Origin of the sequence: Halalkalibacter hemicellulosilyticusJCM 9152 (genome assembly GCF_000513115.1) — a bacterium.
Lineage (GTDB): Bacteria > Bacillota > Bacilli > Bacillales > Bacillaceae_D > Halalkalibacter > Halalkalibacter hemicellulosilyticus.
The window spans coordinates 1-46614 of sequence record NZ_BAUU01000031.1; the positions used below are offsets into that span (position 1 = coordinate 1).

Below are 46614 nucleotides of genomic sequence, written 5' to 3' on the forward strand. Positions count from 1 at the left end.
TTAAGAAAAGATCGCTACCTCAGATTTTTTAAAGGAAAAAAGGGGTAGTTCTGTCGAATTAATAGAGTCTACACATAAATTCATTTGTAGAGAAAGGTGAGAAGAGATGAGTCGAGAAGAGTTGAGAAAAGCTGAGCTACAAAAGGGGCAATATGAACAAATTGGTGTGGCGATGACCTGTCGCTCTTACACAGAATATGAGCAAATGTTTCAGGTGAGTCAAACTGTGAAAGGTAAAGTATTAGATGTAGCGGCAGGGGCGTCTTCTTTTACAGCAGAAGCGCTAAAAAGGGGACTCGATGCATATGCGGTAGACCCTCAATATGAAAAGTCTGTAAACGTATTACAGGAAGAAGGCAGCAATGAGCTGTTACAAGCGAGAGAGAAACTGTTACATGCATATGAGTTATTTAATTGGGAAACGTATGGATCGCTTGATAAGCTAATGAAATTGAGAGAGCGATCGTTGACTATGTTTTTAAATAGCTACGTGGAGTTTAGAGAACGCTATATAAATGGGCAACTTACTTTGTTGCCTTTTGCGGATAACCAGTTTTCCCTTATTGTATGTAGTCATTTTCTGTTCCTATATGGAAAGCAGTTTACAGTAGATTTTCACGAAAGATCATTACACGAGCTTATTCGCATTTGTGAAATCGGTGGTGAGATTCGGCTATATCCATTAGTAGGTTTTGATGGGAACGTGTATCCGCATATGGATGAACTAGAGCAAAGACTATTTGAATTGCCTGTTACGATTAAACGAGTGAAGGTTGATTTTCAGTTTGTAAAAGGTGCCACACATATGTTGGTCATAGAGAAAAGGTGATACAAACCATGGAGACCGAAAATTCTTATTCCGGTCTCCTAATTTAGTTGTGATTCATGTTTGAATCGACTTTACGAATAACCCCTATTGTAAAACGGTTTAGTAATGATTTCACTGTTGTTGAAATAAATGAATGTTTCCAACTCCATCCATTCTTCCAATGAATGAGTGACGTATGTTGAACGGCCCATAGCTCAATCAATAGCATTGGAATTGTAAAAAGAAAAACCTTTATGATCATAAGCCAGACGGAATCATTTCGGGTTACTTGATTATAGTAAACCATAATGGTTGGGTAAACGACGAAATCAAACAAAAAATTTCCTTTTAAGATTTTTGGGAATAGTCTAGTTGGATAGGACAACGTATTTTTTGAAACGAAAAAGGCATCAATAAATACATTAGAAAACCCATTCATAAAATAAACAAGCAACCAATCTTTAATAGGTGGTTTTTTCAATAAATAAATGAGGGAAAGAAAAGAAGTAATTAAAACGCTCCATAAAATCTTTTGTTCGGTTTGCTCATTCATGTGATAATCCCTTTCTTTATTAGACGATTAACCTTTGTGTAAGGTTGAATATTTCTTTGTAGACATATTAGAATAGGTCCTTTCAGTAAACGATATTCTACAGGGATTTGAAAGCGAATCATGTAAAAAAGAAGAGAAATTGCTGATAACCCCCATGTCAGTATAGGTTTTATTTGAAATAAATAACTGAAAGTATACATTTTAAAGTAGATACAACATGACCAAAAGATATTCCAGCCGTTATGGTAGATAATTAATTTAGATTTTGATGCAATATATTCAATACAGGTCGAGCCTAATGTCCATGTTAAAATGTAGATGCTCTGTTTACTTAATTTTTTGGGGAAATAAGCCAAACAGGTGAGTACGAGTAAAGGAGTACCGATAAATAAGTGTAAAGCTCTTAATACATATGTGTTAGAGTAGGCAGAATTGAAATCCCACAATAATTTTTTCTTGAATAAATAGTAATAACAGGAATTAATAAAGAAAACGTATGCAATGCTTTTATAATATCGTGGAGGGATTCGCCACGTTCGTAAGAAAACATTTACAAAGATCAATATTAAAATGAAGCCGAGGTGTTTTTGTTTCATCATGTTCTCCTTTGGTTCTTCCTGTACTTCTTCTCAATTAGTATGTCCGGTAAGGAGAACACCATTCATAATGCTGTGTTATAAAAAGATCGTGTGTAACATCTACATATTAAATGTTACACACGATCTATATTAGGAATGAAAAGAATGAAACAAATAGTCATATGGTTTCGTTTTAGTTGAAGTTGTTGTTTTTTTATTTTCCTTTATGCATGCAGAAGCAAAGATAAGTATTGTGCTACACATAAAAATGAGTGAAAAAAGTCCTTGGACAAGTATCATAGCTTTCCTCCTTTTTTTAGTTGAGAACATCGTATATTATGGAATGCGTTTCAGAGCAAGTGGGAATTTAATAAAATGGAGTTGTAATAAAAATGGCAAATATTCGTGATATTGCAAAAATGGCCGGTGTATCAGTAACGACCGTCTCCCGTGTATTAAATGGACATAAGTATGTTCGTAAGGAAAAAAAAGAAGCGGTTTTACGTGCGATGCGTGATAGTAACTATCACCGTAATATAAATGCTGTTCATTTAAGTAGAGGGAAAACGTCCTTAGTTGGAGTGGTCGTACCATTTGCGAATCATCCATATTTTGGATTGTTAATTGAAGGGATAACAAAGGCTGCTGTTCAGTATGGTTACCACCTCGTACTCGTTCAGACAAATTATAACGAGAGTAGAGAGCTTGAAGCGTTAAAGATGTTAGAGAATCGTCAAATAGATGCACTGATCATATGCTCACGTCAAAGTACATGGGGTACTATTGAAGCTTATATGAATGAAGGGTCGATCGTTCTGTGTGAGGATACTCGTGGTAAAGGTGTTTCTTCAACGTTTGTTGATCATTATCAAGCATTTATGATGGCGCTTGATTATTTATATGATAACGGTCATCGAAACATAGGCTATTGTGTTGGACGACAGAATGGGACAAATAGTCTTCAGCGAGCAGTAGCGTATAAAGATTTCCATTATAAGCATTCACTCAGTTTGAACGAAGCTAATATTTTTCATGGATGCTATCATTTAGAGGATGGACAAAGAGTGGCTAAGAAGCTTAGTACGATGAAAGCCCGACCGAGCGCATTACTAATAACTAGTGACCAAGTTGCTGCTGGTGTTATGACATGTTGTCTAGAAAAAGGGATAGAGGTTCCAAAAGACTTGGCTTTAATTGGGTTTGATAATCAACCGATCTCGAAGCTTATGCATTTAACAACTATTGAGATCCCCCTTGTAGATTTGGGTGAAAAGTTGTTTGGGCAAGCGATTCAAAATAATAAAGAGCCTACATATGAAGAGGTTATAGTCAAACTCATTGAACGGGAAACTGTCTAACTGCATAAATGACTGGAATCGTGCTATAATGGCTAAGAATTAGTTGAATGGGACGATAAGTAGGATCTATTGAATATGAATATATTAAAGAAATGAGGTTCACATATGAAGATTTCAACAAAAGGACGTTACGGTTTAACGATTATGATTGCATTAGCAAAAAAATATGGAGAAGGTCCAGTATCATTAAAATCAATTGCAAAGGATTATAATCTTTCGGAGCATTACTTGGAGCAGCTTATTGCGCCATTGCGAAATGCGATGTTAGTTAAAAGTGTTCGTGGTGCTTATGGTGGATATATGCTAGCGAAGGAAGCACAAGAGATCACAGCTGGAGATATTATTCGCGTATTAGAAGGGCCCATTACACCAGTCGAAGTGATGGAGGACGAAGAACCAGCTAAACGAAATCTATGGATGAAGATCCGTGATGCAGTGAAAAATGTACTAGATGAAACAACGTTGGAGGATTTAGCGACATTTGAGGATGATGGAAAACAAGAATATTATATGTTCTATATATAAATGTAGAAAGTCGGTGAAAAGAAGTGGAGTTTGTGTATGTTGATCATGCAGCGACATCACCGGTACATCCAGATGTACTTGAAGCAATGATGCCTTATTATGGCCCGGAATATGGAAATCCATCAAGTATACATCAAGCAGGAAGGAGAGCTCGCGCTGCCTTAGATCAGGCCCGTTCAACGATGGCGACACTTCTTGGAGTGAAGGAACAGACGCTAATCTTTACGAGTGGTGGTACAGAAGCAGATAATTTAGCGATTGTCGGTTATGCCCTTGAACATCAAGCAAAGGGGAAGCATATCATTACTTCGCAAATTGAGCATCATGCGGTTATTCATGCATGTCAAGAGTTAGAAAAGCGTGGATTTGATGTGACGTATTTACCTGTTGATACGTCTGGGACCATCAGCCGCGAATCTGTAGAGAAAGTATTACGTGAGGATACGATTTTGGTCACATTGATGTATGGTAATAATGAAGTCGGTACAGTTCAGCCTATTGTAGAAATTGGTGAGCTTTTACTTGAGCATCAAGCTGCTTTTCATACAGATGCTGTCCAAGCGTGTGGTGTTCTCGACCTTAATTTCAACACATTACCAGTTGATATGGCTTCGATTTCAGCACATAAGGTTAATGGTCCTAAAGGTGTAGGCTTACTTTATACGACAAAGAGGTTAAAGCCATTGTTATATGGGGGTGAACAGGAACGAAAACGGCGTGCTGGAACGGAAAATGTTGCAGCTGTCGTAGGGTTTGCCAAAGCATTACAGTTAGTCACGACGTCTATTCAAGGTCGAAGGGAGCAATATGAGTTGTTTTCACAACAACTTGTGGATCGCCTATTAAAAGAAGAAGTTGAATTTACGATTAATGGTCATCAGCATAATCGTTTACCACATATTATGAATATTAGTTTTCCAGGTGTACAGATTGAGCCGCTATTAATGAATTTAGATTTGGCTAATATTGCCGCTTCAAGTGGTTCAGCATGTACGGCAGGTTCTGTGGAGCCTTCGCACGTTCTTGTAGCGATGTTTGGTAAAGATGATGAACGGTTAACTTCGGCAGTCCGATTTAGTTTCGGGTTAGGGAACACAGGTGAGCAAATTGAGTATGTCGCAACAAAGACAGCTGAGATTGTGAAGCGACTTAAACAGACAGAGCAAATTATTTAAACAGAGGTGATCAGAATGAACAAACGACCTGAGGAAACCCGTGTCGTTGTTGGGATGTCAGGAGGTGTAGATTCATCAGTGACTGCTTTGCTGTTAAAGGAGCAAGGCTATGATGTAATTGGCATCTTCATGAAAAATTGGGATGACACAGATGAAAATGGTGTGTGTACGGCAACAGAAGATTATGAAGACGTCATTCGTGTATGTAATCAAATCGGAATCCCTTATTATGCGGTTAATTTTGAAAAGGAATATTGGGATAAAGTTTTCACGTATTTTCTTGAAGAATACAAAGCAGGAAGAACTCCTAATCCTGATGTTATGTGTAATAAGGAAATTAAGTTTAAAGCCTTCTTAAATCATGCGTTGACACTTGCTGATTATGTCGCTACTGGTCATTATGCACAAGTGGAATGGCGTAATGGACGCGCTCATCTATTACGAGGCATGGATGACAATAAGGATCAAACGTATTTTCTTAATGCGTTAACGGAAAAGCAATTATCAAAAACGATGTTTCCTATTGGACATTTACCGAAAAGTGATGTTCGTAAAATAGCCATCGAAGCTAATTTGGCAACAGCAACGAAAAAGGATAGTACAGGTATTTGCTTTATTGGGGAGCGAGACTTTAAAGAGTTTCTTGCACAATATTTGCCTGCTCAGCCTGGTGAGATGCAAACGGTTGAAGGTGAAGTGAAGGGGACTCATGATGGATTAATGTATTATACGCTTGGCCAGCGTCAAGGACTAGGAATTGGTGGTGCTGGTGAACCTTGGTTTGTGATTGGGAAGGATATTGAGCGTAACGTTTTAATCGTTGGACAAGGGTTTCATCATGAAGGTCTTTACTCAGAGGCTCTCGATGCAATTCATCTAAATTGGATTAATGAAAAGCCGATAACGGAATTTCGATGTACGGCGAAATTCCGCTACCGTCAGAAGGATGAGCCTGTGACGGTTACACCAAATGAAGATGGAACGGTTCGAGTAACGTTTGATGAGCGTCAACGGGCTATTACACCAGGGCAAGCTGTCGTTTTTTATGATGGAGATGTTTGTTTAGGTGGAGGGATCATTGATCGTATCATTTCCTCTTATCCGTTACATGCCAAGCTAGCTAAATACTCTTAATAATACGACTTAGAAGCCTTGCTTTTAGGAGGCCACTGAAAAAGTGCGATTTTCACTTTTCCAGTGGCCTTTAAGTAATGTGCGTAGCCGTTGCCTGATTTTGAACGCCTTGAAATGAGTGGGTTTCTCATAGCGAGGCGCGCAACGAGCGGAGCCATTACTCTTCTTTGAGCTACTAGAAAGGACTTTTTCAGTGCTCTCGCTTTTAGGTCGCTTTTACTGATGAAAAGGTTGTGAATATATGACGATGATGGAGCAAGGAATTCAACATATGAATGAACAACAGTATGAGGAAGCAGCGAAATGCTTTACCAGTGCGATAGAAGAGAATCCGAAAGATCCAACTGGTTATATTAATTTTGGCAATTTACTTGGGATCGTGGGGGATTTTGAACGATCACTTGCCTTTTTGATAAAGCAATTGAACTAGATGAATATGCAGCGACGGCGTATTATGGTGCTGCTACGATTTATTACAAAAAATATCAATTTGAAGAAGCAGTTAAACTTTTTAGAAAGGCCGTAATGGAGAAATTAGATGAACCTGATGTCCATTTTATGCTTGGGATGAGCTATTATCAGCTTGGCTCATTACCTCATGCGCTTAGTTCGTTAAAGCGAGCAGTTGAGTTAAATGGGGATGATGTTGATGCTAGGTTTCAATACGGTCTTTGCTTGGCACAACTAGAACAAGTGGACGAAGCACTTAACGAGTTTAGACAAGTTGTTGAGAAAGACAAGAATCATGCTGACGCCTTCTTTAATTTAGGGGTGGCTTATGCTTATAAGGATCAGGTTCAATTAGCATTAGATTCATTCAATCAAGCGCTAGACATTCAACCAGGTCATATGCTTGCGGCAAATGGAAAGAAAACGATTGAAAATGCCTTGAAGTAAGGGTGGAATAAGGATGAGTGAGGAAATTGAAACGGTCGAAAGAAGTTATGTAAAAGGTACAATTCTTCATATTTTGTTTCGTAATGATGAAAACTATTATACAGTTGCACTAGTTCGTGTTGAAAAGACAAATGAAGAGCTTGAGGATACAAAGCTAACAGTTGTTGGTGTTCTCCCCCAATCTGAGCCAGGTGAAACATTTTTATTCTATGGTCAATTCGCCGATCATCCTAAGTTCGGTCTACAATACAAAGTTGATCAGTTTAGAAGAGATTTGCCACAAACTAAAAGCGGCATTATTCAATATTTGTCAAGTGATCGTTTTCCTGGCATTGGTAAGAAAACGGCTGAGACAATTGTTGATAAATTAGGTGAACGGGCGATAACACGAATTGTTGAAGATCGAACAGTGTTGTATGATATTCCGAAGCTGACGAGACAAAAAGCCGATCACCTTTATTCTGAGTTGATTGAACAGCAAGGTGTGGAGCAAGTGTTATTAGAGCTATCAAAGCATGGATTTGGTGTAGAACTTTCATTAAAAGTGTACCAAGCTTATAAAATACAAGCACTTGATATCATTCAAACGAATCCATACAAGCTAATTGAAGATGTTGAAGGGATTGGTTTTAGGCGTGCGGATATACTAGGAGCAGCGATTGGCATTACGGGTAATCATCCTGATCGGATTCGAGCAGGATGCCTATTCTTCATTCAAGAGTTTTGTTTGCAGGAAGGTCATGTTTTTTTATATCGTGATCAATTTGTCCCTCAAGTGATTTCACTGCTTTCAACGCCACAACTTAGTATTGAAATGACCGAGGTGGAGCAACAGCTTCTCATGATGGCTGAAGATGATTTAATTGTAGAAGAAGATGATCGTGTATATATGAAGACATTATTTTTTGCGGAGAAGGGCATTGTAACGAATGTACGCCGCATACTATCACAAGAGGTGGAAGCTGAATTTCCAGAAGCTGAATTTCTAAAGGAACTCGGAAAGCTAGAAGAAGAGCAAAAGCTATCTTATGCAAATTCACAAAAGGAAGCTATTCAAATGGCGCTTTCTTCACAAATGATGATTTTAACAGGTGGTCCAGGGACAGGTAAGACGACTGTTATAAAAGGAATTGTTGAATTGTACGCAAGGTTACACGGCTTGTCACTTGAACCCAGTGCCTATTCTAATTCAAACCCGTTTCCGATTTTACTCGTTGCACCGACTGGACGTGCAGCTAAGCGAATGAATGAATCAACTGATTTACCAGCGACAACGATCCACCGGCTACTAGGATGGAGTGGAAATGGTGGAGGTTTTGAAAAAGGCGACCATGAGCAAATTGATGGTGAATTGCTGATCGTTGATGAGAGTTCGATGGTTGATATTTGGTTGATGAATCAACTATTGAAGGCCGTTCCACAGAAAATGCAAGTCATTTTTGTTGGTGATCAAGATCAATTACCATCTGTTGGTCCAGGGCAAGTGTTAAAGGATTTTCTTGATTCTAACGTCATACCAACGGTTCATTTAACCGATATTTATCGACAAAAGGAAGGATCATCGATCATCGATTTGGCTCATTCAATCAAAGGTGGACATGTTCCTGAATCATTAGCTGAACCACAAGCAGATCGGCGCTTTTTCCCTTGTCAATTAGATCAAGTGAAGGAAGCTGTTTCACAAATTTGTGAAAATGCCGTCAAAAAAGGATTTACCGCAAAAGATATCCAAGTGCTTGCACCAATGTATAAAGGTCAAGCAGGTATTACGGAATTAAACCTCCTATTACAGGAGCTGTTTAATCCGAAAAAAGAAGGAAGGCGAGAGCTGAGCTTTGGTGATATTGTCTATCGGACTGGTGATGTTGTACTGCAGCTTGTGAATAATCCTGAGGAGCACGTATATAATGGTGATCGTGGCGAAATTGTAGCAATTTTTTATGCGAAGGAAAATGTAGAAAAACAAGATCAAGTTGTTGTTTCTTTTGATGGCAAGGAAGTAGTTTATCCGAAACGTGAACTTAATCAAATTACACATGCGTATTGCTGCTCCATTCATAAGTCTCAAGGCAGTGAGTTTCCAATAGTCGTGATGCCGGTATTACGGAGCTATGCGAGAATGCTTAGACGTAATTTAATATATACGGGCATTACTCGAGCAAAGCAGTTCTTGCTATTGTGTGGTGAACTATCTGCATTTAGGACTGCGATCACACAAAAAAACGATTTAGAACGTCATTCGATGTTAAAGGTTAAACTAGAACAAATGGCGAGTGGAAAAAGTCAACTAGTATAAAGAGTATAGCCTTGTCAGATGCTATAAATGTTCGGAAGGTGGCGATAGCTTTGCGGACATTTTCAACAATAGAAGGGTTTCCGGTCATTGATCAAGCGACAGGTCAAGAGTGTGGTCATGTGAATGACTTAGTGTATAAGGAAGGTAGGATAACGGGATTACTCGTTGATCCAAAAGGATGGCTGACAAGACAGCGCTTTTTATCTATTTCTGATGTGAAAAGCTTTGGCAATGACGCTATTATGATTACGAGCACTAAGAAACTCCAATTGTTTGAACGAAAACATGATTATTTATTGAAGCATGGGAAGAATCGGCTTCAAGGAATGACCTTGCTTTCTCATGAAGGTGAGAAGCTTGGTTTAATGGAAGATGTATATTTTCAAGAAGAAGTGGGGACAATCGTAGGGTATGAAGTGACAGAAGGATTAATCGCTGATCTAATGGAAGGTCGAAAAGTCGTTAAGAGTGAGGAACCATTAACGATTGCCAAAGGGAGAGCGATTATGACCGAGTAAGAAAGGAGCTCGTATCATGCGTTGTCCAAATTGCCAAAGTAAGGATATCGGAAAAATTGGAACGAACCAGTATTATTGCTGGAGCTGTTTTGTCGAAATGACCTTATCAGATGGGAAGCTTTCTATGCATCAAGTTGAGGAGGATGGCACACTCAGTTCATTGGATGACCTATTTGAGGACCATGATTTAGAAATCGAAATCGAAGCCAACTAAATAGGTGGTGACAGTTATGAGGAAAGCTGTAACAACTTCATTAATTGCAATCGGAATTGGAGCTGCGGCCTGGACGATGAATGACCGTAGAAGGTCGAATCGACTCCAGCAAATGATGAAGCCTGTGAATAAAATGTTTAAATAATCGTAAAAGACAAGTCCAAAAGGGCTTGTCTTTTTTCGAAAGATAACTTCCTTTCTTACCCATAACTTTTATTTATCCTCATGATGGCTTCAATCTCCTGTGATCTGGACTCGGGATTTCTTTATATTTTTATTATTTTATACACCAGCATGTATAAAATTGTAGGAAGGAAATGTGAGAAGAACCGAAGAAGATAGGGAACCGTTCAATGAAGAACGTTGGCTTTGCTCGTTACGCGTTTTTTCTAACAAGACTAGTAAAAAAGATTGTAGTATACTAGTTTTGAATGAAACGTGTAGGAGGAGCATCAGTGAATTTGTCCTTTAAGAAAAATTACTACATACTTGTCACCGTTGTATTTGTCGGTTTTTTACTATTTGGTATATCTGAAAATGTACGAGGTCCGGCAATTCCACAAATACAATCTGATTTTCAAATAGGTGAAGCTCAGCTAGGTTTGCTGTTAGCCTTAAATTCTTTGGGATTCTTGTTAGCCTGTATGTACACGTCGATATTAGCGAATAAAATTGGTATAAAAGCAACTACGATCATTTCCTTCATCGCTATGGCGCTTTCTGGTGTTTGTTTGTTTGCTTCGACCTCTTTTCCCTATTTAACAGCATCTTTCTTTTTTTTATATGTTGGGAATGGGATGCTTGAGATAGCTTTAGCTATTATAGCGGCTCAAATTTTTAAAAACCATACAGGAACGATGATGAACCTTTCCCATTTTTTCTATGGATTAGGATCAACTATCGCACCTATAATGGCTGCTTCTTTGATGGGATGGGAGTTTGGAGGAGGAGAGCTTGGTTGGCGTTTTATGTACATGATCGTTCTTTCATTGACGATATTGCCGATTATCCCGACGATAATTGCTCGTTTTTCAAAAGAAGAGGATGAAGGTGGAGAAGAGAAGACATCGTTTAAAAAGCTAATGAAAGATCGTATCGCTTGGACGATTGTCATTTTATTAACATTCGGTGTGACGGCAGAGCTTGCCACAGCAAGCTGGTTAGTCAATTATTATGTTCATGTATTTCAGTGGACGATTGAAGATGCGTCGAAGATTTTGTCATTATTCTTTTTCTTTTTCATGCTAGCAAGACTCTTTCTAGGTCCTGTAACAGATAAAATTGGTTACATACATTCGATTTTATTATTTTCTCTGTTTTCAAGTGTATGTGGTATTATTGGGATTGCGTTAGGTAATGAAGGTGCGATTGTTATTGCTCTTGCTGGGGCTGGGATAGCCCCCATTTATCCCACTGTAATGGCCTTAATTGCAAAACGCTATGCGAAAGGGACTGGTACTGCGATTACATTTACTGTCTCGTTAATGGGTATTGGAAGTGTCGTGATCAATTTATTTATAGGGTTTTTCATTGAAGCGATCAATGCTATTGCTGATCGATACGAACTATTAATGGGGGGCAATATTGGTATGCAAGTTGGTTTCGCCTTTATTATTACAACACCTGTAGCATGTGTCATTTGCTCTTTTATTTTATTGAGAATGTTTAAAAAAGAAGGAAAAGTCGTGTGATGGACAAATACAATATAAAAAGTGCGCTGCTCTAAAAAGAAAGAGCAGCGCCTAATTATTACTGTTCATGTTAAGACCTTTTGATCGTTCCATCCTCACTAAAGAAGCGCACAATGCTTTGTTCTATCTCTGGATCTGAAATAAGAGGTGGGGCATGGTGAGGTTTCATCCGTGCATCAATGATCATCGTATCACAGCCCCAATGCTTAAATTCATAATAGCTGTTAACTCCATAGATATCATGTGAAGGATTACTTCTCGTAAAGGTTGCCCATAAGAAATTAGAAAGAGTCTCACTAAGGAACTTACTATCATCACACAGGATGATAAGAGGACATGAAGACCAATCTCCATTACTAGCTAATGTAGTAGTTAATTCCTCTAATTCGATTTGTGCTTGTTCATAGCTCAAAAATTCAGTACCTTCTATTGCTACCACACCTGGTAAGACAATGGATGGGTTATGGACAATTGAGAGTTCTTCTAATGCTTTTGGGATCGTTGTACAGAGCTCTCGTTTCTTATTTCCATAAGCAGCAATAATGACTTTACTTCCAGAATTAAGACCTGTTCCGGAGTAATCAAGCGTATCGATGGTTGTATTCGTTTGAAAATGAAGGTCACGCCGCAGGTCAATTCGTTCGAGAATATACGTTAAAAAACGTTCTTCATCATGTGTCGAAATGGGTTCCTTATCTTCAGCTGTAATGAATAAATATTTCGCTAAACTTAATTGTCCTGTTCCTAAAACATTGTTAGCGATTGTCATTAATTCTGACGGTCGTTTCACTTCTTCATACGGTGTGTAGCGTTCACTACCAATGGCGAAAAGAAGAGGGTGAACCCCAGAAGCATCGACGGCGTGCACTTCCTTAACGCCAGGAATTTGTTGTTTGACGGCATCTCCCGTTAGTTCATGAATTAATTCCCCGAATGATGTATCCTCCTGAGGAGGTCGTCCAACAACGGTAAATGGCCAAATGGCATTCTTTCGAGCATAAACCTTGTGAACACGCATCATTGGAAAAGGATGAGTAAGGCTATAATAGCCGAGGTGGTCACCGAAAGGCCCCTCTGGCTTCGTTTCATTTGGATGAATTTCACCTGTAATAACAAAGTCTGCATCATGACTAACACAGTAGCCATCAACATAGCTATAACGAAAACGTCTACCTGCTAATAAGCCAGCAAAAGTAAGCTCACTTAACCCTTCAGGAAGTGGCATAACAGCAGATAATGTGTGAGAGGGTGGCCCACCGATGAAAATACTCACTTTGAGTGGCTCCCCTTTTTTTGTTGCTTTTGTTTGATGTACACCGAGACCACGATGAATTTGATAATGGATTCCTACTTCTTTATTAGGCTCATAGTCATTTCCGCTGATTTGAACTCGATACATGCCTAAATTAGCATTCATGATCCCAGGCTTATCAGGATCTTCGCTATACACTTGGGGTAATGTGACAAAAGCACCTCCGTCATCAGGCCAGTGATGAATGTGTGGTAAGTCAGCAATCGTAATTTCTTCTAAATGAGAAGGTAACCCTTTTCCTTTCTTCAACGGTAACGCTTTTGAAGCAGCTAAGCCTGATTGGACATGCTTAAGTGGTTGGCGTAATGCTTTTATTGGGTCATTACGTAGTTGGATGACATTTTCAGTTTGGCCCCATGTTTTACGAAACATATATTTACTACGTTCGATTGTGCCGAAAAGGTTCGATACAGCTGGGTATTTTGATCCTTTAATATTCTCAAATAATATCGCTGGACCTCCTTTTTCATATACCTTTAAATGGATCGCAGCCATTTCAAGGTAAGGATCGACCTCTTCTGTAATTCGAATTAATTCACCTTGTTGTTCTAAATCTAATATGCATTCCTGTAGAGATTGATACATGGACGAAAGCTCCTTACGAAGACAGATTTATTATTAGTATACCGCTTTTATTGATGAACTGTCTTGTTTCAAGAGTTAGCGATTTTGTGACAATTATGAAGGAAGTGAAACTGGTGACATGGCACTGGAGGAACATCAAACTGAACACTATACAACTACAAAAATGCCTTTTAGAATCATTTCTCAAAGGCGTTTTGTCTACGGTCTGGACCCTTATTTATTATGCTAAAGGAGAATGAGAAAACGATGTTCCCTCATTTTAGAGTTACTTACCTTAAAAAGCGCTTTTGCATTTCAGGTGTTGGGATTGGACATTGGTCTTTTTTTCCAAACCATTTATAGCGGTTGTTCGCAACAATTCGATAAACTGCGTCACGAAGTATGCGTGGAAAAATAATGGCAATATAAGATAGCTTCCATAGTCCTTTTAGCTGTTTGCAAATTCGTAAAACAGCTGTTGAACGTAAATAGTGTCGGTTATTTTCAATGAGTACCATACTATTCGTTGAGCTCGATATTTTATGGTTTGTTAATAGTTGTTGACCAAGTTCACTTTGTAATGAAGCGAATTGAAATTGTGCATCTGGGTCACGTTTAATAATAAACTGTACGCTTTGGTTACATATATGGCAATCTCCATCAATTAGTACGATTCGTTTCATGAGTTCATCATTCCTAACGAATAATATATTTTATAACGCATGTTCAAAAAGCCCCCAAAAAATATGGGAATGGAATGACTCCATTCGCTACGCGTTGGCGAGAAAATCACTCATAATGGCTTTAAAAGATATAGAAGTTTCGAATATGGCTTTGAGGTCATTCATTTTAGCCTCATTTTAACATAAATGATTTTGAATTTGGTACACTTAAAATGAAGACTGTAAATTTAAAAAGCCTTGTCGTATTTGAAAATGAAAGAATTAATAAGTAAGATAGTAAGTAGAGTTTAATATTAATGAGGTGTAAATCTATGGGAGAAGCAAATCATGATGTTTATGTGAATCCGAAACAAGTCATGTATATTTTAGGAGCGTTTATTTTTGGAGGTTTACTTTTAGTATCCTTTATTCATGCGGGGTTTTATGCAGAGCATTATTCAACATCATTTTTATGGCAATTCCGTGGCACGATTTTAGGAGCGGCTGTTATTTTCTTTGCTCTAACCGTTTTCTTAAATCGCCAATCAGATGAAAAATGAGAAAAGCAACAGATATCCAAAAGGGAAGTGATTATTCACTTCCCTTTTGGCATTCTTAAAGAATCGAATGAAGGTGTTTTTGTAGTAGGAGCTACTAGGCGTTTTTTTGTATTAAGAATTTACAGTGTGGCTCACCATCTGATTGACAGGAAATTCGATCAACCATATTTGTTTCAAGCACTTGCTTAAACATTTCGGTTTCACACGAACAAGCGTCTTTGTAATCAGATGCAATGGCTAAAATAGGACAATTATATTCTGTTAATTCGTACGTTCCGTCGTTTATTTTTTGAAGCTCAGCCATGTAGCCCTTCTCATTTTGTATATTAGTAAGCTCTGTTATTTTTTCATCAAAATTTGTTTGAACTAGTCGTTGTTTATAACTTTTCGTTAAACGCTGCTCTCTTTTTTTAAACAAAGTGTGAATGGCCTCGTAACCATGTAACTCCTCAATATCCTGTAAAAATTCAACACTAATCCCTTCGTAATTTCTTGGAAAAAGTCGCTCACCTTTGCTAGTTAAAGAGAATCTTTGTTGCGGACGACCGACCGCTTGCCTAACTTCTCTTCCTTCTATGAGTCCATCTTTCTCAAGTGAAAGTATATGCTTTCGAACTGCCATATGTGTGATATTTAATGAGGCTGTTAAGTTTTGAACAGACAATGATCCGTGTTTTTTGAGAAGTTCTAATAGTTTGTCTTTTGTTGTGTGCATGTATGTCTCTCCTCTTTATATAAAAATATATGAATGGATGATAAGTAAGTTAAATGCTTTGCAAAATATGGTGGATTATGATGTAATACCATTATATACTTTTTAAACTAAAATGTATAGAAAGTAAGAGGTGAGAGAAATGAATCAACGCCGTGTTAAAAACAAATGGACCGTTAAGTATGAGGAGATGAGCTTTCCTTTTATTCAAAAAGGCTGGGTGCTACCGAGTGGGAAGTATGAAGAGTTTGACCCATTTATCATAATGGCTGAGGATTGGTTTAAAAGAGGGGCCTTCTCAGATCATCCTCATCGAGGCTTTCAGACGATTACATATGTCGTCGATGGTCGGTTAGAGCATATTGATAATAGTGGGAATCGTGAAATTCTTGAACCGGGTGATGTGCAATATATGAATGCAGGCTCTGGTGCACGACATGCAGAGGAAGCTGTTAGCGATGATATTGCCCATACGTTACAGCTGTGGTTAAACTTGCCGAGGGAGAAAAAATTCTCTAAGCCTTATTATCAAAATGTTTATTCAGAAGCTACTCCTACTATTGAGATAGATCGGGGGTTTGTTAAAATATTCGCAGGGCAATTTGGAGATATCATTGGGCCACTTCAGTCAATGGTTCCAATAACAATAGCTGAGGTTAATTTAGAAGAAGGAGCGAGCTATCAACATCAACTACCTGTCACTCATCATGCATTTGTGTATGTCCTCTCAGGCGAACTTGAACTAGGTGATGAGCATACAGTGCTAAAAAAGCATGATGTTGCAACGTTAACGATGACTGACCAAGCTAGCTTGAGTCTCGATAACTGCTCAATAGTTGCTCGTTCACGTCGAGTAAAGCTTTTAATGTATTCTGGAGAACCAATTAAAGAGACAATCGTTCCCTATGGCCCGTTTGTCATGAATTCAGAAGAGGAAATTAAAGATGCCTATCATGATTATCGTACTGGGAAATTCGGTCCGGCAGCTAAGTAGTGATGGTTAGTTTTTATACTTTATCATGTAAAAAGATAATAAATGGATGGGGGAGAATATAAATGAACGAGAAAGAGTTATATGATGTAACGATTATTGGTGGAGGGCCTACGGGATTATTTGCAACTTTTTATGCTGGGATGCGGGACTTAAAAGTGAAAATTATTGATAGTTTAGGTCAACTTGGTGGCCAAGTGGGCGAATTATACCCAGATAAATATATTTATGATGTTGGCGGTTTTCCGAAAGTGCTCGGAAAGGATTTTATTAAGAATTTAGAGGAGCAAGCTGCTTTTGCCCAACCAACGATTTGTTTAAATGAAACAGTTTTACATGTGGAGAAACGTGAGGGCGTGTTTACATTAACGACAAATCAAGGACAGCACATATCGAAAACCATTTTAATTACTGGAGGAATAGGTGCATTTGAACCTCGTAAGTTAAAGGTAGAAGGCGAAGAATTGTATGAAGGTAAGAGCTTGCATTATTCAGTAAAAGATTTACATTATTTTAAAGGGCAGAGAGTTCTTGTTTGTGGTGGTGGTGATTCAGCTGTTGATTGGTCTCTCATGCTTGAGAATGTTGCATCACATGTTACATTATGCCATCGTCGAAATGATTTCAAAGCCCATGAAAGTAGCGTCAACGAGTTAAAAGCATCTACGGTACATATAAAAACACCATTTGCTATCAAACGATTAGTTGGTGAGGGAGATACGCTTCGACAAGTGGTGATTGCGCATAAAAATGGAGATGAAGAGGTGGTTAATACTGATCATATCATCGTCAATTATGGGAATATTTCTTCTCTTGGTCCGATTAAAAGCTGGGGATTAGAAATGGATCGTCAATCGATTATCGTCAACTCGAAAATGGAGACCAATATTAAGGGTATATTTGCAGCAGGTGACATTGTAAACTATGAAGGAAAGGTGAAACTAATTGCGGTTGGTTTAGGAGAAGCACCGATTGCGATAAATCATGCAAAATCGTATATTGACCCAGCTTCAAGAGTTCAACCGTTGCATAGTACGAGTGTATTTAAATAGGAGGTCATGAGAATGAAAATAGTTGGTGTATCTGGTTCAATGATTGGATCGAAAACAGTAAAAGTTGTTAATGAAGTATTAGAAGCTGTTAAAAGGAAAAGCCCAGTTGTCGAAACGGAGTTAATTGATTTAAAGGAGTATGAGGTTGATTGGGTACGAGGCTTGCCACTAGAAGCGTATAACGATGATACACAGAACGTTGTCGAGAAGATTATTGCCGCGGATGCACTTATTTTCGGAACACCAATTTATCAGGCTTCTATTTCTGGTGTGTTAAAAAACCTATTTGATCACTTGCCGATGGGAGTGTTTCAATCGAAAGTTACTGGCATCGTTACTACTGCAGGGTCAGAGCGTCATTTTCTTGTTGCTGAGTATCAGTTAAAACCAATCCTGCAATTTTTGAAAGCTACCGTACCGAATACGCAAGTGTTTGCTGTAAATGGAAGCTTTAATGAGAATAATGAAATTGTCGATCAAGAAGTATTAACTCGTATGGATGTGTTAGCAGAAGCGATTGTACAACAATAAATAGTATGTGTGAAACGTCACAGGCATAAATGGATTTGCTTGTGACGTCTTTTATATTTATCTAGAAAGAGAGTAACTGGATAAAGGGACTTTATGGTAAGTGTAGAATAGATTATAGTGAAAGATGAAGAGAGGAGGCATTCGAGATGAGTGCATTAGAGAAAAGAATTAGTAGTAAGAGTGAGGAAATGAACTTCTCGGGGGTCGCACATCTTGTTCAAAATGGGCAGTTGATCCTACATAAAGCATACGGTTATGCGAATCGATCAGAGAAATTAGAAAATAACATCGACACACGTTTCGGCATTGCTTCTGGTTGCAAACTATTTACAGCAATTGCCATTTGTCAATTAGTTGAACAAGGGAAACTAACGTTTCATACGAAATTGAAGGATTGCTTGTCTGTTCCTTTTCCGAATTTTTCAGAAGAGATTACCGTACATCATTTATTAACACATAGCTCTGGTGTACCCGATTATTTTGATGAAGAGGTTATGGATGATTTTGAGGATATTTGGAAGGAAATACCAATGTATCTGATGAAAAACACTCGTGACTTTTTACCGTTATTTCAAAATGGGAAAATGAAGTTTTCTCCAGGTGAGAGATTTCATTATAATAATACGGGCTTTCTCTTGTTAGGATTAGTCATTGAACAGTTATCAGGAATGAGTGTCACAAGTTATGTGGAGGAACATATTTTTAAACGTTGTAACATGGATAAATCAGGTTATTATTCACTAGATCGACTACCAAACAATACAGCGCTAGGTTATATTGACGAAGCAAATGGAATGTGGAGAACAAATCTATATTCTTTACCGATCATTGGTGGAGCAGATGGAGGGGCTTTTATTACTACTAGTAATATGATTAATCTTTGGCAGGCTGTACGTGAACATAACTTATTAAGTGAAACGATGACGGGGTTGTTGTTTACCTCTCACGTACAAACAGGTCAAGGTGGCTGTTATGGTTATGGTGTATGGATTGAGGAGAGCACTGCTCTTGGACGTAAGTATCATGTTATGGGCTATGATCCTGGTGTAAGCTTTGCATCGGCTTATTATCCTGAAAGGGATTGTATAGTTGTTATCACTTCTAATAAATCGAGTGGTCCTCATGATATATTAGAAGTCATTGAAAAGGAATGGAAATGAACGATTAGAGGAGTGAGTGATAATGATCAAAGGAGTACATCATGTCCAAATAACGATTCCTAAAGGGGAAGAAGAGGCAGGCAGAGCTTTCTATTGTGAAGAATTAGGGATAGAGGAAATGGAAAAGCCGGCGTCATTACAAGGAAGAGGAGGATTTTGGCTAAAGCTTGGTCACCGTCAAGTACATGTTGGGACAGAAGAAGGACTTGATCGGTTACAGACGAAGGCTCATATTGCCTATGAAGTGACCGATTTAGATTATTGGAAGCAAAGGTTGAATATGTTAGGAATCGAGATTATTGAATCCGTTCCTATCCCAGGATATGAGCGATTTGAATGTCGTGATCCGTTTGGGAATCGAATGGAATTTATTAAAGAAAATGAGAAATAGAGAAGAAAGGCACTGAATACGTTTGGTTTTCAACATTTGCGGTGTCCTCTAGAGAAGAGGTTATAGTGTGTATCTTTTAGCCGTGTGTCTATTTGTATGTATTATTTTATTGTTTGTAGATCCATTGGTTGCAGTTGGATTTGCATTTGTCGTCATTTTTTCTTGTTTGTTACGGATTTTATACGTATTAAAGGTTATTTCTAAAGAACTTCATTTAAAACGAAAGGATCAAGTTGAACAAGCATATGAAAATTACGTAGAAGAGGTCAAAGGTTTGAATGAGCTAAAGAAGAGGAATAGCTGATTTGAGCCTTGGAAAGTTTCAGCTATTGGATCAGTTATCATTCTTTATGATGATGACTCATCCATTTATCTTTTCATAACCGATCAATCATAATATGCATATATGTATTGTGTAAATAATGACTATTTCGAATACAGCCTTCTTGAAGGAAGCCGAGTCGTTCTCGTATACGACGGCTTTTTTTATTTTATGATAATCTCCTAAAGACCTTAATATCCTTTCCCACAGTAACACGAAAAACATTTTCTATACTACGTTCATGATGATTCTATTTAAATTGGTCATACTAAAGACAGAGGTGAGAGAGGTGGAGAATAACAACAAATGGTTTAGATGGCTATATCGTTCTGCTCTTATTTTAATCATTGCTCTCATTATTTTTGTTTTTATTCAGATTACGCCTATTTTTGCTCCTTTTAGCGCTATTTTCAAGGCATTAGTATTACCACTTGGTGTATCGGTGTTGATTGCTTATTTGCTTCACCCAATAGTGGAGAAACTTCATGAAGTAGGGATGTCAAGAGCCGTAGCTGTCTTGCTCCTTTTTCTTTTAATGATAGGCCTGTTTGCACTTATTGCGATGATTGGATTTCCAGAATTGAAAAAGCAAATTGAACATTTTGTTGAAGTTGTACCTGAGCAAGTGCAAATGATTGAGCAAGCAACTAATGAAGTGGACCACCAGCTCCATAGTTTACCAGAGCCCATTCAGCTTCAGGTGGAAAACTGGAAAGATCAATTAATTCGATTAGGTGAGCATATTTTTAGTCAAGTGGAAGCCGTGTTTCTCTTTTTAGTGACCTCTTTTTTCGCTTTAATTGTGATTCCGTTTTTAGTTTTTTATTTATTGAAAGATTATGGTCAAATTCAGAAGGTTTGCTGGTATGTGACACCTCGAAGATGGCGAAAACCTTTGCACCGCTTTATAAAGGATGTCGACCAAGCGATCGGGGGATTTATACGAGGACAATTACTCGTATCGTTACTAGTAGGAGTCATGTCAACTCTCGGTCTTTGGCTGTTAGGTGTACCATATCCGATCCTTCTCGGTGTTTTTATCGGAGCACTTGATTTAATTCCTTTTTTTGGTCCGTACATAGGTGCGGCTCCTGCTGTCATTGTTAGCTTTCTTGAATCGTGGCAGCTTGGATTATTTACGATTCTTTTATTATTTATTATACAACAGCTAGAAAGTAACATTCTATCACCAGTTATTGTTGGAAAGAGTATACACCTGCATCCAGTATTAATTATTTTAGCTTTATTAGTTGGGGTAGAAATTGGAGGTTTTTTAGGTATGCTATTGGCTGTACCATTATTGGCGGTAGGTAAGGTGGTTTTTTTACACATACGTTCATATCGTCTCGCACGTTGACATTTGCTTGTTACATTTTTATAATAAAGGAGCGAAATGAACAGATGAAAACGTTGAAGGAACGAGTATGGAGCAGTTCCACTTGTATAGAGAGGTTTGCCCGAGGCTGGAAGGTGAACTAAGTGAAGGGCTTCAGAACGCTAATCCTGAGTGTAGCTAATCGCTACCGTTAACCCGCGTTAAGGTATGAAAGAGATAGACGAATGTCTATAATTAGGGTGGTACCGCGTGAACAAGCTCTCGTCCCTTTATTGAGGGAGTGAGGGCTTTTTTCTATGAGCGTTGCTAGAATTTGGTATACCCGATTACATGTAAAGGAGTCGATGAAGATGAAACATTTAACATCTGCACAAGTTAGACAAATGTTTTTAGATTTTTTTAAAGAAAAAGGGCACGATATTGAACCAAGTGCTTCACTCGTTCCACATGATGATCCGACTTTATTATGGATTAATAGTGGTGTTGCTACCTTAAAGAAGTACTTTGATGGTCGGGTAATTCCGGATAATCCCCGTATTACAAATGCGCAAAAATCGATTCGTACAAATGATATTGAAAACGTAGGAAAGACCGCTAGGCATCATACGTTCTTTGAAATGCTTGGGAACTTCTCAATTGGAGATTACTTCAAGGAAGAAGCGATTGAGTGGGCATGGGAGTTTCTAACGAGTGATCAATGGATTGGGTTTGATCCTGAAAAATTATCAGTAACGGTACATCCTGAGGATCACGAAGCTTATGAATATTGGCAATCAAAAATCGGGCTTCCAGCTGAACGAATTATTCGTTTAGAGGGGAATTTCTGGGATATTGGTGAAGGCCCAAGTGGTCCGAATACGGAAATATTCTATGATCGTGGCGTAGCATATGGCGATGATGAGACTGATCCAGAGCTTTATCCTGGTGGTGAAAACGATCGATATCTTGAAGTATGGAATTTAGTATTCTCGCAATTTAACCATAATCCAGACGGTACATACACACCACTGCCTAAGAAAAACATAGATACAGGTATGGGGCTTGAACGTATGGTGTCCGTTATCCAAGATGTTCCAACAAACTTTGAAACGGACTTATTTATGCCGATTATTAAGGCAACGGAGCCTATTTCCGGAAAATCATATGGCCAAGATGTTGAAATTGATGTTGCCTTTAAAGTGATAGCTGATCATGTACGAACAGTGACATTTGCCGTAACGGATGGTGCTTTGCCTTCCAATGAGGGGCGTGGGTATGTATTACGCCGTCTTTTACGTCGAGCTGTTCGATATGCAAAGCTGATTGGGATTGACCGTCCATTTATGTATGAACTCGTTCCGGTTGTTGGTGAAATTATGGTCGATTTCTATCCAGAGGTAAAAGAGAAGACAGAATTTGTGCAAAAAGTCATGAAAAATGAAGAAGAGAGATTCCATGAAACACTTCATGAAGGACTAGCTATTTTAAATAAGGTGCTTGACGAGGCAAAGGAAAATGATGAGAAGGTAATTTCTGGTGTTGATGTTTTTCGACTTTATGATACGTATGGATTTCCTGTCGATTTGACAGAAGAATACGTGGAAGAACAAGGTTTAACAATCGACCGTGAAGGCTTTGAAGAGGAAATGGAAGGTCAACGTTCACGTGCTCGTTCAGCGAGACAAGAAGCAGGCTCAATGCAAGTTCAGGATGAAGTGCTTGGACAGATTACTGCTGAAAGTGTGTTCGTTGGATATGATGAGCTGAAGGTTGAACAGGCAACGATTGAAGTGATCATTTCTAATAAAGAAGTTGTAAAAGAAGCACACGAACAAGAACAAGTGCAAATGATTCTAAGCAAAACACCATTCTATGCTGAAAGCGGTGGGCAAATCGCGGATATCGGTACGATTAGCGGTAAAGGATTCGTAGCTGAAGTTCAGAATGTAAAGAAAGCGCCTAATGGTCAGCATCTTCATACAATCATAATAAAAGAGGGTGTTATGCGAGTAGGAGCAAAGGCTACCGCTGAAGTAAATGCTCCGAGTAGAAAAGCGATAGTGAAAAATCATACGGCGACTCATCTGCTTCATCAAGCATTAAAGGATGTTCTAGGTGAGCATGTGAATCAAGCTGGGTCCCTCGTGTCCGCTGATAGACTTCGATTCGATTTCTCTCATTTTGGTCAAGTGACGAAAGAAGAATTAAGTCGAATTGAAGCGATTGTCAATCAACAAATTTGGGAAGCGACCGATGTCAATATAATAATAAAGAAACTTGATGAAGCAAAAGCTATGGGAGCAATGGCGCTCTTTGGTGAGAAATATGGAGAAACAGTACGTGTTGTGAGAGTTGGCGAATATAGTTTGGAGCTTTGTGGTGGCTGTCATGTTCGAAATACAGCTGAAATTGGCTTGTGTAAGCTTGTAAGCGAATCAGGAATTGGTGCAGGTGTGCGTCGAATAGAAGCGGTAACAGCACAAGGAGCTTATGAGCAAATGAGCAGTCAACTACGAGTTTTACAAGACGCTGCTTCTATCCTGAAAGCGAAACGAGTAGAGGAAGTTCCACAACGAGTGGAGTCTTTAAATCAACAATTAAAAGAAGTTCAGCGTGAAAATGAATCTTTAATGGCAAAATTGGGTAACATGGAAGCTGGAAGCCTAATTGATGATGCTGTTGAAATTAATGGAGTAAAAGTACTTGCGAAAAAAGTGAATGCTGGTGATATGGATGCATTACGAGCAATTGTCGATAAATTAAAGCAAGACTTGTCTTCTGGTGTCATTGTATTAGCTGCTGTATCAGGTGAAAAAGTAAACATTGTAGCTGGTGTGACAAAAGATTTGCTTGAATCTGGTTACCATGCCGGTAAGCTTGTAAAGGAAGTAGCAACACGTTGTGGAGGCGGAGGTGGTGGACGTCCTGATATGGCGCAAGCAGGTGGAAAGAAGCCAGAGGAATTAGAAAAGGCACTTGCCTTTGTTCAAGATTACGTAAATACAATTTCCTAAATGGATCATTTTGGTGTACAATGGAAATAAAGACAAGCTAGCTTTTAAGGGAAGAAGGAGACTAGCAATGAATGAAAGAGGTGTGTGTGATGAGCTCTATGGACAAAACGATGCAATTTGATTTTCAGGATGATTCGGTTGATGTGGATGTACAAGAAGTGCTTCTTTCTGTGTATGGATCACTTGAGGAAAAAGGTTATAACCCAATCAACCAAATTGTTGGCTACTTACTGTCAGGAGATCCTGCGTACATTCCTCGTCATAAGGATGCTCGTACGCTCATTCGCAAGCTAGAACGGGATGAATTAATTGAAGAATTGGTGAAATCCTATCTCGCACAACACCAAAAGGAGATTGGATGAGAGCATTAGGATTAGATGTGGGTACGAAAACAGTTGGAATTGCCCTTAGTGATGAGCTAGGTTGGACAGCCCAAGGTCTGGAAACCATTAGACGAAATGAAGACAATCCTTCTGAAGATATGGAAAAGATAGCTAACCTTGTTAAAGAGCATAGTGTAAGCCATATTGTCATAGGATTACCTAAAAATATGAATGGTTCAATTGGTCCAAGTGGTGAACGAAGCAAGGAATTTGCTGAGCAACTTCAAGGGTTTGTCACTTGTGATATAACATTTTGGGATGAACGATTAACGACGGTTGCAGCAGAGAAAATGCTTATTTCAGCTGATGTAAGTCGAAAAAAACGTAAGAAAGTGATCGATAAAATGGCTGCTGTAATGATTTTACAAGGCTATTTGGATCATAAATAAATGAATGAGGTGTCTTATGGCAAACGAAGAAAAAGAACGCATTGTCATTCCCGACGAAAATGGGGATGAGCATTTATTTGATGAATTATTTCGTTTTCATGTCGATGAAACGGATCAATCATATATCTTATTAACTCCTGTGGGCTCTGATCAAGAAGATGAGGATGAAGAGGTCGAGGTATTCGCTTTTCGTTTTGAAGATCGCGAAGGTGAAGAAAACGATATCGCTCTGTTTCCGTTAGAAACCGATCAAGAGTGGGAAATGGTTGAAGAAATGTTGAATACATTTAGCGAAGATCAAGAATAATGACAAGGCCTATGAGGTATTTCGGTAGTCTACGCCTGCCGAAATACCTTTTTGTAAGGTTAAAGAAAGAGTAAGCAGAGTAATAACATGTTGTTTTATATGTAACGTTTTAAATCGTATGAAAGTACAAACGGTGTTTCACATAATTTCCACATAAAAATAAACTTTCATTGTTTTTATTGCTGACATATTTGAAAAATATAGTATAATGATACGGTGGAAGGAGGGGAATAATGTCTAATTCCAACGATAAACAGAGAAATTCCTTGTATCATGAAAGAGCGACACAAGCTCGGATCGTAAGAAGAATTGTCTTTTTTACGTTTCTTGGCTTAATTATTCTTGGAACGATCGCAGGATTTAGTGCGTATTCATATATAACAAATGCTCTATCTCCAGTTGATGAAGATTCACCAGAAGAAATTGAGATTACCATTCCGATTGGTTCAACTTCAAATCATATTGGAACGATTTTAGAAGAGGAAGGGCTTGTTCGAAATGGGACTGTCTTTCGTTATTATGTCCGATATAAAAATGAGTCTGGATTCCAAGCGGGGGATTATCGTCTTCATACAGGCATGACAATGGACGAAATTATTGAATCTTTAAAAGACGGAACGGTTATGCAAGACCCAGAATTGCAATTCACTATTCCTGAAGGGTTATGGCTTGAGCATATGATTGAAGCTATCGCAAATGAAACGGATCATACGGTTGAGGAGCTTGAAGCGGTTATCCATGATAGAGACTATGTAGAATCGCTTATTGAACGGTATGATATGCTAACTGAGGTTGTTTTAGATGATGATATTCGTTATCCGTTAGAAGGTTACCTATTTCCAGCAAGGTATGATTTCATGGTTAAAAATCCTTCTATTGAGGAAATCGTCGAAGCGATGCTAAGTAGAACACAGGCGATTTTAACTAACCTTGAAGAAGAGATGGACGAGCTTGAATTAACACCGCATGAAGTATTGACATTAGCATCAATTATTGAGCGAGAAGCACAGAAGTCTGAAGATCGTTATAAGATTTCAGGTGTCCTTTATACGCGTTTAGAGCGTGGAATGAAACTACAAGTCGATCCGACTACCGCTTATGCAATAGGTGAGCATTTATATATGACTTCATATGCTAACACACAGATTGACTCTCCATATAATACGTATGTTGTAGATGGAATTCCAATTGGTCCAATTGCTGGACCAGGACAGGATTCGATAGAAGCTGTAGTTCGTCCCGAAATAACAGGCGATCTTTATTTCTACGCGCGAGTTAATGGAGAAGTTCTGTATACGGATACGTATGAAGAGCACTTAGCAAATCGAGATCGTTATCGTCATGAGTGGATTGAAGCGGCTGAAGAAGCAGAACAAGAGGATGAAGAGTAATAAAAAGGGCACTGAAAAAGTTTGGTTTTAACTTTTTCGGTGCCCTTCCAGTGACTTCAATTATGAGGGGGAGGTGTCATTGACACACCCTCTTTTCCATATGAACAAGAAGGAGGTAGAAGATGGAACAGCTTGAGACTTATGTGAAATCGTTAATTCCAAGCCGAGGTTTAATTGTAGAAGAAATGGAGCGACAAGCTGAACGAGATCACGTCCCGATTATGGATATTATTGGGATGGAGTTCTTACTTCAACAATTAAAGCTAATTCAGCCAGAGAATATTTTAGAAATTGGCACAGCTATCGGGTATTCAGCTATTCGGATGAGTCAAGCGACTGGAGCGACGATTGTGACAATGGAACGAGATGAGCAGCGATATGAACAAGCGCTTGAAAATATTCAACGTGTTGAGTTAGAGAGCAAAATTCATGTTTGGTTCGGAGACGCAATGAATCTTGTTGAAAAACTTGAATCTTCGCCCCATTTTGATGTATTATTTATTGATGCTGCTAAAGGCCAATATCAACGCTTCTTTGAACTATACGAACCATATGTAAAGCGTGGCGGTGTGATCTTTTCTGATAATGTTCTTTTTCGTGGTTTAGTTGCAGAGGCTGAGGTTGAATCAAAGAGGTTGCGGAATTTAACAGAGAAAATAAAAACGTATAATTCTTGGTTAATGGCGCACCCTCGTTATGATACGAGAATTGTGCCAGTTGGGGACGGATTAGCGATTAGTATAAAACGATAGTAAAAAGGAGAGTAGGACGGTGAAAAAGCCTGAATTACTTGTAACACCAAAGGATCTTAATGCACTTGAACGTTTATTTAACGCTGGAGCTGATGCGGCAATTATAGGCGAAGAACGTTATGGATTACGTCTTGCTGGTGAATTTACGCGAAATGATATTAAACAAGCAGTTGAGCTTGCCCATAAACAAAATAAAAAAATATACGTAGCAATGAATGCTCTCTTCCACAATGACAAAGTAGAAGAGTTGGCAGAATATGTGGCTTTTTTAAATGAAGTAGAAATAGATGCAATCATATTTGGTGATCCAGCTGTTGTGATGACTGTTCGCGAGGTTTCACCTAAAATGCCGTTACATTGGAATACAGAGACGACAGCGACAAATTGGTTTACAGCGAACTATTGGGGAAAAAGAGGAGCTACGAGAGCGGTTTTAGCTCGTGAGCTCAGCATGGATGCCATTATTGAGATTAAAGAACACGCTGAAGTAGCAGTAGAAGTTCAAGTTCATGGAATGACCTGTATGTTCCAATCGAAACGAACATTAATAGGGAACTATATGGAATTTCAAGGGAAGAATTTAGAAGTGGAGCGACGTGGGAAGGAGCGACAATTATATTTGTTTGATCCGGAGCGCGAAGCTCGCTATCCTATATTTGAAGATGAAAATGGAACACATATTATGAGTCCGAATGATATAGCCATTATTGATGAGCTCGAGGAAATGATTGATGCTCAAATTGATAGCTTTAAAATCGATGGTGTATTAAAGTCGACTGAATATATGGAAGAAGTTACGAAGCTTTATCGTGACGCGATAGACCTCTGTACAACAAATCGTGAACAATATGAAGAGAAAAAAGAATGGTATATCGACCAATTAGAAGAGCTACAACCGAAACATCGTAAGCTCGATACAGGCTTCTTTTTCAAGGAAACGGTGTACTAAAGAAGGAGGGAGGAACAGAAGATGACTGTAACCGTAGAGGAAACAAGAAAAGCAAAACGCGTTATTACAAAAAAACCAGAACTTCTAGCACCTGCTGGTGATTTAGAAAAATTAAAAGTCGCTGTTCATTATGGGGCAGATGCGGTATTTATTGGTGGTCAGGAATTCGGCTTACGGTCGAATGCTGGAAACTTCACGATTGATGAAATGCGTGAAGGGGTGGAATTCGCTAACCGTTATGGAGCTAAAATTTACGTAACAACGAATATTTTTGCACACAATGAAAATATCGATGGACTTGAGGAATATTTACAAAGCCTTCAGGAAGTTGGAATAACAGGTATTATTGTGGCAGATCCTCTCATTATTGAAACGTGTAAAAAAGTCGCTCCAAAGGTGGAGGTGCATTTAAGCACACAACAATCATTGTCGAACTGGTTAGCGGTGAAGTATTGGAAGGAAGAAGGACTTCATCGTGTTGTTTTAGCACGAGAAGTAGGACTCGAAGAAATGCTTGAAATGAAAAAGCATGTCGATATTGAAATAGAAGCCTTTGTCCACGGAGCGATGTGTATTGCTTATTCTGGTCGCTGTGTATTAAGTAATCATATGACAGCACGTGATTCTAATCGTGGAGGTTGTTGCCAATCGTGTCGTTGGGAATATGACTTATTTGAATTGAACGAGAATGGTGATCAAGCGCTCTTTAGTGAACAGGACCCTCAATATACGATGAGTCCGAAAGATTTAAATTTATTACAATCAATTCCAAAAGTGATCGAAGCAGGAATTGATTGCCTTAAGGTCGAAGGTAGAATGAAGTCCATTCACTATGTAGCGACAGTAACGAGTGTTTATCGAAAAGTAATCGACGCTTATTGTGAGGACCCAGAAAACTTCAAGATTGATAAAGCCTGGTTAGATGAATTAGATAAATGTGCCAATCGAGATTTTGCTCCACAGTTTTTTGAAGGAACACCGACATTTGAAGAGCAAATGTATGGAAATCATCCAAAACGTACGAATTTTGATTTTATCGGCTTTGTGCTTGATTATGATCCAAAAACGTCGATTGTGACGATGCAGCAACGAAACCATTTCCGTCCAGGAGATGAAGTTGAATTTTTCGGACCAGAGATAGATAATTTTGTCCAATCTATTGATACGATTTGGGATGAGGATGGTCACGAGTTAGATGCAGCACGACATCCATTACAAGTTGTTCGCTTTAAGGTGGATCAACCTTTACATCCTATGAATATGATGCGTAAAGAGGTTCGGAAATGATCACTAAGCCGATCATTATCGGGGTTGCGGGAGGAACAGGATCGGGTAAAACAACGGTAGCCCATGAGATCTATCGTCATTTTAACAAGCAATCGATTGTATTAATTGAGCAAGATGCGTATTATAGAGATCAAAGTCATTTATCTATCGATGAACGACTGAAGACGAACTATGATCATCCACTTGCATTTGATACGGAGCTGTTGTTAGAGCATTTACATCGCTTACTTGAAAGAAAGACGGTGTCAAAGCCGGTTTATGACTATGTAAAGCATACACGATCCCATGAATTTATACCGATTTCTGCGAAGGATGTCATTATTTTAGAAGGAATTCTGATTTTAGAAGATAAGCGGTTGCGGGATTTGATGGACATTAAAGTGTTTGTTGATGCAGATGCGGACATTCGTTTTATCCGTCGTCTCGTACGTGATGTTGACGATCGCGGTCGGACAATTGAATCTGTTATTGAACAATATACGTCTATTGTACGACCGATGCATTTACAATTTGTTGAACCGACAAAGCGATATGCAGATATTATCGTTCCAGAAGGTGGGCAAAATCAGGTTGCGATCGATCTAATTGCAACAAAAATTCAGGCAATTATTGAAGGAAAAGCCATTTTGTAATAGGATAGAGTACATGTAAGGGATTTCATGAAATTTGTATATTGAACGTTTCTCTTACATAAGTATGGTTGAACAGCCATTATGTTAATTTTATTTTTGAAGGATATTGAGGAGTGAACGACGTGGCAGAAGAAAAAAAGCATTATATGACAATGGATGGTAAGAAAAAATTAGAAGAAGAACTCGAGTTTTTGAAAACTGAACGACGTAAGGAAGTCGTTGAACGTATAAAAATTGCTCGGAGCTTCGGTGATCTCTCGGAAAACTCTGAATATGACTCTGCGAAGGAAGAACAGGCTTTTGTTGAGGGTCGTATTGCTCAGCTTGAAAAGATGATTCGTAATGCTGTGATGATTGAAGATGAAGAAGGTGATGAAAATGTGGTTACGCTAGGGAAACTTGTAACAATCATTGAATTACCAGATGGTGAGGAAGAAGAATACGCAATCGTTGGTAGTGCGGAATCAGACCCGGCAGAAGGTAAGATTTCCAATGATTCACCAATGGCTCAAAGTTTGCTTGGAAAGCATGTGAATGATCATGTGACTGTGAACACACCAGGTGGCGAAATGGAAGTTAAGATTGTCGATATTCGTTAAATTGAAAGGAGTTTCAGCAGAGAGGTTTCTTCCCCTGTTTGAAACTCTTTTTTAAATAAAAACGTATAAATGACAGCGTACGTAGAAGCCGAGTTCAGAGAGAGTTCTCGGGCGTTATACGTTACAAGATGATCAGACAGAACGTATCGTTGTAGCGACTGGATATGGTAATGAAATTCCTCCTGTTAACGCGATTTTTCTTGAAAGATAAGAAAGCATAATATTAGAGGAAGACATGTGAGAAGAACCGAAAAAGCAAGTGGGATCATACCATGAAGAGCGTTGGCTTCGCTCGTTACACGTTATTCTGAAAGAACCCCATTTTCAGAATAACTGAAAACCATTGTAACGGCTCGGCACAGCGCAATTAAGAAAAAACGCAGTCGCGTTTTTCTTATAAAAAATAGTTAAATCAGTGCATTTACAAAGTGTGTACTTGTTGTCATACTTATTAGCGAACGTATTGCTGCAAGATAAAGGAGTGGTAGTATGAGGTCGTATCGTTATGAAGAAAGAAGAAAGAAACGGATAAATATTATATATAACATTGCAATTGTCATTGTCATGGTGCTAATCGCCTTTTTTGCTTTACAAATCTTTAATCAAGATGACAGTGAGCTTGTAAATGAATCAGAGACGACTGAAGATGAGGAAAATGAGCAAGATGATCAAGACCCGACTGTTCCAGATCCTGCACTTCCTGACGAGCAAGAGGAGCCACCTGTCCAAGACCCGGTTGTTCCTGAAGACTCTCAGCCAGACAATGATGGTATATTTGATGATGAAGAAGGAATAGAAGTGGATGTCGATGAAGGATCTTCTCGTCCAAGTGCGGATGAGTGGGAGCCGATTGGAACGACCCAATCAGAATTAAGGCTTGAATTCGGTGAAGGGACGACTAATCGTCAAGAAATGGATCGTGCTCTAAGTTATGCATCCGGGTTAAGTCTAGAGGAAATGACCGTTTGGCGAATTGAAAATGCTGGGGATCAACGAAGTGTAAGAGGTGTTGTAAGTAACTATGAAAATAGCGAAACACCGTATGAAATATTCTTGGAATGGCAAGATGGTGAAGGTTGGTTACCAGTGCAATTAAATCAATTAGATCACAACCCATATACAAGAAATTAAAAACGAAGGCCACCTACTATTTGTTTACTTCTGTAGGTGGCTTCATATAGTTAATATGAGAGGATGTAGAACGATATGAGAATTGGAATTATTGGCGCGATGGATGAAGAAGTAGAATTATTAAAAGAAAGCTTAAGTGAGCGTAAAGATCAGACAATCGCTAGGTGTGAATACCATCAAGGGTTCATTGGCAATCAAGAGGTTATTCTATTGAAATCAGGGATTGGTAAAGTAAATGCAGCAATAGGAACGACATTGTTAATTCAATTATTCAAACCAGATGTAATCATTAATACGGGGTCAGCAGGTGGATTTGATGAATCATTAAAAGTAGGTGATATCGTTATTTCAACTGAAGTTCGCTACAATGATGTGGATGCTACTGTTTTTGGTTATGAATTTGGACAAGTACCAGCAATGCCAGCCTTTTATTCACCTGATCAGCAATTAGTTGAAATTGCTAAAAAAGCAGCAGAAAGTGTTGGCATCCATTCAAAGACAGGACTTGTTCTCTCTGGTGATTCTTTTATGAGTGAGCATGAACGTGTCCAAGAACTAAAGCAACGATTTAAGCAGCCTTCGTGCTCAGAAATGGAAGCTGGTGCGATCGCCCAAGTGTGCCACCAATTTGAAGTGCCTTTTGTTATCATCCGTGCACTATCTGATATTGCGGGGCATGATGCCAAAGTGTCATACGATCAATTTTTGAAAAAAGCTTCTGTCAATTCAGCTAAACAAGTACTACTAATGGTTGAACTGCTTCAATCATAAAGAGCATTGGCTAAAATCCCCTCCATTGTCGATCATTACATCATCTTAGTCTCTTAAAAAAATGTTAGAATGATAGGTGATGAGGAGGGAATCGGATGACGGAAAAGAAGATGAAAGAGCAGCTAACAAAGATTGCAGATTTCAAACAATATAGTTTCATTTTACTTTCATTAAGTGCATTTCTATCAATTGGCTTACTGATTCCATCAGCTCCAATTACAGAGTGGCAAGTTCCAGCGGTAATGGCTGTTTTTATTTTATTAATAGCGGCAATTTTATGCCATCGTTATGCAATGAAGACATCGAAGCGTTTATACGAAGAGGATAATAAATAACGATAGGGATGGCAGTTAATGATCAAAATAGGATGCATGATGTGGGCTTAATGAGGGAGACAACTCTTCATTAGGCTTTTTTTGTATGAAGGTTACCTCAGTTTTCTGATAGAATAGAGAGATCAATATATTGGAATGGAGATTACATATGAATGAGACAAAACGACCCCTAGTGCTAGTAGCTGTTATGTTGGCGATGTTTATGGCAGCGGTGGAAGCGACAATTATTGCCACAGCGATGCCGAGGATTGTGGCAGATTTAGGCGGCTTTGCTTTGTTTAGTTGGGTGTTTTCAGCTTATTTACTCATGCAAGTCGTGACGATTCCTTTATACGGTAAACTCGCTGATATATATGGACGTAAGCTCATATTCTCAATCGGAATTATTCTCTTCTTAATCGGTTCGATTTTATGTGGTTTTTCTTGGTCGATGGAAATGCTCATCCTATCACGTTTTATTCAAGGAATAGGTGCAGGAGCGGTACAACCTATTGCGACAACGATTGTAGGTGATATGTATACGAAGGAAGAACGTGCGAAAATACAAGGATATTTGTCTAGTATATGGGGGATTTCAGCGATACTCGGTCCGTTGTTAGGAGCGTTTTTTGTTGAATATGTTAATTGGTCATGGGTGTTTTGGATAAATGTCCCTTTTGGTATTTTCTCGGTATTGATCGTCTGTTTGTTTTTAAATGAAAAGATAGAACAAAAGCAACAAAAGCTTGATTATGGAGGAGCGCTTCTATTATTTGTAACAATGACAACAATGATGTTTGTCTTTTTACAACTGGATGGAGATTCTTTCCTTACATGGGTTCAGCTTTTATTTATATTTGTATGTTCGATTATAGGCCTGATTTGGTTTATTTATCACGAGAAAAAGACGTTAGCACCGATGGTCAATTTTACATTGTGGAAAAGGAGAGAAATACTTTATGCAAATCTAGCCTCCTTAACGACAGGAGCGATGCTATTAACGGTATCGACCTTTTTGCCGACATATGTACAAGCAATATTAGAACAAAGCCCCCTCATTGCTGGGTTAACGTTAACAGCAATGTCAATTGGCTGGCCGATTTCAGCGATGATTGCTGGAAAGATGATACTTAAGGTAGGATTTCGTATAACGGCTCTTATTGGAGGGGGTGGGTTATTCGTAGGGGCGATTTGCTATTTGACGTTATCCTCGATAGCATATCCATTATGGGCAGCACTAGGCTCTTTTTTTATCGGAGTTGGTATGGGCTTTTCAACGACCACATTTATTGTTTCTATTCAATCAACGGTTGATTGGAAATCACGTGGAGAAGCAACAGCGATGAATATGTTTATGCGGCAGTTAGGAGGAGTGATAGGGGTTACATTACTTGGTGGCCTGTTAAATCGGTATTTACGTACATATTTTCAAAACGTGGACGATAAAGTTACATTTGAACCAACAATTGATGAGGTTAATCGGATTTTGGATGAAACAGAACGAGTAGCATTAACGAATAATGAGCAACTTTTATTGCAAGAAGGTTTGTCAGGAGGATTAAGTTACATATTCATAGCACTACTCGTATTAGCGGTTGTCACCTTCTTTCTGATTTTACAGTTACCTAAAGATGAAAAAAGCAAAGAAGCAGGGAAGTGATCAAGCGATATGTACAGTGGAGTGCTAGATTGATTATGGTTTCGTAATGTCAATAAAATGTTTTAAAATGCGTGCTGTTAATCCCCAAATGGTGTATGTCTCATAGTAATAAAAATACTGCTCGATTGTGTGGCGCTGATGTTGAACATGTTTATAGCGGCTGTTTGTCTCAGGCTCAATGATGAATCGCATTGGATGCTGCTCTGGTGGGTGAAGATAAAAGTGACGAAGCGGTACCGTAAATAAATGATCGACCTCTGCAGGGTTCGCTTTAATCTCTGTAAATGGATAAATAACCTGAGCAACATAAGGATAAATAATCCCTTTAAAAGGCGTGATGAGTATATCTAAATCAGCCAGTAACTGAATATACTTGCTTTGGATTTGTAACTCTTCTGTTAATTCTCTAAGAGCAGCATCACGAGGGCTTTTGTCTTGTTCATCGATTCTTCCTCCTGGAAAACAAATATCTCCAGGCTGTGATCGTAGTTCATAGGATCGGACCTCAAATAATACAGAAAGCTCTCCATCGATATCGATAAGTGGGAGAATAACGGCAGCGTTTTTCATTTGATCTTGTCCGATAATGCGTACTTGTCGATTGCTAAGTTGTTTCTCAATCTTTCTAATCATTTGCATCATCTGTATTCCCTCCTATATATTAATGTATCACGAAATTAAGAAAAAGAGGAATAATGAAGGGCACTGGAAAGTTTGGTTTTAACTTTTTTTGGTGTCCTTGAATATAGGATTTCTATGAGAAAAAACGTTACGAAAAAAACAACATGAAGGTTTTCTGTTAGATGATCTAACAAAAACACTGTATTTTTGTTATCCGTACGTTAAAGTATACACATGAAGGGTCATTGACCTAGCTTCAAAAATGTTCTCTCTACTCTTCCCTATTGTCGGGCAGTTCCTTTTCTTGGAACTGCCTCTTTTTTGTTAAGCCGTACATATAAAAAAGATTATGTTGCAAAAATGGGTCTATTCATCGAAAATAAAGTTATACACTGACATATACTAATATAAAGAATGTGGAGAAGGAAGATAAGGGGAAGAGTCCGATGAATGTCCAGCAGAAAGAAAACGAAATGTTAAATTTATTGGAGAAGCTAGTGAACATTGATAGTGGATCACATGATAAAGAAGGCGTAGATCAAATAGGAAAGGAGCTAACACCTTATTTTATACAGATAGGCTATGATTTAGAGATGAAGGAGCAAAAAGATGTAGGCAATCACTTAGTTTACCGATTTGGATCAACTCACGCTTCTATTATAATTGTAGCTCATATGGATACGGTATTTGAAAAAGGTACATCTGCAAAAAGGCCTTTTTCCATTGAAGGTAGACGAGCGTATGGTCCGGGAGTAATTGATATGAAGGCTAGTTTAGTATCGGTTATTTATGCATTGTCATATTTAAAGGAGAGTGGTTCATCTGCGTATGAGCATGTTCAAATCTTACTAACAAGTGATGAAGAAATAGGTTCTCCGACATCTCGTTCTCTAATCGAGAAGGAGGCCAAAGGAAAGCGATATGCACTTGTGATGGAGCCTGCTCGCAGGGATGGATCAGTTGTTACAGGGCGAAGAGGCAATGGGCGCTATGTGATTGAAGTACATGGACGTGCAGCGCATTCAGGTATTGAACCTGAAAAAGGAAGAAGTGCAATAGAGGAATTAGCACATAAAATTGTAAAGTTACATGATTTAAACGACCATGAACGAGGGATTTCAGTTAATGTAGGTATTATCGCTGGAGGAAATGCAGTTAATACGATTTCTGATACAGCTATTGGTCACATTGATGTCCGTGTTGCTACTATAGAGCAAGCTAAAGAGATGGAATTGAAAATTGAACAGCTTTGTGCAACGTCTGATGTACAAGGGACAAATATTGAACTTACTGGCGATATGAGTCGACCTCCAATGGTTAAAAATAAACAAATAAACGAGCTTTATCGAGTTGTAAAGAAAGTAGGAGCGGAATTAGGATTGTCCATCAAAGATACAAAAACAGGTGGGGGATCAGATGCCTCGTTTACAGCGGCGATGGGTATTCCAACCATTGATGGACTTGGGCCTATTGGCGGATATGCTCATAGCGAAAAGGAATACTTAGATGTGGATTCGCTAACGGAGAGGACTTTATTATTAGCTAAAATTATCGAAAAGCTTGCCAAACCTAATGAAAATACTAAAAAAGAAGTTAGTTGAATGAAGTCTAATGGCTGCTGTAAAGGCTATTAGACTTTTTAATGATTCCCCTTAACGATTTATTTTAAGAAGTGATTGTTATATTATAAAAATATGCGATAATAAGTATACAGACCTATTATTAAAGTTCTAGGGGGAGTTAACATGGCACGTTCATTATTTAAAAGAAAAATGAAGCAATCAGAGGAAGAAGCACAACACTTTCAAGGGGTCTTATCTATTGATAAGAACTCAGAATATGCTAAGCAAATAGAAATGATAGGCTTAAATGAAAGCGAGCTCGGATTTATTCAATCATTGAAGCCTTATGTGATAGAACAAATAGACGATGTCATTGATCGTTTTTATCAAGTGTTAACTGCGGAGAATCAGCTGAAATCCATTATAAATGACCACAGTTCTGTAGAAAGATTAAAACGAACTTTGTCAACACATATTGTGGAAATGTTTAGTGGGGAAATAACGGATACATACATCCAAAAGCGAATCAAGGTTGCTGAAATACATGTGAAAATTGGCTTGCCTACTAAGTGGTATGTCTTATCGTTTCAAGTACTTTTTCAAGCGTTTTCAACGATCTTTCAACAAAGAATAAAAGATCAAGACAAATTTGTACGAGCATTGAATGTAACGAATAAATTATTGAACCTAGAACAGCAGCTTGTATTAGAATCGTATGAGCTTGAAAATGAGCGAGCTAATCAAGAGCATGAGGAACAAAAGAATCAGTTTGCTGAAGTAGTGAAAACAGCCTCCGAAGAATTAGCAACGATTTCACAAGAAACGAGTGCGTCAATGCAATCGTTAAATGAACAGGCTAAGTCTATTGAGACAAAATCAATAGAAAATTTACGTTATGCAAAAGAAGCAGAGCAAGTATCTTATAATGGAAAAGAGCAAGTTGATGAACAACGTACAATTATTGGAAATATCCAAGAAACGGTTCAAGGGATTGTTGTTGAGTCTCAAGAATTGCGCCAAACGTCAAGCGACATTACTCAAATTATTTCATTAATAACCGACATTGCTGATCAGACGAATTTACTAGCTTTAAATGCAGCAATTGAAGCAGCTAGAGCAGGTGAGCAAGGGCGAGGATTTGCAGTTGTTTCTGAGGAAGTACGTAAATTAGCAGATCAAACTAAACAATCGGTTTCTAGTATTTCAACGTTAATTGAAAAGACGAATGAACAGATGAATCGTGTTTTAAATTCAGTTGAGGAAGTCGATCATCAAATTGCTGATAGTGTGACATATGTAAGTGATACAGCAGCCTTTTTTGAAAAGATCATTGATGCAATGGGACTCAGTAAAAAACAAACGAATGAAGTAAAGGAAGAGTTGCTCAAATTTGTGCAAACATTAGAGGATGTTGCAGCAGCTTCTGATCAAGTGTCAGTCGCATCAGATCAATTGAATCATTCAACTTCGAATTTATAAATATGTCAAAAGTCAGGAGTGTTTCCCTGACTTTTTTGATTTGCAGGTATAGCTCTATTTCAAGAGGCATTGGAAAGGAGCATCTCAAAGGTTCTTTCTAACCTTTGAGATGAGTACAGTTTATTGGATTGTTACATGATCTAAATAAATGGCGGTTTGTCCATTGCTATTTGAAGCTCCAATAAATTCAACGCCAATTTCTTTTACGTCATTTAGGTTTGGAATAGATGAAAGAGGCAAAGTGACAGTCGTACCATTTGCTGAGTTTACTGGGATAGGATCACCATTAAACCAGCTATAGTTTGAGCCCGTTTTTACATACATTCTCGCCGTTAAATTACCAACATTTCCCCAATGTGCATGGCGGACAGTGGCTTGTAAAGTAGAGTAGCCTGATAAATTTCGATTTTCAACTTTTGCTAATTCATGTTTGGAGTTAGCTGATAAGAAAATATCGGCCTTTAATGAATGGTTACCATTTGTACTCCATTCATTCGTCGTCCAAGGTCCTCCAAGAAGTGAAGAACCTGACCAGCCTTGAGTGCCATGTTCGAAATCATATAAGATCGTTTCATTACCGTTATGAGGAGGGGGATCTCCATTGTTTGGAGCGGTATGGAAAATCGAGCTTGGAATGGATGTTTCGAGTAATCCATTAGGCCCGTGGACAATGGTATTTCCCCAAGAAGTTAAGTTTGTTCCTTGCCAATCATAAGATAAATCTAGATATTCCCATTGAGTCCCATTGCCTTTCCAAGACCAAGCTAGCCAACCGACTCCTCTTTGTTGCGAGTAGCTCAATATCGTTGCTTCATCAACATCTCCGTCCGTATGCATATGCCCAAATTCTCCTATTACAAGAGCTAACCCTTGATCGACGACACCATCGATATTAGATTGTACCATTGAAGCATTTCCGCCAGCATATTCATACATATGGATGGAAAACATCGTATTTGCTAAAGGATCAGCATTAAATACCTCTTGACCATAATCATGAATCGATTGAGGGTATTGTCCCCAACCAGCTGCATCTACCATTAATGTATGAGTGAAGCCAGCATTTCGTAAACGTGGAATAACCTCCTTATAGCCATTTGCCCAGCCTTGTCCGTCCCATGCTCCATACCATTCATTGGCAATGTTAATTATGACGCGATCTTCTTTTCCAATTAAAGCGTCTTTCATTTCAATCCAATAATCGACAGCACGATTTAAGTCAGCCATAGAATTAGATCCTGTTGCATCGTGAACCTCAACAACAGCAATCATCTCATGTTCCTCTGCTAAATCGAGCACTTGATTTAATGTGTTTATATCATCTTTTGCCCATTGACCACCATCTGACAGAACAATACGAATTGTATTTGCTCCTTGATTAGCAATAGCTGGTATAGCGACGTTAGAATCATGTTTATACCAGGCATGTCCATGATTGATACCTCTCATTACAAAGGGCTCTCCGTTGGCGTCATAAAGGGTTGAACCTTCGATATAAAAACCAGAATGTGTTTGGCTATGACCATCAGAGGCAAAAAGAAAAAAACTGAATAGAAGACAAGAACTGACAATTAACTTACCGAAATTTCTCATTTGAATTACCTCCTCTATTTTTTGTACATACTTGTTTCGATTACGATTGAGGTAACGTTACCTTTTTGCAACCTCCTTCCCTTTTTTGTAAGCGCTTAACTATTAAGTTAAAATACTTAACCGATAAGTTCAACTTTTTTTATAGAAAATAGTTATTATTTACTAGTTTTCACTCATTAAATCATTCATAATACCTATTAACCTTGAAAGATAAATGTTGAATAAATGATTAATAGAAATCTATCTTTCATTAATGATACGAGATCAAACAAATAAAAGGGATTATCGTTAAGTTTATAGTTGTGATTTATCGTTTATAAAAGTTACAAACTAATTTCTATGGTACAGACACGGATGAGCCCAATTTTTCATAAGGATACAGTAAAGAAATATTGGGAGGTGGGTTCATGTCCACAATTTTAGCGTCGATCACGTATTTTGTAAAAGAGCTCGTATTTTTTGTTTCTTTTGTGAAAAATAACGCCTTTCCACAACCATTAAATAAAGAAGATGAAAAAAAATACTTAAGGAGAATGCAGCAAGGGGATGAAGAAGCTAGAAACTTATTAATTGAACATAATCTTCGGTTAGTCGCACATATTGTCAAAAAATTTGAAAATACTCGAGAGGATACAGAAGATTTAATTTCCATTGGAACGATAGGGTTAATTAAAGCGATTGAAAGCTATTCCGAGGATAAAGGAACGAAATTGGCAACATACGCAGCCAGATGTATAGAAAACGAAATACTTATGCACTTACGGGCGCTAAAGAAGGTAAAGAAAGATGTATCCTTACATGATCCGATTGGAACAGATAAGGAGGGGAATGAAATCACCCTCATCGATGTTCTTCAGGAGGATGCGGATGATATTGTCGATATTATCCAAACAAAGATGGAAAAAAGTCAAATTTATACGTATATTCATGTGTTAGATGACCGTGAAAAAGAAGTGATTATCGGGCGGTTTGGGTTAAATCTAGAGGAAGAACGAACACAACGAGAAATTGCCAAGGAGCTTGGTATATCAAGAAGTTATGTTTCAAGAATAGAGAAGAGAGCATTAATGAAGCTGTTTCATGAATTTTATAAAAGTAGTAAAGGAAAGTCTTAAATAGTCAAATGGATTGAAGAGTGATTTAAGAGCACAAACCATAAAGTAGTTTGTGCTCTTAAATCTAATAGTATTTACTTGTACATGTTGTTTTTCTCTTCTAAAAAATAGCCTTATCTTCTTGATTTAATTCTGCTAAACCGTCAATATGGCGAGCATACAATAATTGTTTATATTGTAGTATGGAAGATATGGGTTCTGCAGTTTGACCGTTACATTTAGGGTTTAGTATATAAGGAAGTGAAAAAGCGAACTAGAATATAATTTGCATATTAAGTGCGAAATTTCTAGATTGATATAAGAAAACTAGCCCTCACGATTGTGGGGGCTAAATTAGCATGTTTCCTTGTTACTATATTAAGAAAGGAGTGAACACGATTAATTCACGTCCTCCTCTCTAAATTACCAACAGAAAAACCCTTTGCTATAACCAGCCTCCAACTGAACGACCATATCCAGGGCCTCCATATCCCGGAGCACCGAAACCTGGACCTGCCATCGCTCCTGCTACAGGGGTCGGTGGTCCGGGCGGCTGATAAAATTGTCGGCTAATTACCTGCTGTTGTTGAGATACTGTGTGTGGAAAGCTATGAACATGGTTAAACACTTGTCTATTTAAGACAGTTGTATGCCTAGGATGAATTTCAGGCACGATATATTCCTGTGTATGCGGAATCACATCATGCTGAGTTGGGTGAACAATTGCAGGAAGTACTCGTGCATGATGTTTTCTTGGTGGTGGACAAAACATAAATAATATCCCTCCTTAAAAATTAGAATCAATATTACGTTATGTTCTAGTTCAGAATGTGTATAGTTGAATCAACTAGCGCAAAGAAATAAATTTATTTCACATCTATTCCTTTTAGGGATATAAAGATAGTTAAAAAGAAAGAAGGGGGAAACATGCTAGCGACGTTTTCCCCGATTACCGCTATCATATGACCTTATGATACGAACGGGCTGTTAAGTTGAATATGGTACAATTTAATAAATTTGAATTATTTTAAGGAGACTTTAGTGTTTTGAATGCGAAATGTATTAAATTCTATGAATTCGGTAGTCCTAAAGATGTGTTGAAAATTGATTATAAAACCATTGAACCGGCAAAAGGTAATGAAGTTCTTGTGCGAATGTTGGCACGACCTATCAATCCTTCTGATTTAATTCCAATAAGAGGAGCGTATTCACATCGAATTTCTTTACCTAATATTCCTGGTTATGAAGGAGTTGGGATTGTAGAGGATGTAGGTTCTTCAGTTTCAATTAATCTTATTGGTAAACGGGTTTTACCTTTGCGTGGAGAAGGTACATGGCAAGAGTTTGTTAAGACAACAGCAGAATTTGCCGTTCCAATACCTGACTCTATTAATGACTTTACTGCATCACAATTGTACATCAATCCCGTTACAGCATGGGTGGTTTGTACGGAAGTTTTAAAATTAAGACCAAATGATGTTTTACTAGTTAATGCCTGTGGTTCTTCTATTGGGCATATTTTTGCTCAATTATCAAAGATTTTAGGTTTTCAATTGATTGCAGTGATTAGAAATAATAAGTATACAGAGGAATTACTTCATCTCGGTGCGTCTAATGTAATAGATACCTCCATAAGTCAACTAAATGAAAGCGTTATGGAATTAACAAATGGAATGGGTGCAGATGCTGCGGTTGATTCTATTGGAGGTTCGGAAGGTAATGAATTAGCTTTTAGTGTTCGCCCTAATGGACATTTTTTAACAATCGGTCTTTTATCAGGGGTACAAGTAAATTGGACAGATATTGTAAACCTGGCAAAAGTGAATGCGAATATGTTTCATTTGCAAAATTGGAACAAAAATGTTTCCACAAATAAATGGCAAGAAACCTTTATTCGCTTGATAAGGCTATTAGAGGAGAAGAAATTACGTTTTAAGAAGGTAGATTCTAAGTACGATTTACTAGATATAAAAACAGCTATTGATGTTGTTGAATCGTCCAAACAGAACAAAGGGAAAGTGTTTTTAACAAGCAACTGAGTTCACTCTAAAGAGGCGATTTACTCGAAGAAAAAATCTGCTCCCTACGGAACAGATTTTTATAGTTATAAAAAGATTAGTAATGTCCCAAAAGCTAAGGCTAAAAGGAATACTTGCCAGATTTTCCATTTAAATTTAAATAATAGACCAAGCATGATAATTGCGATAACAATACTTCCCCAATCTAGAAAGACTTCTAAAGATAGCCGTATTAGGAAACTAGAGATAAGACCAACAACAGCTGCACTAACTCCTGCTAAGTATAATTTTAGCTTCTCATTCTCTCTAATTTTATCGAAATAAGGAGCACCTAACAACACTACTAAAAAGGCAGGCAAAAAGATAAAAAAGGTTGCTAATGTAGCTCCCCAGAAACCATAGGCCGCAAATCCAACGAATGCTGCAACCATAATTAATGGACCAGGTGTTAATTCATTAATAGCCAAACCATCAATATATTGTTCAGTTGTTAGCCAACCATAATTATCAACAGCTTCAAATTGTAACAACGCTAGAACCGTATATGCTCCACCAAAGCTAAGAGTGCCAATTTTTAAGAATAATAGAGAAAGGCTAGCTGGTATCGAAGTGGTTCCTACTGAGGCAATTGCTAATATTGGAAGACTGTCAAGACTGAATGCTTTATTGTTAAATGAGCGAACAAGTATCATATATACTAAACCCATTGCCAGTAGTAAAAGGATTAAGTCAATTTGAGTAATAAAGGTTAAAGTTAACATGAAAAGAGTAATAAAGATTTTCTTTCCATCTTGTAATACCCCAAACTTGTTTGCGATTCGATAAAGACTAAATAAAACAATCGCTACCATCGCTGGTTTCACACCATATAATAATCCTTGTGCAATATCCGAAGTAGCTGCATATTGAAAGTAAGCCCAAGTTAAAATGGTAATTAAGACGAAGTTAGGCAACATAAATCCCAGTCCTGCTAAAAAACCACCTAGAAACCCTCGTTGTCTATATCCAACATACATACAAAGTTCGGCTGCTTCTGGTCCTGGTAACATGCCGCATACAGCAAAGGCATCGCGAAATCGTTCATTATCGATCCATTTTTTCTTTTCTACCGCGTGTTCATGTATGACTTGTATTTGTGCAGTAGGACCACCCCATCCCTGTAATCCAATAAGGATATAGGTCCAAAAAATGCTCCATAAACTAGGTTTCTCCACTTTTATTCTCTCCCATTATAAATGATTATTTCTTGCTATCATTGCGTATAAAGCTTCATAAATAATAAATCCTTTTTCTAAAGCCACATAATCATCCTTGCTACTTACGCTAATTCCATCACAAATAAAATCAAGACCTGGTGCAACAGGCTCTAAAAAAACTTCTTGTACCGTATCTGCCTCATTGACAATTTGTGCCATTTTTATTAGGGCGGTATCTTCTAAGTTATAATCTTCTATTAAAGAATAAAATGAACATCGTCCATTTCTGTGAGAAAATTCTGCCCCTGGAATATCGAATCCCCTTGCACCATTAGGAATTTCTAGTTCGCCTTCAGGGATAAATGCAAATTCAGCTTCTTGATCAATATACTTTTTAATTAACCAACAACAAGCCATACGGTCGACTCCAATGTTCTCCCATGTAACCCACTTCATTTTAACTCACTCCTTTGTTGTATGATTTTTTCGCGTACTTTTAGTTCCAAAGGGGATTGGAAATAATCAATTCTTTTTATCCTCTGGTATTTTTTTGACACAGAAATCAAATCAATGTTTTCTCCATCGAGTTGTTTTAGAAGTTCTCTATAACTTTCATTAATTTGTTCAATAAATAACTGACTTACTTCTTTTTCAGACAATCCAAAGAGGGGGTGTGATTCCCACATCGTTGCTTCTCCACCTAAATCCTTTATTTCAACAGTTAACCATTGAAATTGTTCATATGTATAAGTATTTTTAGGCAAAAGCCATACAGCATCATGTAAATGTACAGACCCTAAGCTTTTTAATTTCCTCCAGACTTTCACTCTCGGAGAACTAGGCTTTCTAGGCATTTTATAAGTGAGGTGTAGCCAACTAATCAATATTCCACCTCCTATTAATGTAACCGCGGTTACATTATACTTTAATTTTAGTAACATTTATAGAGGGGATTTACATGTCTTATTCAAGTAAGGGGGGACAAAATGTTGAGCACACTTTCCAATTAGGTTGTTTTTTGCAGAGGCTGTGGACGGACATTTAAAAGTTCTCCTACCCGCAACTATTAGTGAATTTGAGAGGGGCTATCCTTATGTGAGCAAAGCTAAGAGAATCTCAGAATAATATAAATTCATTTATTTCATTATATGTTATTATATTCCTTGAATCCGTAAAATATAGTAGAATATATTAAGTCAAAAAACAAGGGTGATTTAGAATGGAAATTAGAAATAAAGTAGTACTAATAACAGGTGGTGGAACTGGTATTGGAAGAGCAACAGCTTTGAAATTAGCAGGAAAAGGCGCAAAAGTTGTCATTAATTATAGTCGTTCTGAAAAAGAAGCCTTCGAAGTTGTAAATGAAATTAAACAACAAGGAGGAATGGCAATAGCCTATAAAGCAAATGTAGCGATAGAAAAAGAAGTAAATGATTTAGTATCTTATATTGTTACAACTTTCGGGAACGTTGATGCTTTAATAAACAATGCAAGTATTACTGTTCAAATAGCTCTGGATGATTTAGATGCCGTAACGGATGAAGTATGGGATTCCCTTTTCGAGGTAAATGTGAAAGGGATGTTTCACTGTGTAAAAGCAGTTGTCCCTTATATGAAGAAGCAACAGTCTGGTGTGATTGTTAATATTGGCAGTGTGGCAGGCATGACCGGAATAGGTTCGTCTATTCCATATGCAGCAACAAAATCAGCCATTCATACTATGACAAGGTCATTAGCTATTGCATTAGCGCCCCATATAAGAGTTAATAGTATATCTCCTGGTGCAGTTGATACAAGATGGTGGTCTGGAAATGAAGAAAAGATGTATCAACTTGCGGGAAACTTACCGCTTAAGAGAATTTCAACACCAGAGGATATTGCAGATTCTATCTTGTTTCAATTGACCCAAGAATCTGTAACCGGTCAAGTTTTTACAATAGATAATGGTCAAACACTTTAGAAATGCCCTAGAATTTCTCATTAAAAAAGACAAGGAATGTGTCTGACATCAATATGTCGTACACATTCCTTGTTTAGCTCTTTTATTACAAGCCTTTACTAGCGATATAAGCTGTTAAGTCGACTACACGGTTAGAATAACCCCACTCATTGTCGTACCAAGAAACGACTTTTATCATGTTGTCACCAATAAC

At 38.0% G+C, this 46614-nt stretch carries 48 protein-coding genes, 2 pseudogenes and 1 other annotated feature; of the genes and pseudogenes, 38 read left to right on the plus strand and 12 right to left on the minus strand.

Features of this window, described 5'->3' with window-relative positions:
* Window positions 1-106 precede the first annotated feature (106 nt).
* On the plus strand, window positions 107-829 hold the full coding sequence (locus JCM9152_RS16880; protein ID WP_052016078.1) for a class I SAM-dependent methyltransferase: 723 nt from the start codon (window positions 107-109) through the stop codon (window positions 827-829).
* A 43-nt stretch (window positions 830-872) separates the two neighbouring features.
* On the opposite strand, the gene JCM9152_RS16885 is transcribed toward JCM9152_RS16880, so the two are convergent.
* Window positions 873-1361 carry a CBO0543 family protein gene (locus JCM9152_RS16885; RefSeq protein ID WP_035346515.1) on the minus strand — a complete coding sequence of 163 codons (489 nt, stop codon included), beginning with the start codon at window positions 1359-1361 and terminating at the stop codon, window positions 873-875.
* Window positions 1358-1960, minus strand: coding sequence for a CBO0543 family protein (locus tag JCM9152_RS24185; RefSeq protein WP_369384579.1), 603 nt, complete (start codon window positions 1958-1960; stop codon window positions 1358-1360). Before JCM9152_RS24185 ends, JCM9152_RS16885 begins: the two co-directional genes overlap by 4 nt.
* Before the next feature lie 371 nt (window positions 1961-2331).
* On the opposite strand from JCM9152_RS24185, the gene JCM9152_RS16895 reads away from it, so the two are divergent.
* The 10 genes and pseudogenes from JCM9152_RS16895 to JCM9152_RS16935 all read left to right on the plus strand — a co-directional run bounded on the left by JCM9152_RS16895 (window position 2332) and on the right by JCM9152_RS16935 (window position 11747).
* Window positions 2332-3297, plus strand: a complete 966-nt coding sequence (locus tag JCM9152_RS16895) for a LacI family DNA-binding transcriptional regulator (protein WP_035346517.1) — start codon at window positions 2332-2334, stop codon at window positions 3295-3297.
* A gap of 105 nt (window positions 3298-3402) precedes the next feature.
* Window positions 3403-3822, plus strand: a complete 420-nt coding sequence (gene cymR / locus JCM9152_RS16900) for a cysteine metabolism transcriptional regulator CymR (RefSeq protein WP_035346518.1) — start codon at window positions 3403-3405, stop codon at window positions 3820-3822.
* Window positions 3823-3845: 23 nt separating this feature from the next.
* Window positions 3846-4997 (plus strand): cysteine desulfurase family protein, encoded by a 1152-nt coding sequence (locus tag JCM9152_RS16905; protein WP_035346519.1) that lies wholly within the window; start codon window positions 3846-3848, stop codon window positions 4995-4997.
* 15 nt (window positions 4998-5012) lie between these two features.
* A complete protein-coding gene (gene mnmA / locus JCM9152_RS16910; protein WP_052016080.1) occupies window positions 5013-6131 on the plus strand; it encodes a tRNA 2-thiouridine(34) synthase MnmA in 1119 nt (372 codons plus the stop codon).
* A gap of 241 nt (window positions 6132-6372) precedes the next feature.
* Window positions 6373-7028 (plus strand): annotated as a pseudogene (locus JCM9152_RS16915) (tetratricopeptide repeat protein).
* 13 nt (window positions 7029-7041) lie between these two features.
* Entirely contained in the window at window positions 7042-9324 is a 2283-nt protein-coding gene (gene recD2, locus JCM9152_RS16920; RefSeq protein ID WP_035346521.1) for an SF1B family DNA helicase RecD2, read from the plus strand.
* A gap of 11 nt (window positions 9325-9335) precedes the next feature.
* Window positions 9336-9842: a PRC-barrel domain-containing protein gene (locus JCM9152_RS16925; RefSeq protein ID WP_235715747.1), complete on the plus strand. Its 507-nt coding sequence runs from the start codon at window positions 9336-9338 to the stop codon at window positions 9840-9842.
* A gap of 16 nt (window positions 9843-9858) precedes the next feature.
* Window positions 9859-10056, plus strand: a complete 198-nt coding sequence (locus tag JCM9152_RS16930) for a YrzR-like zinc ribbon domain (protein ID WP_173402086.1) — start codon at window positions 9859-9861, stop codon at window positions 10054-10056.
* 16 nt (window positions 10057-10072) lie between these two features.
* Window positions 10073-10201 (plus strand): DUF3918 family protein, encoded by a 129-nt coding sequence (locus JCM9152_RS22415; protein WP_148296537.1) that lies wholly within the window; start codon window positions 10073-10075, stop codon window positions 10199-10201.
* 310 nt (window positions 10202-10511) lie between these two features.
* Complete coding sequence (locus tag JCM9152_RS16935) at window positions 10512-11747, plus strand: MFS transporter (RefSeq protein ID WP_035346524.1); 1236 nt, start codon at window positions 10512-10514, stop codon at window positions 11745-11747.
* A gap of 70 nt (window positions 11748-11817) precedes the next feature.
* On the opposite strand, the gene JCM9152_RS16940 is transcribed toward JCM9152_RS16935, so the two are convergent.
* Together JCM9152_RS16940 and JCM9152_RS16945 are read right to left on the minus strand one after the other, a co-directional pair.
* Window positions 11818-13644: a UbiD family decarboxylase gene (locus JCM9152_RS16940; protein WP_035346525.1), complete on the minus strand. Its 1827-nt coding sequence runs from the start codon at window positions 13642-13644 to the stop codon at window positions 11818-11820.
* A gap of 269 nt (window positions 13645-13913) precedes the next feature.
* Complete coding sequence (locus JCM9152_RS16945; RefSeq protein WP_035346526.1) at window positions 13914-14306, minus strand: thiol-disulfide oxidoreductase DCC family protein; 393 nt, start codon at window positions 14304-14306, stop codon at window positions 13914-13916.
* Window positions 14307-14617: 311 nt separating this feature from the next.
* Between JCM9152_RS16945 and JCM9152_RS16950 the strand changes: the two genes are divergently transcribed.
* Entirely contained in the window at window positions 14618-14845 is a 228-nt protein-coding gene (locus JCM9152_RS16950) for a hypothetical protein (protein WP_035346527.1), read from the plus strand.
* A 94-nt stretch (window positions 14846-14939) separates the two neighbouring features.
* Here the strand turns inward: JCM9152_RS16950 and JCM9152_RS16955 are convergent, their stop codons facing one another.
* The gene (locus JCM9152_RS16955; protein WP_035346528.1) at window positions 14940-15560 is read right to left on the minus strand and encodes a helix-turn-helix transcriptional regulator; all 621 of its coding nucleotides are present in this window, start codon (window positions 15558-15560) and stop codon (window positions 14940-14942) included.
* 139 nt (window positions 15561-15699) lie between these two features.
* On the opposite strand from JCM9152_RS16955, the gene JCM9152_RS16960 reads away from it, so the two are divergent.
* The 21 genes from JCM9152_RS16960 to JCM9152_RS17060 all read left to right on the plus strand — a co-directional run bounded on the left by JCM9152_RS16960 (window position 15700) and on the right by JCM9152_RS17060 (window position 34898).
* A complete protein-coding gene (locus JCM9152_RS16960; RefSeq protein WP_035346529.1) occupies window positions 15700-16551 on the plus strand; it encodes a pirin family protein in 852 nt (283 codons plus the stop codon).
* A 62-nt stretch (window positions 16552-16613) separates the two neighbouring features.
* Entirely contained in the window at window positions 16614-17600 is a 987-nt protein-coding gene (locus tag JCM9152_RS16965; RefSeq protein WP_035346530.1) for an NAD(P)/FAD-dependent oxidoreductase, read from the plus strand.
* A gap of 12 nt (window positions 17601-17612) precedes the next feature.
* A complete protein-coding gene (locus JCM9152_RS16970; RefSeq protein ID WP_035346531.1) occupies window positions 17613-18131 on the plus strand; it encodes an NADPH-dependent FMN reductase in 519 nt (172 codons plus the stop codon).
* 146 nt (window positions 18132-18277) lie between these two features.
* Entirely contained in the window at window positions 18278-19291 is a 1014-nt protein-coding gene (locus JCM9152_RS16975) for a serine hydrolase domain-containing protein (protein WP_035346532.1), read from the plus strand.
* Window positions 19292-19313: 22 nt separating this feature from the next.
* Entirely contained in the window at window positions 19314-19682 is a 369-nt protein-coding gene (locus tag JCM9152_RS16980) for a VOC family protein (protein WP_035346533.1), read from the plus strand.
* 67 nt (window positions 19683-19749) lie between these two features.
* A complete protein-coding gene (locus JCM9152_RS16985; protein WP_035346534.1) occupies window positions 19750-19986 on the plus strand; it encodes a hypothetical protein in 237 nt (78 codons plus the stop codon).
* A 307-nt stretch (window positions 19987-20293) separates the two neighbouring features.
* Window positions 20294-21361, plus strand: coding sequence for an AI-2E family transporter (locus tag JCM9152_RS16990; RefSeq protein ID WP_035346535.1), 1068 nt, complete (start codon window positions 20294-20296; stop codon window positions 21359-21361).
* A gap of 44 nt (window positions 21362-21405) precedes the next feature.
* Window positions 21406-21612: a binding site (T-box leader), on the plus strand.
* Between the two features lie 78 nt (window positions 21613-21690).
* A complete protein-coding gene (alaS, locus tag JCM9152_RS16995) occupies window positions 21691-24333 on the plus strand; it encodes an alanine--tRNA ligase (RefSeq protein WP_035346536.1) in 2643 nt (880 codons plus the stop codon).
* 89 nt (window positions 24334-24422) lie between these two features.
* Window positions 24423-24695 (plus strand): IreB family regulatory phosphoprotein, encoded by a 273-nt coding sequence (locus tag JCM9152_RS17000; protein WP_035346562.1) that lies wholly within the window; start codon window positions 24423-24425, stop codon window positions 24693-24695.
* On the plus strand, window positions 24692-25105 hold the full coding sequence (gene ruvX, locus JCM9152_RS17005) for a Holliday junction resolvase RuvX (RefSeq protein ID WP_035346537.1): 414 nt from the start codon (window positions 24692-24694) through the stop codon (window positions 25103-25105). Before JCM9152_RS17000 ends, ruvX begins: the two co-directional genes overlap by 4 nt.
* Before the next feature lie 16 nt (window positions 25106-25121).
* Window positions 25122-25412: a DUF1292 domain-containing protein gene (locus JCM9152_RS17010; RefSeq protein WP_035346538.1), complete on the plus strand. Its 291-nt coding sequence runs from the start codon at window positions 25122-25124 to the stop codon at window positions 25410-25412.
* Window positions 25413-25645: 233 nt separating this feature from the next.
* On the plus strand, window positions 25646-26803 hold the full coding sequence (mltG, locus tag JCM9152_RS17015; RefSeq protein WP_035346539.1) for an endolytic transglycosylase MltG: 1158 nt from the start codon (window positions 25646-25648) through the stop codon (window positions 26801-26803).
* 122 nt (window positions 26804-26925) lie between these two features.
* Window positions 26926-27555, plus strand: a complete 630-nt coding sequence (locus JCM9152_RS17020; RefSeq protein ID WP_035346541.1) for an O-methyltransferase — start codon at window positions 26926-26928, stop codon at window positions 27553-27555.
* Between the two features lie 19 nt (window positions 27556-27574).
* The gene (locus tag JCM9152_RS17025) at window positions 27575-28504 is read left to right on the plus strand and encodes a peptidase U32 family protein (RefSeq protein WP_035346542.1); all 930 of its coding nucleotides are present in this window, start codon (window positions 27575-27577) and stop codon (window positions 28502-28504) included.
* A gap of 21 nt (window positions 28505-28525) precedes the next feature.
* Window positions 28526-29791: a peptidase U32 family protein gene (locus tag JCM9152_RS17030; RefSeq protein WP_035346543.1), complete on the plus strand. Its 1266-nt coding sequence runs from the start codon at window positions 28526-28528 to the stop codon at window positions 29789-29791.
* Entirely contained in the window at window positions 29788-30423 is a 636-nt protein-coding gene (udk, locus tag JCM9152_RS17035; RefSeq protein WP_035346544.1) for a uridine kinase, read from the plus strand. The genes JCM9152_RS17030 and udk overlap by 4 nt, the downstream gene beginning before the upstream one ends.
* Before the next feature lie 122 nt (window positions 30424-30545).
* Complete coding sequence (greA, locus tag JCM9152_RS17040; RefSeq protein ID WP_035346545.1) at window positions 30546-31022, plus strand: transcription elongation factor GreA; 477 nt, start codon at window positions 30546-30548, stop codon at window positions 31020-31022.
* 489 nt (window positions 31023-31511) lie between these two features.
* Complete coding sequence (locus JCM9152_RS17045; protein WP_035346547.1) at window positions 31512-32153, plus strand: YrrS family protein; 642 nt, start codon at window positions 31512-31514, stop codon at window positions 32151-32153.
* Between the two features lie 75 nt (window positions 32154-32228).
* Entirely contained in the window at window positions 32229-32924 is a 696-nt protein-coding gene (mtnN, locus tag JCM9152_RS17050) for a 5'-methylthioadenosine/S-adenosylhomocysteine nucleosidase (protein ID WP_035346548.1), read from the plus strand.
* A 95-nt stretch (window positions 32925-33019) separates the two neighbouring features.
* Window positions 33020-33259, plus strand: a complete 240-nt coding sequence (locus tag JCM9152_RS17055; RefSeq protein ID WP_035346549.1) for a YrhC family protein — start codon at window positions 33020-33022, stop codon at window positions 33257-33259.
* A 148-nt stretch (window positions 33260-33407) separates the two neighbouring features.
* Complete coding sequence (locus tag JCM9152_RS17060) at window positions 33408-34898, plus strand: MDR family MFS transporter (protein WP_035346551.1); 1491 nt, start codon at window positions 33408-33410, stop codon at window positions 34896-34898.
* Window positions 34899-34931: 33 nt separating this feature from the next.
* Here JCM9152_RS17060 and JCM9152_RS17065 read toward each other — a convergent pair whose 3' ends face one another.
* Window positions 34932-35540, minus strand: a complete 609-nt coding sequence (locus JCM9152_RS17065) for an NUDIX hydrolase (protein ID WP_052016083.1) — start codon at window positions 35538-35540, stop codon at window positions 34932-34934.
* Between the two features lie 425 nt (window positions 35541-35965).
* On the opposite strand from JCM9152_RS17065, the gene JCM9152_RS17070 reads away from it, so the two are divergent.
* Both JCM9152_RS17070 and JCM9152_RS23865 read left to right on the plus strand, forming a co-directional pair.
* Entirely contained in the window at window positions 35966-37120 is a 1155-nt protein-coding gene (locus JCM9152_RS17070) for a M20 family metallopeptidase (RefSeq protein WP_035346552.1), read from the plus strand.
* A 144-nt stretch (window positions 37121-37264) separates the two neighbouring features.
* Window positions 37265-38560 carry a globin-coupled sensor protein gene (locus JCM9152_RS23865; RefSeq protein ID WP_035346553.1) on the plus strand — a complete coding sequence of 432 codons (1296 nt, stop codon included), beginning with the start codon at window positions 37265-37267 and terminating at the stop codon, window positions 38558-38560.
* 120 nt (window positions 38561-38680) lie between these two features.
* On the opposite strand, the gene JCM9152_RS21530 is transcribed toward JCM9152_RS23865, so the two are convergent.
* A complete protein-coding gene (locus JCM9152_RS21530) occupies window positions 38681-40153 on the minus strand; it encodes a glycoside hydrolase family 5 protein (RefSeq protein WP_052016085.1) in 1473 nt (490 codons plus the stop codon).
* A gap of 407 nt (window positions 40154-40560) precedes the next feature.
* Here JCM9152_RS21530 and sigK point away from each other — a divergent pair, with 407 nt between their 5' ends.
* Complete coding sequence (gene sigK / locus JCM9152_RS17085; protein WP_035346554.1) at window positions 40561-41268, plus strand: RNA polymerase sporulation sigma factor SigK; 708 nt, start codon at window positions 40561-40563, stop codon at window positions 41266-41268.
* Between the two features lie 424 nt (window positions 41269-41692).
* On the opposite strand, the gene JCM9152_RS17090 is transcribed toward sigK, so the two are convergent.
* Entirely contained in the window at window positions 41693-42019 is a 327-nt protein-coding gene (locus tag JCM9152_RS17090) for a spore coat protein (RefSeq protein WP_035346555.1), read from the minus strand.
* Window positions 42020-42293: 274 nt separating this feature from the next.
* Between JCM9152_RS17090 and JCM9152_RS17095 the strand changes: the two genes are divergently transcribed.
* Entirely contained in the window at window positions 42294-43286 is a 993-nt protein-coding gene (locus JCM9152_RS17095; protein ID WP_035346556.1) for a zinc-dependent alcohol dehydrogenase family protein, read from the plus strand.
* A 65-nt stretch (window positions 43287-43351) separates the two neighbouring features.
* On the opposite strand, the gene chrA is transcribed toward JCM9152_RS17095, so the two are convergent.
* From chrA to JCM9152_RS17110, 3 genes are read right to left on the minus strand one after another with little or no spacing between them, the layout of a single operon-like run.
* On the minus strand, window positions 43352-44479 hold the full coding sequence (gene chrA, locus JCM9152_RS17100) for a chromate efflux transporter (protein ID WP_035346557.1): 1128 nt from the start codon (window positions 44477-44479) through the stop codon (window positions 43352-43354).
* 15 nt (window positions 44480-44494) lie between these two features.
* The gene (locus tag JCM9152_RS17105) at window positions 44495-44917 is read right to left on the minus strand and encodes a chromate resistance protein ChrB domain-containing protein (RefSeq protein ID WP_035346558.1); all 423 of its coding nucleotides are present in this window, start codon (window positions 44915-44917) and stop codon (window positions 44495-44497) included.
* Entirely contained in the window at window positions 44914-45345 is a 432-nt protein-coding gene (locus JCM9152_RS17110; RefSeq protein WP_052016088.1) for a Chromate resistance protein ChrB, read from the minus strand. Before JCM9152_RS17110 ends, JCM9152_RS17105 begins: the two co-directional genes overlap by 4 nt.
* Window positions 45346-45680: 335 nt before the next feature.
* Between JCM9152_RS17110 and JCM9152_RS17115 the strand changes: the two genes are divergently transcribed.
* Window positions 45681-46421, plus strand: a complete 741-nt coding sequence (locus JCM9152_RS17115; protein ID WP_035346559.1) for an SDR family NAD(P)-dependent oxidoreductase — start codon at window positions 45681-45683, stop codon at window positions 46419-46421.
* An 85-nt stretch (window positions 46422-46506) separates the two neighbouring features.
* Here the strand turns inward: JCM9152_RS17115 and JCM9152_RS22045 are convergent.
* Window positions 46507-46614: pseudogene (locus JCM9152_RS22045) on the minus strand (type I glyceraldehyde-3-phosphate dehydrogenase); the annotation flags it as partial.

What these genes read in the sequence shown, in the direction of transcription:
- JCM9152_RS16880 (WP_052016078.1), top strand. Translation starts at nt 107, where the DNA reads ATGAGTCGAGAAGAGTTGAGAAAAGCTGAGCTACAAAAGGGGCAATAT.
- JCM9152_RS16885 (WP_035346515.1), bottom strand. Translation starts at nt 1,361, where the DNA reads ATGAATGAGCAAACCGAACAAAAGATTTTATGGAGCGTTTTAATTACT.
- JCM9152_RS24185 (WP_369384579.1), bottom strand. Translation starts at nt 1,960, where the DNA reads ATGATGAAACAAAAACACCTCGGCTTCATTTTAATATTGATCTTTGTA.
- JCM9152_RS16895 (WP_035346517.1), top strand. Translation starts at nt 2,332, where the DNA reads ATGGCAAATATTCGTGATATTGCAAAAATGGCCGGTGTATCAGTAACG.
- cymR (WP_035346518.1), top strand. Translation starts at nt 3,403, where the DNA reads ATGAAGATTTCAACAAAAGGACGTTACGGTTTAACGATTATGATTGCA.
- mnmA (WP_052016080.1), top strand. Translation starts at nt 5,013, where the DNA reads ATGAACAAACGACCTGAGGAAACCCGTGTCGTTGTTGGGATGTCAGGA.
- recD2 (WP_035346521.1), top strand. Translation starts at nt 7,042, where the DNA reads ATGAGTGAGGAAATTGAAACGGTCGAAAGAAGTTATGTAAAAGGTACA.
- JCM9152_RS16930 (WP_173402086.1), top strand. Translation starts at nt 9,859, where the DNA reads ATGCGTTGTCCAAATTGCCAAAGTAAGGATATCGGAAAAATTGGAACG.
- JCM9152_RS22415 (WP_148296537.1), top strand. Translation starts at nt 10,073, where the DNA reads ATGAGGAAAGCTGTAACAACTTCATTAATTGCAATCGGAATTGGAGCT.
- JCM9152_RS16940 (WP_035346525.1), bottom strand. Translation starts at nt 13,644, where the DNA reads ATGTATCAATCTCTACAGGAATGCATATTAGATTTAGAACAACAAGGT.
- JCM9152_RS16945 (WP_035346526.1), bottom strand. Translation starts at nt 14,306, where the DNA reads ATGAAACGAATCGTACTAATTGATGGAGATTGCCATATATGTAACCAA.
- JCM9152_RS16950 (WP_035346527.1), top strand. Translation starts at nt 14,618, where the DNA reads ATGGGAGAAGCAAATCATGATGTTTATGTGAATCCGAAACAAGTCATG.
- JCM9152_RS16955 (WP_035346528.1), bottom strand. Translation starts at nt 15,560, where the DNA reads ATGCACACAACAAAAGACAAACTATTAGAACTTCTCAAAAAACACGGA.
- JCM9152_RS16960 (WP_035346529.1), top strand. Translation starts at nt 15,700, where the DNA reads ATGAATCAACGCCGTGTTAAAAACAAATGGACCGTTAAGTATGAGGAG.
- JCM9152_RS16965 (WP_035346530.1), top strand. Translation starts at nt 16,614, where the DNA reads ATGAACGAGAAAGAGTTATATGATGTAACGATTATTGGTGGAGGGCCT.
- JCM9152_RS16970 (WP_035346531.1), top strand. Translation starts at nt 17,613, where the DNA reads ATGAAAATAGTTGGTGTATCTGGTTCAATGATTGGATCGAAAACAGTA.
- JCM9152_RS16975 (WP_035346532.1), top strand. Translation starts at nt 18,278, where the DNA reads ATGAGTGCATTAGAGAAAAGAATTAGTAGTAAGAGTGAGGAAATGAAC.
- JCM9152_RS16980 (WP_035346533.1), top strand. Translation starts at nt 19,314, where the DNA reads ATGATCAAAGGAGTACATCATGTCCAAATAACGATTCCTAAAGGGGAA.
- alaS (WP_035346536.1), top strand. Translation starts at nt 21,691, where the DNA reads ATGAAACATTTAACATCTGCACAAGTTAGACAAATGTTTTTAGATTTT.
- JCM9152_RS17000 (WP_035346562.1), top strand. Translation starts at nt 24,423, where the DNA reads ATGAGCTCTATGGACAAAACGATGCAATTTGATTTTCAGGATGATTCG.
- ruvX (WP_035346537.1), top strand. Translation starts at nt 24,692, where the DNA reads ATGAGAGCATTAGGATTAGATGTGGGTACGAAAACAGTTGGAATTGCC.
- JCM9152_RS17010 (WP_035346538.1), top strand. Translation starts at nt 25,122, where the DNA reads ATGGCAAACGAAGAAAAAGAACGCATTGTCATTCCCGACGAAAATGGG.
- mltG (WP_035346539.1), top strand. Translation starts at nt 25,646, where the DNA reads ATGTCTAATTCCAACGATAAACAGAGAAATTCCTTGTATCATGAAAGA.
- JCM9152_RS17020 (WP_035346541.1), top strand. Translation starts at nt 26,926, where the DNA reads ATGGAACAGCTTGAGACTTATGTGAAATCGTTAATTCCAAGCCGAGGT.
- JCM9152_RS17030 (WP_035346543.1), top strand. Translation starts at nt 28,526, where the DNA reads ATGACTGTAACCGTAGAGGAAACAAGAAAAGCAAAACGCGTTATTACA.
- udk (WP_035346544.1), top strand. Translation starts at nt 29,788, where the DNA reads ATGATCACTAAGCCGATCATTATCGGGGTTGCGGGAGGAACAGGATCG.
- JCM9152_RS17045 (WP_035346547.1), top strand. Translation starts at nt 31,512, where the DNA reads ATGAGGTCGTATCGTTATGAAGAAAGAAGAAAGAAACGGATAAATATT.
- mtnN (WP_035346548.1), top strand. Translation starts at nt 32,229, where the DNA reads ATGAGAATTGGAATTATTGGCGCGATGGATGAAGAAGTAGAATTATTA.
- JCM9152_RS17055 (WP_035346549.1), top strand. Translation starts at nt 33,020, where the DNA reads ATGACGGAAAAGAAGATGAAAGAGCAGCTAACAAAGATTGCAGATTTC.
- JCM9152_RS17060 (WP_035346551.1), top strand. Translation starts at nt 33,408, where the DNA reads ATGAATGAGACAAAACGACCCCTAGTGCTAGTAGCTGTTATGTTGGCG.
- JCM9152_RS17065 (WP_052016083.1), bottom strand. Translation starts at nt 35,540, where the DNA reads ATGATGCAAATGATTAGAAAGATTGAGAAACAACTTAGCAATCGACAA.
- JCM9152_RS17070 (WP_035346552.1), top strand. Translation starts at nt 35,966, where the DNA reads ATGAATGTCCAGCAGAAAGAAAACGAAATGTTAAATTTATTGGAGAAG.
- JCM9152_RS23865 (WP_035346553.1), top strand. Translation starts at nt 37,265, where the DNA reads ATGGCACGTTCATTATTTAAAAGAAAAATGAAGCAATCAGAGGAAGAA.
- JCM9152_RS21530 (WP_052016085.1), bottom strand. Translation starts at nt 40,153, where the DNA reads ATGAGAAATTTCGGTAAGTTAATTGTCAGTTCTTGTCTTCTATTCAGT.
- sigK (WP_035346554.1), top strand. Translation starts at nt 40,561, where the DNA reads ATGTCCACAATTTTAGCGTCGATCACGTATTTTGTAAAAGAGCTCGTA.
- JCM9152_RS17090 (WP_035346555.1), bottom strand. Translation starts at nt 42,019, where the DNA reads ATGTTTTGTCCACCACCAAGAAAACATCATGCACGAGTACTTCCTGCA.
- JCM9152_RS17105 (WP_035346558.1), bottom strand. Translation starts at nt 44,917, where the DNA reads ATGAAGTGGGTTACATGGGAGAACATTGGAGTCGACCGTATGGCTTGT.
- JCM9152_RS17115 (WP_035346559.1), top strand. Translation starts at nt 45,681, where the DNA reads ATGGAAATTAGAAATAAAGTAGTACTAATAACAGGTGGTGGAACTGGT.